56 protein-coding genes (1 of these 56 only partly in view) are annotated in these 54,873 nt (G+C 64.5%); 20 read left to right on the top strand and 36 right to left on the bottom strand.

The window, feature by feature from the left end; translation table 11 throughout:
- A protein-coding gene (locus tag AC1RKI_RS04760; protein WP_492794695.1) for a diguanylate cyclase domain-containing protein crosses the window boundary here: on the top strand, positions 1-110 show its 3' end. Its footprint begins 1,915 nt before the window's first position; 110 of the gene's 2,025 nt are visible here — the last part of the coding sequence; its start codon lies off the left edge, out of view; the stop codon is at positions 108-110.
- Here AC1RKI_RS04760 and AC1RKI_RS04755 read toward each other — a convergent pair whose 3' ends face one another.
- The 3 genes from AC1RKI_RS04755 to AC1RKI_RS04745 all read right to left on the bottom strand — a co-directional run bounded on the left by AC1RKI_RS04755 (position 111) and on the right by AC1RKI_RS04745 (position 1,457).
- Positions 111-617 carry a DUF3318 domain-containing protein gene (locus tag AC1RKI_RS04755; RefSeq protein WP_150981989.1) on the bottom strand — a complete coding sequence of 169 codons (507 nt, stop codon included), beginning with the start codon at positions 615-617 and terminating at the stop codon, positions 111-113.
- Positions 614-991, bottom strand: coding sequence for a phage holin family protein (locus tag AC1RKI_RS04750; protein ID WP_061956808.1), 378 nt, complete (start codon positions 989-991; stop codon positions 614-616). Before AC1RKI_RS04750 ends, AC1RKI_RS04755 begins: the two co-directional genes overlap by 4 nt.
- 148 nt (positions 992-1,139) lie before the next feature.
- A complete protein-coding gene (locus AC1RKI_RS04745; protein WP_317851307.1) occupies positions 1,140-1,457 on the bottom strand; it encodes an ElaB/YgaM/YqjD family protein in 318 nt (105 codons plus the stop codon).
- On the opposite strand from AC1RKI_RS04745, the gene AC1RKI_RS04740 reads away from it, so the two are divergent.
- Both AC1RKI_RS04740 and AC1RKI_RS04735 read left to right on the top strand, forming a co-directional pair.
- Entirely contained in the window at positions 1,402-1,716 is a 315-nt protein-coding gene (locus tag AC1RKI_RS04740; RefSeq protein WP_150981990.1) for a hypothetical protein, read from the top strand. The genes AC1RKI_RS04745 and AC1RKI_RS04740 overlap by 56 nt on opposite strands.
- A gap of 26 nt (positions 1,717-1,742) precedes the next feature.
- Positions 1,743-2,381: a peroxiredoxin gene (locus AC1RKI_RS04735; RefSeq protein WP_061956809.1), complete on the top strand. Its 639-nt coding sequence runs from the start codon at positions 1,743-1,745 to the stop codon at positions 2,379-2,381.
- 160 nt (positions 2,382-2,541) lie between these two features.
- Here the strand turns inward: AC1RKI_RS04735 and AC1RKI_RS04730 are convergent, their stop codons facing one another.
- Complete coding sequence (locus AC1RKI_RS04730) at positions 2,542-3,735, bottom strand: acyl-CoA dehydrogenase (protein WP_061956810.1); 1,194 nt, start codon at positions 3,733-3,735, stop codon at positions 2,542-2,544.
- 196 nt (positions 3,736-3,931) lie between these two features.
- Here AC1RKI_RS04730 and AC1RKI_RS04725 point away from each other — a divergent pair, with 196 nt between their 5' ends.
- Positions 3,932-4,753, top strand: a complete 822-nt coding sequence (locus AC1RKI_RS04725) for an IclR family transcriptional regulator (protein ID WP_227459077.1) — start codon at positions 3,932-3,934, stop codon at positions 4,751-4,753.
- Positions 4,754-4,810: 57 nt separating this feature from the next.
- Here AC1RKI_RS04725 and kynA read toward each other — a convergent pair whose 3' ends face one another.
- From kynA to kynB, 3 genes are read right to left on the bottom strand one after another with little or no spacing between them, the layout of a single operon-like run.
- Positions 4,811-5,683, bottom strand: a complete 873-nt coding sequence (kynA, locus tag AC1RKI_RS04720) for a tryptophan 2,3-dioxygenase (protein WP_492794699.1) — start codon at positions 5,681-5,683, stop codon at positions 4,811-4,813.
- Positions 5,684-5,695: 12 nt separating this feature from the next.
- Positions 5,696-6,952 (bottom strand): kynureninase, encoded by a 1,257-nt coding sequence (gene kynU / locus AC1RKI_RS04715; protein WP_492794701.1) that lies wholly within the window; start codon positions 6,950-6,952, stop codon positions 5,696-5,698.
- Between the two features lie 55 nt (positions 6,953-7,007).
- Positions 7,008-7,658, bottom strand: a complete 651-nt coding sequence (gene kynB, locus AC1RKI_RS04710) for an arylformamidase (RefSeq protein ID WP_492794703.1) — start codon at positions 7,656-7,658, stop codon at positions 7,008-7,010.
- A gap of 147 nt (positions 7,659-7,805) precedes the next feature.
- On the opposite strand from kynB, the gene AC1RKI_RS04705 reads away from it, so the two are divergent.
- Positions 7,806-8,288 (top strand): Lrp/AsnC family transcriptional regulator, encoded by a 483-nt coding sequence (locus tag AC1RKI_RS04705; protein WP_061956815.1) that lies wholly within the window; start codon positions 7,806-7,808, stop codon positions 8,286-8,288.
- A gap of 21 nt (positions 8,289-8,309) precedes the next feature.
- Here AC1RKI_RS04705 and AC1RKI_RS04700 read toward each other — a convergent pair whose 3' ends face one another.
- From AC1RKI_RS04700 to AC1RKI_RS04675, 6 genes are all read right to left on the bottom strand, one after another.
- Positions 8,310-8,870, bottom strand: coding sequence for a flavin reductase family protein (locus AC1RKI_RS04700; protein WP_061956816.1), 561 nt, complete (start codon positions 8,868-8,870; stop codon positions 8,310-8,312).
- Positions 8,871-9,052: 182 nt separating this feature from the next.
- The gene (locus tag AC1RKI_RS04695) at positions 9,053-10,171 is read right to left on the bottom strand and encodes a DUF72 domain-containing protein (RefSeq protein ID WP_492794706.1); all 1,119 of its coding nucleotides are present in this window, start codon (positions 10,169-10,171) and stop codon (positions 9,053-9,055) included.
- Between the two features lie 17 nt (positions 10,172-10,188).
- Positions 10,189-11,430, bottom strand: a complete 1,242-nt coding sequence (locus tag AC1RKI_RS04690) for an SAM-dependent methyltransferase (protein WP_061956818.1) — start codon at positions 11,428-11,430, stop codon at positions 10,189-10,191.
- A 260-nt stretch (positions 11,431-11,690) separates the two neighbouring features.
- Positions 11,691-12,329 (bottom strand): pyridoxamine 5'-phosphate oxidase, encoded by a 639-nt coding sequence (pdxH, locus tag AC1RKI_RS04685; protein WP_061956819.1) that lies wholly within the window; start codon positions 12,327-12,329, stop codon positions 11,691-11,693.
- 115 nt (positions 12,330-12,444) lie between these two features.
- A complete protein-coding gene (locus tag AC1RKI_RS04680; RefSeq protein WP_492794708.1) occupies positions 12,445-13,656 on the bottom strand; it encodes an MFS transporter in 1,212 nt (403 codons plus the stop codon).
- Between the two features lie 391 nt (positions 13,657-14,047).
- Positions 14,048-16,360 carry an AsmA family protein gene (locus tag AC1RKI_RS04675; RefSeq protein WP_492794710.1) on the bottom strand — a complete coding sequence of 771 codons (2,313 nt, stop codon included), beginning with the start codon at positions 16,358-16,360 and terminating at the stop codon, positions 14,048-14,050.
- A 181-nt stretch (positions 16,361-16,541) separates the two neighbouring features.
- Here AC1RKI_RS04675 and tcdA point away from each other — a divergent pair, with 181 nt between their 5' ends.
- Positions 16,542-17,390, top strand: a complete 849-nt coding sequence (tcdA, locus tag AC1RKI_RS04670; RefSeq protein ID WP_492794712.1) for a tRNA cyclic N6-threonylcarbamoyladenosine(37) synthase TcdA — start codon at positions 16,542-16,544, stop codon at positions 17,388-17,390.
- A 2-nt stretch (positions 17,391-17,392) separates the two neighbouring features.
- Here tcdA and AC1RKI_RS04665 read toward each other — a convergent pair whose 3' ends face one another.
- Positions 17,393-17,971 carry a P-loop nucleotide/nucleoside kinase family protein gene (locus AC1RKI_RS04665; RefSeq protein ID WP_227459084.1) on the bottom strand — a complete coding sequence of 193 codons (579 nt, stop codon included), beginning with the start codon at positions 17,969-17,971 and terminating at the stop codon, positions 17,393-17,395.
- A 154-nt stretch (positions 17,972-18,125) separates the two neighbouring features.
- Between AC1RKI_RS04665 and AC1RKI_RS04660 the strand changes: the two genes are divergently transcribed.
- Positions 18,126-18,599: a bacteriohemerythrin gene (locus AC1RKI_RS04660; RefSeq protein WP_492794715.1), complete on the top strand. Its 474-nt coding sequence runs from the start codon at positions 18,126-18,128 to the stop codon at positions 18,597-18,599.
- A 61-nt stretch (positions 18,600-18,660) separates the two neighbouring features.
- On the opposite strand, the gene trxA is transcribed toward AC1RKI_RS04660, so the two are convergent.
- Positions 18,661-19,500 (bottom strand): thioredoxin, encoded by an 840-nt coding sequence (trxA, locus tag AC1RKI_RS04655; RefSeq protein ID WP_492794717.1) that lies wholly within the window; start codon positions 19,498-19,500, stop codon positions 18,661-18,663.
- Between the two features lie 220 nt (positions 19,501-19,720).
- Between trxA and AC1RKI_RS04650 the strand changes: the two genes are divergently transcribed.
- Positions 19,721-21,430 carry a long-chain fatty acid--CoA ligase gene (locus AC1RKI_RS04650; protein ID WP_492794719.1) on the top strand — a complete coding sequence of 570 codons (1,710 nt, stop codon included), beginning with the start codon at positions 19,721-19,723 and terminating at the stop codon, positions 21,428-21,430.
- 180 nt (positions 21,431-21,610) lie between these two features.
- Here the strand turns inward: AC1RKI_RS04650 and AC1RKI_RS04645 are convergent, their stop codons facing one another.
- The gene (locus AC1RKI_RS04645; protein ID WP_084003976.1) at positions 21,611-22,417 is read right to left on the bottom strand and encodes an ankyrin repeat domain-containing protein; all 807 of its coding nucleotides are present in this window, start codon (positions 22,415-22,417) and stop codon (positions 21,611-21,613) included.
- 21 nt (positions 22,418-22,438) lie between these two features.
- Positions 22,439-23,236 (bottom strand): gamma-glutamylcyclotransferase, encoded by a 798-nt coding sequence (locus AC1RKI_RS04640; RefSeq protein ID WP_227459087.1) that lies wholly within the window; start codon positions 23,234-23,236, stop codon positions 22,439-22,441.
- Positions 23,237-23,412: 176 nt separating this feature from the next.
- On the opposite strand from AC1RKI_RS04640, the gene AC1RKI_RS04635 reads away from it, so the two are divergent.
- Positions 23,413-23,733 (top strand): hypothetical protein, encoded by a 321-nt coding sequence (locus tag AC1RKI_RS04635; RefSeq protein WP_061956827.1) that lies wholly within the window; start codon positions 23,413-23,415, stop codon positions 23,731-23,733.
- Between the two features lie 65 nt (positions 23,734-23,798).
- Here AC1RKI_RS04635 and AC1RKI_RS04630 read toward each other — a convergent pair whose 3' ends face one another.
- From AC1RKI_RS04630 to AC1RKI_RS04600, 7 genes are all read right to left on the bottom strand, one after another.
- Positions 23,799-24,146 carry an FKBP-type peptidyl-prolyl cis-trans isomerase gene (locus tag AC1RKI_RS04630; RefSeq protein WP_061956828.1) on the bottom strand — a complete coding sequence of 116 codons (348 nt, stop codon included), beginning with the start codon at positions 24,144-24,146 and terminating at the stop codon, positions 23,799-23,801.
- 66 nt (positions 24,147-24,212) lie between these two features.
- Positions 24,213-24,761 (bottom strand): YaeQ family protein, encoded by a 549-nt coding sequence (locus AC1RKI_RS04625; protein WP_150982001.1) that lies wholly within the window; start codon positions 24,759-24,761, stop codon positions 24,213-24,215.
- Between the two features lie 125 nt (positions 24,762-24,886).
- Positions 24,887-25,195: a hypothetical protein gene (locus AC1RKI_RS04620; RefSeq protein WP_061956830.1), complete on the bottom strand. Its 309-nt coding sequence runs from the start codon at positions 25,193-25,195 to the stop codon at positions 24,887-24,889.
- Between the two features lie 154 nt (positions 25,196-25,349).
- A complete protein-coding gene (locus AC1RKI_RS04615) occupies positions 25,350-25,961 on the bottom strand; it encodes a YceI family protein (RefSeq protein WP_341247945.1) in 612 nt (203 codons plus the stop codon).
- 5 nt (positions 25,962-25,966) lie between these two features.
- A complete protein-coding gene (locus AC1RKI_RS04610) occupies positions 25,967-26,353 on the bottom strand; it encodes an MAPEG family protein (protein WP_061956832.1) in 387 nt (128 codons plus the stop codon).
- A 73-nt stretch (positions 26,354-26,426) separates the two neighbouring features.
- On the bottom strand, positions 26,427-26,657 hold the full coding sequence (locus AC1RKI_RS04605; protein ID WP_061956833.1) for an RNA-binding S4 domain-containing protein: 231 nt from the start codon (positions 26,655-26,657) through the stop codon (positions 26,427-26,429).
- A gap of 1 nt (position 26,658) precedes the next feature.
- On the bottom strand, positions 26,659-28,407 hold the full coding sequence (locus AC1RKI_RS04600; protein WP_150982003.1) for a glutamine--tRNA ligase/YqeY domain fusion protein: 1,749 nt from the start codon (positions 28,405-28,407) through the stop codon (positions 26,659-26,661).
- A gap of 312 nt (positions 28,408-28,719) precedes the next feature.
- Here AC1RKI_RS04600 and AC1RKI_RS04595 point away from each other — a divergent pair, with 312 nt between their 5' ends.
- Complete coding sequence (locus tag AC1RKI_RS04595; protein WP_492794724.1) at positions 28,720-30,189, top strand: CoA transferase; 1,470 nt, start codon at positions 28,720-28,722, stop codon at positions 30,187-30,189.
- Between the two features lie 6 nt (positions 30,190-30,195).
- Here the strand turns inward: AC1RKI_RS04595 and AC1RKI_RS04590 are convergent, their stop codons facing one another.
- Together AC1RKI_RS04590 and AC1RKI_RS04585 are read right to left on the bottom strand one after the other, a co-directional pair.
- On the bottom strand, positions 30,196-30,813 hold the full coding sequence (locus tag AC1RKI_RS04590; protein ID WP_492794726.1) for a pyridoxamine 5'-phosphate oxidase family protein: 618 nt from the start codon (positions 30,811-30,813) through the stop codon (positions 30,196-30,198).
- 79 nt (positions 30,814-30,892) lie between these two features.
- Positions 30,893-31,753, bottom strand: coding sequence for a PhzF family phenazine biosynthesis protein (locus AC1RKI_RS04585; protein WP_492794728.1), 861 nt, complete (start codon positions 31,751-31,753; stop codon positions 30,893-30,895).
- Positions 31,754-31,925: 172 nt separating this feature from the next.
- Here AC1RKI_RS04585 and gltS point away from each other — a divergent pair, with 172 nt between their 5' ends.
- Entirely contained in the window at positions 31,926-33,122 is a 1,197-nt protein-coding gene (gene gltS / locus AC1RKI_RS04580) for a sodium/glutamate symporter (RefSeq protein WP_061956837.1), read from the top strand.
- Between the two features lie 114 nt (positions 33,123-33,236).
- Here gltS and ggt read toward each other — a convergent pair whose 3' ends face one another.
- A complete protein-coding gene (gene ggt / locus AC1RKI_RS04575) occupies positions 33,237-34,862 on the bottom strand; it encodes a gamma-glutamyltransferase (protein ID WP_404991602.1) in 1,626 nt (541 codons plus the stop codon).
- 134 nt (positions 34,863-34,996) lie between these two features.
- Positions 34,997-35,974 (bottom strand): Bug family tripartite tricarboxylate transporter substrate binding protein, encoded by a 978-nt coding sequence (locus AC1RKI_RS04570; protein ID WP_061956839.1) that lies wholly within the window; start codon positions 35,972-35,974, stop codon positions 34,997-34,999.
- A 148-nt stretch (positions 35,975-36,122) separates the two neighbouring features.
- On the opposite strand from AC1RKI_RS04570, the gene AC1RKI_RS04565 reads away from it, so the two are divergent.
- On the top strand, positions 36,123-37,007 hold the full coding sequence (locus AC1RKI_RS04565) for a LysR substrate-binding domain-containing protein (protein ID WP_061956840.1): 885 nt from the start codon (positions 36,123-36,125) through the stop codon (positions 37,005-37,007).
- Positions 37,008-37,083: 76 nt separating this feature from the next.
- Here AC1RKI_RS04565 and AC1RKI_RS04560 read toward each other — a convergent pair whose 3' ends face one another.
- Positions 37,084-38,586, bottom strand: a complete 1,503-nt coding sequence (locus AC1RKI_RS04560) for a tripartite tricarboxylate transporter permease (RefSeq protein WP_061956841.1) — start codon at positions 38,584-38,586, stop codon at positions 37,084-37,086.
- Positions 38,587-38,599: 13 nt separating this feature from the next.
- Positions 38,600-39,061 (bottom strand): tripartite tricarboxylate transporter TctB family protein, encoded by a 462-nt coding sequence (locus AC1RKI_RS04555; RefSeq protein WP_061956842.1) that lies wholly within the window; start codon positions 39,059-39,061, stop codon positions 38,600-38,602.
- A 409-nt stretch (positions 39,062-39,470) separates the two neighbouring features.
- Between AC1RKI_RS04555 and AC1RKI_RS04550 the strand changes: the two genes are divergently transcribed.
- Positions 39,471-41,279 carry a potassium/proton antiporter gene (locus AC1RKI_RS04550; RefSeq protein ID WP_061956843.1) on the top strand — a complete coding sequence of 603 codons (1,809 nt, stop codon included), beginning with the start codon at positions 39,471-39,473 and terminating at the stop codon, positions 41,277-41,279.
- On the opposite strand, the gene AC1RKI_RS04545 is transcribed toward AC1RKI_RS04550, so the two are convergent.
- The 3 genes from AC1RKI_RS04545 to AC1RKI_RS04535 form a co-directional block, all read right to left on the bottom strand.
- Complete coding sequence (locus AC1RKI_RS04545; protein ID WP_150982016.1) at positions 41,251-42,252, bottom strand: tripartite tricarboxylate transporter substrate binding protein; 1,002 nt, start codon at positions 42,250-42,252, stop codon at positions 41,251-41,253. The genes AC1RKI_RS04550 and AC1RKI_RS04545 overlap by 29 nt on opposite strands.
- Before the next feature lie 74 nt (positions 42,253-42,326).
- Positions 42,327-42,782: a DUF2214 family protein gene (locus AC1RKI_RS04540; protein WP_061956844.1), complete on the bottom strand. Its 456-nt coding sequence runs from the start codon at positions 42,780-42,782 to the stop codon at positions 42,327-42,329.
- 97 nt (positions 42,783-42,879) lie between these two features.
- Complete coding sequence (locus AC1RKI_RS04535; protein ID WP_061956845.1) at positions 42,880-44,100, bottom strand: CaiB/BaiF CoA transferase family protein; 1,221 nt, start codon at positions 44,098-44,100, stop codon at positions 42,880-42,882.
- Positions 44,101-44,405: 305 nt separating this feature from the next.
- Between AC1RKI_RS04535 and alaS the strand changes: the two genes are divergently transcribed.
- The gene (gene alaS / locus AC1RKI_RS04530; RefSeq protein WP_492794732.1) at positions 44,406-47,030 is read left to right on the top strand and encodes an alanine--tRNA ligase; all 2,625 of its coding nucleotides are present in this window, start codon (positions 44,406-44,408) and stop codon (positions 47,028-47,030) included.
- A 163-nt stretch (positions 47,031-47,193) separates the two neighbouring features.
- Here the strand turns inward: alaS and AC1RKI_RS04525 are convergent, their stop codons facing one another.
- The 3 genes from AC1RKI_RS04525 to AC1RKI_RS04515 all read right to left on the bottom strand — a co-directional run bounded on the left by AC1RKI_RS04525 (position 47,194) and on the right by AC1RKI_RS04515 (position 50,425).
- Positions 47,194-47,949, bottom strand: a complete 756-nt coding sequence (locus tag AC1RKI_RS04525) for a slipin family protein (RefSeq protein WP_404991597.1) — start codon at positions 47,947-47,949, stop codon at positions 47,194-47,196.
- A gap of 18 nt (positions 47,950-47,967) precedes the next feature.
- Entirely contained in the window at positions 47,968-49,398 is a 1,431-nt protein-coding gene (locus tag AC1RKI_RS04520; protein WP_492794826.1) for an NfeD family protein, read from the bottom strand.
- A gap of 115 nt (positions 49,399-49,513) precedes the next feature.
- Positions 49,514-50,425 carry a LysR family transcriptional regulator gene (locus tag AC1RKI_RS04515; protein WP_490714726.1) on the bottom strand — a complete coding sequence of 304 codons (912 nt, stop codon included), beginning with the start codon at positions 50,423-50,425 and terminating at the stop codon, positions 49,514-49,516.
- Positions 50,426-50,551: 126 nt separating this feature from the next.
- Here AC1RKI_RS04515 and AC1RKI_RS04510 point away from each other — a divergent pair, with 126 nt between their 5' ends.
- The 6 genes from AC1RKI_RS04510 to AC1RKI_RS04485 all read left to right on the top strand — a co-directional run bounded on the left by AC1RKI_RS04510 (position 50,552) and on the right by AC1RKI_RS04485 (position 54,832).
- On the top strand, positions 50,552-51,781 hold the full coding sequence (locus tag AC1RKI_RS04510) for a YbfB/YjiJ family MFS transporter (protein WP_492794735.1): 1,230 nt from the start codon (positions 50,552-50,554) through the stop codon (positions 51,779-51,781).
- Between the two features lie 88 nt (positions 51,782-51,869).
- Positions 51,870-52,643, top strand: coding sequence for a class II aldolase/adducin family protein (locus AC1RKI_RS04505; RefSeq protein WP_150982011.1), 774 nt, complete (start codon positions 51,870-51,872; stop codon positions 52,641-52,643).
- 32 nt (positions 52,644-52,675) lie between these two features.
- Positions 52,676-52,864: a 4-oxalocrotonate tautomerase gene (locus tag AC1RKI_RS04500; protein WP_061956851.1), complete on the top strand. Its 189-nt coding sequence runs from the start codon at positions 52,676-52,678 to the stop codon at positions 52,862-52,864.
- Between the two features lie 37 nt (positions 52,865-52,901).
- Positions 52,902-53,933 carry a threonine aldolase family protein gene (locus AC1RKI_RS04495; RefSeq protein WP_061956852.1) on the top strand — a complete coding sequence of 344 codons (1,032 nt, stop codon included), beginning with the start codon at positions 52,902-52,904 and terminating at the stop codon, positions 53,931-53,933.
- Between the two features lie 62 nt (positions 53,934-53,995).
- Positions 53,996-54,592, top strand: a complete 597-nt coding sequence (locus AC1RKI_RS04490; RefSeq protein ID WP_061956853.1) for an NUDIX domain-containing protein — start codon at positions 53,996-53,998, stop codon at positions 54,590-54,592.
- A gap of 12 nt (positions 54,593-54,604) precedes the next feature.
- Positions 54,605-54,832, top strand: coding sequence for a sulfurtransferase TusA family protein (locus AC1RKI_RS04485; RefSeq protein ID WP_061956854.1), 228 nt, complete (start codon positions 54,605-54,607; stop codon positions 54,830-54,832).
- Positions 54,833-54,873: the final 41 nt, after the last annotated feature.

Below are 54,873 nucleotides of genomic sequence, written 5' to 3'. Positions count from 1 at the left end.
TGGTGCGGATCGACGAGCGCACCGCGAAATTCGAGGATGCGCTGGATGCGGCCGACCGCGCGTGCTATCGCGCCAAGCGCGACGGCCGCAACCGCGTGCGTCTTGGCTGATCAGGGCTGTTGGGGCGACGGCGGCGATGGCACCAGTGGATCGCGGAAGCCGGTATTCACCGGTTTGACGACCACCACGCCGGGCGCCGGGGCGGGCCGCTGCGTGGCATGCCAGGTCTTGTAGGCCCAGTAGCCGGCGCCGGCCAGCATGCCCAGCTTCGACACCTTCCAGGCAACGCGCCCGATCGCCGTGCGGCGCAGCAAGGGCAGGGCCAGCGTGATCGCCGTGCTCAGCATGGGGTAGTCGCGGGTCACGCCAAACAGCTTGAGCCAGCCTGACGGCCGCGTCATGCGAGGCAACCACGCGCCGATATTGGTCATGCGCCGCGCGCCGCCTTTGACCTGATGCAGTGCCTGCACGGCGTCGTATCGCTCCAGCGCCGCGCGCGTGATCAGCAATTCCTTGCGCACGGCCAGGGGCAGGCGCACCTCGCGCGTGAACCGGACTGGGCGCGGATGGTCGCGACGTGGGCGATTGTCGATCGATTCGTCTTCTGGCGTGGTCATTGGCGCAGCATCTCCCGGTCTTTGTCGAGCTCCGCAAGCGTGGCTTCGAACAGCGGCGGAGCGTTGCGGACCTTGTTGCGGGCCACCAGCAGGCAGATCGCGGCGCAGATCACGTAGAACACGACGATCGCCCCGATGGCCTGCCAGCGATAGGTTTCCCAGAATAGGATGGCGATCAGCAACGTGAATGTCATCAGCGCCATGCTGAAGAACACGAGGCCGAAACAGGCCAGCAGCGCCACCTTCATCAGCCGCGCACGTTCCTCGGCCAACTCGACGCTGGCTAGCTCCAGACGTGTCTGCAGCATCGACACCACAGAACCGGTGAGGTTGCGGAGAGAGTCCAGGAACTTGGGGGAATGGGATTCGCTCATGCGGCTCCGGCGAAAAATCGATGCGCCGGCATGGGCGGCATCTGCTACGGATGGACCGGAGCGGCAGATGGGGCCGCGCCCGGTCCGTCTTGAGACTGCAAGCGCCGGCGCAGATGCGCAGCCGGCGCCGAACACGCAGTGCGACGACTTACTTGCGGTTCAACAACAGGCCGATCAGCAGGCCCACACCGGCGGCCACGCCCACGGCGCGCCACGGGTGATCGTGCACGTAGTCGTCGGTGGCACGCGCGGCGGCCTTGCTCTTGGTGACGACGGCATCCTGCAGATCCTGGGCCTTTTCCTTGGCCTGCTTCAGCAGGCCCATGCCACGCTCGCGCAGTTCGGCGGCTTTCTCGCCGGTGGTCGAGGCCGCTTGCTTAAGCAGTTCTTCGGCATCGGACAGAACGGTCTTGACATCGCTCATCAGTTTCTCCTGTTTGCGGGCGGTTGGTTCAATTGGTGACATTTTGCCTTGCGCGCACTCGCTTGTGGCGTTTCTTGTCTTCCACTTAGCATATGTGGCGGCCGGCCATCGTTTCAAGCTTGCCGATACAAAGCCATCGACATGGCAGGCAATGCATGGTGGGCGCTTGCGAACCCTTCCTGATGCCAGACTCGCAGCCTTTATGACTTCGAGTGATTTTGTCGTGACTTTATATTCGTTTGGGTTGGATGGCAATCCGACTAAGCTGGTTCGCCAGCTTACCTTTTATTACCTTCCTTAATTTTCAGTTTCTCGGAGATTTCTCTCATGGCACTGCGTCTCGGCGATATCGCCCCGGACTTCGAGCAAGAATCGAGCGAGGGCCGCATCCGGTTCCACGAATGGCTCGGCAACAACTGGGGTGTCCTGTTCTCGCACCCGGCCGACTACACCCCGGTGTGCACGACCGAACTCGGCCTGACCGCCAAGCTCAAGGAAGAATTCGGCAAGCGCAATGTCAAGGCGATTGCCCTGTCCGTAGACAGCGTGGAGTCGCACAAGGGCTGGATCCAGGACATCAACGAGACGCAATCCACCTCGGTCAACTTCCCGATCCTGGCCGATGCCGACCGCAAGGTTTCCGAGCTCTACGACATGATCCATCCGAACGCCAACGAGACGCTGACCGTGCGCTCGCTGTTCGTGATCGACCCGAAGAAGAAGGTAAGGCTGATCATTACCTACCCGGCAAGTACCGGTAGAAATTTCAATGAAGTGCTGCGTGTCATCGATTCGCTCCAGCTGACCGACAACCACAGCGTGGCCACGCCGGGCAACTGGCAGGACGGCGACGACGTGGTCATCGTGCCGTCGCTCAAGGACGAAGAGGTCATCCGCCAGAAATTCCCCAAGGGCTACAAGGCGGTGCGCCCGTACCTGCGCTTGACCCCGCAACCGAACAAGTAAGAAAAAGCCGGGCGCGGTGCTTGCGCTCCGGGCCCGGCCGAGTACGGCTTTAACGGTGTTTCAAAACGACGGGGTCGTGTCCGTCGTCTCCTTGGTAGTGTGCTTGAGCCCGGCCGACGAGCCGGGCTTTTTTCTGATGCGCGAGGTGACTCGCTGCCGATCAGAAGAACGCTTGCAGGCCAGTCTGGGCGCGGCCCAGGATCAGCGCGTGGATGTCGTGCGTGCCCTCGTAGGTGTTGACCACTTCGAGGTTGACCACGTGGCGGATCACGCCGAATTCATCCGAGATGCCGTTGCCGCCCAGCATGTCGCGCGCCACGCGGGCGATATCGAGCGACTTGCCGCACGAATTGCGCTTCATGATCGAGGTGATTTCCACCGCGGCGGTGCCTTCGTCCTTCATGCGGCCCAGTCGCAGGCAGCCTTGCAGGCCCAGCGTGATCTCGGTTTGCATGTCGGCCAGCTTCTTCTGCACCAACTGCGTGGCGGCCAGCGGGCGGCCAAACTGCTTGCGGTCCAGCGTGTACTGGCGTGCCGTATGCCAGCAGAATTCCGCCGCACCCAGCGCACCCCAGGCGATGCCGTAGCGGGCCGAATTCAGGCAGGTGAACGGGCCCTTCAGGCCGCTGACGCCGGGCATGATGTTCTCTTCGGGCACAAAAACCTGATCGAGCACGATTTCGCCGGTGATCGACGTGCGCAGGCCCACCTTGCCGTGGATGGCCGGCGCGCTCAGGCCCTTCCAGCCCTTTTCCAGGATGAAGCCGCGGATCGCTTCCTTGCCATCGTCACCCATCAGCTTCGCCCACACCACGAACACATCGGCGATCGGCGAGTTCGTGATCCACATCTTGGCGCCGCTCAGTTCGTAGCCGCCGTCGACCTTCTTGGCGCGCGTGACCATCGATCCGGGGTCCGAGCCGTGGTTGGGCTCGGTCAGGCCGAAGCAGCCGATCCATTCGCCGGTGGCCAGCTTGGGCAGGTATTTCTGCTTTTGCGCTTCGCTGCCGAATTCGAAGATCGGCACCATCACCAGCGACGACTGCACGCTCATCATCGACCGGTAGCCCGAATCGACACGCTCCACTTCACGGGCGATCAGGCCGTAGCTGACGTAGTTCAGACCCGGGCCGCCGTATTGCTCGGGAATCGTCGGGCCCAGCAGGCCCAGCTCGCCCATTTCGCGGAAGATCTCCACGTCGGTCTTTTCATTGCGGAACGACTGCAGCACGCGCGGCATCAGCTTGTCCTGGCAATAGGCGGCGGCGGCGTCACGGATCATGCGCTCGTCGTCGGTCAGTTGCTGGTCCAGCAGCAGCGGGTCGGCCCAGTGAAATTCGGCGTTGGCGGCCATGGAGGTCTCCTTCTTTGGTGGCGCGATGAAGGCGGCGAGCCTTCAATTGGTCTGGTCGATCAAAAAATCTTGGTTCCGCATTGCGGAACCTTGTTCCGATGAGCTAGTATAGCCGAACCGATTTCCGCCGCAACTGGGGATTTCGGCGTCCAGACGATTTGCGTTCGACAATCGACCACCCATCAGGAGCCGTCCCTTGGACACACCTTCCGCTTCCGCCGCCGCCAGTGTCGAGTTGGCGCCCCCGCGCGAACGTGAAAGCGATCCCAATTTCGTCACGGCGCTGGCGCGCGGGCTGGAGTTGCTGCGCTGCTTCCGCACCGGCGAGGCCATGCTGGGGAACCAGGATTTTGTCCGGCGAACCGGTTTTCCGAAAGCCACGGTGAGCCGGCTGGCCGGCACGCTGGTGCAGCTCGGTTATCTGCGCTATGACGACAGCCTCGGCAAATACGCACTCGACGCCGGCGTGCTGGCGTTGGGGTTTTCGTATCTGGCGGCGTCCGACGTGGTGGCACTGGCGCGGCCGCATATGCTGGCGTTTGCGCAAACGCATGGCGTGTCGGTGTCGCTGGGCAAGCGCGAGCGTCTCGAGGTCATCTACATGGAGTCGATCCGGAACGATGCCGGCGTGATGCTGGGACTTGGCGTCGGGTCGCGCCTGTCGCTCGTTTCCAGTTCGATGGGGCGCGCGTATCTGGCCGCGCTGCCGCCGGCCCGGCGCGAGCGTGTACTGGCCGAGTTTGCGCAGGCGTTTCCGGAGCAGTGGAAGCAGCAGGAAACGGCGATGCGCGCAGCCGTGGCGCAGGCCGAGCGCGATGGCTACGCGGCGTCGTTCCGCGACTGGCATCCGGCCATCCACGCCTGCGCGGTAGCGTTCCGGCCGGTGGGCGAAAAAGACCTGCACATGCTCAGTTGCAGCGCGTCCTATGGCGCGGTCAGCGAGCAGACGTTCCACGACAAGCTCGCCCCGGCGCTTCGGGCGCTTGGCGCGCGGCTGTCCGATCCCGGCGCGCGCTGAGGCGCGAGGCCGGCGTCGGCCGGGCGGGACTGGCGAAGGCCCGCCAGGTCCCGATTCTCAAAGATCGGTGCGCAACTTCCACAATTCCGGGAACAGCACGACGTCCAGCATCCGGCGCAGATAGCTGACGCCCTCGGTGCCTCCGGTGCCGCGCTTGAACCCGATCACGCGCTCGACGGTAGTCACATGGCGGAAACGCCATTGTCGGAAGGCGTCTTCCAGATCGACAAATTTCTCGCCGAGCTCGTACAAGTCCCAGTGCGCGGAGGGGTTGCGGTAGACCTCCAGCCACGCCGCCTCGACCGATGCGTTGTACTGCGTCGGCTGCGTCCAGTCGCGTTCCACGACTTCGGCGTCGATGCGGAAGCCGCGGCGCGCCATCAGCCGGATCGCCTCGTCATACATCGATGGCGTTTTCAGCGCCGTTTCCACCAGTTGCAGATGCTCGGCGCGATGTGCGTGCGGGCGCAGCATGGCGGCGTTCTTGTTGCCAAGAATGAATTCGATTTCCCGATACTGATACGACTGGAAGCCCGACGACGCGCCCAGATACGGACGCATCGCCGAATACTCTGGCGGCGTCATGGTGGCCAGCACGTTCCAGGCCTGAACCAACTGGTCCATGATCCGCGACACGCGCGACAGCATCTTGAAGGCGGCGGGCAACTGATCGGTCTTCACGCCTTCGCGCGCCGCGCGCAGTTCGTGCAACATCAGCTTCATCCACAACTCGGTGGTCTGATGCTGGACGATGAACAGCATCTCGTTGTGGTCCGGCGAAAGCGGATGCTGGGCGTTCAGGATCTGGTCGAGTCCCAGGTAGTCGCCATAACTCATGTCACGCGCGAAATCCATTTGCGCGCCGTGCCAGCCGTCCGCGTTTGCGTCGCCGGTGCCGTGCCCCATCGGGCATCCCTTGAATTCGCTCATGTCGCGCTCCGCTCAGGTTACCGCCGTGCGCACGCTGAAGCGCTGGTCGCAATAGGCGCCGCTGTCCAGCACGTCGCGCATGATCTCCACCGCATCCCACACTTCCGTGAAGCTGGTGTAGAGCGGCGTGAAGCCAAACCGGGCGATACCGGGCTCGCGATAGTCGCCGATCACGCCGCGCTCGATCAACGCCGCCACCAGTGCATAGCCGTCGGGATGGGCAAAGCTGACCTGACTGCCGCGCCGAGCGTGGTCGCGCGGCGTCACAAGCGTAAGCGGGTGCTGTGCGCAACGCGCCTCCACCAGTTCGATGAACAGGTCCGTCAGCTTGAGCGATTTGGTGCGCAGCGCGGCCATGCTGGTCTGCGCAAAGATGTCGAGGCCGCATTCCACCATCGCCAGCGACGTCACCGGCTGCGTGCCGCAGAGGAAGCGCGCGATGCCCTTGGCCGGCGCGTACTGCGGCGACATCGCGAATGGCGCGCCGTGGCCCCACCAGCCCGACAGCGGCTGCCAGAACTGGTCGCGCAGCGCGGGCGATACCCAGACGAATGCCGGAGAACCTGGGCCGCCGTTGAGATACTTGTACGTGCAGCCGATTGCGTAATCGGCTTGTGCCGAGCCCAGCGCGACGGGCACCGCTCCGGCCGAATGGGCCAGATCCCATACGGTCAGTGCGCCGCGTGCGTGGGCAAGCGCGGTCAGGGCGGCCATATCCAGCATTTCGCCGGTCTTGTAGTTGACGTGCGTGAGCATCAGCACGGCCGTATCCGCGCCCACGGCCGCGTCGATTTCCTCCGGACTGTTGACCAGCCGCACTTCGTAGCCGCGTTGCAGCAGATCGGCGAGACCCTGGGCGATATAAAGATCGGTCGGGAAATTGCTCGCTTCGGAGACGATAACGCGGCGCGCCGGATCGCGTTGTTGCTGCACCCGCAGTGCGGCGGCCAATACCTTGAATAGATTGATCGACGTGGTGTCGGTGACCACCACTTCGTCGTGCCCCGCGCCAATCAGCGGCGCCAGTTGGTTGCCCAGGCGCTGCGGCAGATCGAACCAGCCGGCCGTGTTCCAGCTGCGGATCAGCCCGTCGCCCCACTCGGCGTTCACCACTTCGGCGGCGCGCGCGGCGGCCGCGCGCGGGCGCGCCCCGAGCGAGTTGCCATCGAGATAGATCACGGCTTCGGGCAGGGCAAATTGGTCGCGCAGCGCGCGGAGCGGGTCGTCCCGGTCCAGCGCCTGGCAGCGTTCACGTGTCAGGTTGGTCATGCTTGTCGAATCGGTCCGTCAATCGAGATGCGGGTGGTTGGGGATGCGAATGCGTTCACGGCAGTTCGCGCAGGATCGCGCGCACCGGGCTCGCGTCCAGCGTGGCCAGGCGCAGCGGCAGGGCAATCAGTTCGTAGTCGCCAGCGGGGACGTCGTCCAGCACGATGCCTTCCAGAATCGCAAGCTGGTGATCGCGCACCGCGTGATGGGCGTCCATCGTTTTCGAGGTTTCCGGATCGAGCGATGGCGTGTCGATGCCGATCAGCTTCACGCCACGGCTGGCCAGCAAGGCGATGGTCTCGGGCGCGACGGCGCAGAACGCGCTGTCCCACGCGCCAAGTGGCGCGCGGGCGTAGGTGCGCAGCAGCACGCGAGCCGGGACGTCCTGCAATGCGTGTTCGATGTGGCGCGGCGCCACGCGCGGCGCCGCACCGATGCAATGGATCACGCGGCATGCTCCGATATACGCATCGAGCGGCACGTCGCCGATCGGCGCGCCGTTGGCGCTGTAATGCAGCGGCGCGTCCGCGTGCGCGCCCGTGTGTGGCGACATCGTGATACGGCCCACGTTGACCGGGCATTGATCGTCGAGCTGCCAGGCGGGCTCATGGCGAAACGGCGTGTCGCCAGGCCAGACCGGCGTGGCGTCGGAAACCGGCGGCGTGATGTCCCACATGCGGCGGGAATCGTTGGGGGCGTGGGTCATGGTGTCTCGGAGGCGTTTCTGATGACGCGGGGCGTGCCGGAATCATAGTCAAAACCTGCGAGAAGAGGCTTGCGAAATCGCTCGGGTTTGAGTGCGAATTTCGCATAGAATTGTGCGATAAGAACCAAAAACCGTGGATTATTCGAAATGACGCTCGATCCGATCGATTTACGGATACTGACTGCCCTGCAGGAGAACGGACGCATCAGCAATCAGGACCTGGCCGATCGCGTTGCGCTGTCGCCGTCGGCATGCTTGCGCCGTGTGCGGTTACTCGAAGAAAGTGGCGTGATCGGCGGCTATCGCGCGTGGTTCGATGCAGAAAAGCTCGGATTGGAGATCGAGGCGATCGTGCAGGTGTCGATGCGGCACGATGTGGAAGGCTGGCACGACACGTTTAACGCCGTGGTGCAGACCTGGCCGGAAGTGCTGACCGCGTATGTGATTACCGGCGACAGCAACTACATCCTGCGCGTGCAGGCGCGCAACCTGAAGCACTACTCGGACTTCATCGTGAATCGGCTCTACCGGACGCCTGGCGTGATGGATATTCGTTCCAACATCGTGTTACAGCGGATCAAGACGGGTGGGTCGCCGCTGGCAATCGTCAAGGATGACGGGGCATCCTAAAGCGCGGGCCGCTGTTTGGAATCAGCAGCCGAGCGGGCCGAGCGTCGAAAATTGTGCGCCCTGGAACACAAGGGGCTGGCCGCCGGCATCGAGAATGCCGCAGCGTTCCACTTCGCCGACGAAGATGATGTGATCGCCCTCGTCATAACGGCTGCGATTGTGGCATTCGAACCAGGCCAGCGCGTTGGACAGGATGGGCAGGCCGGTTTCGGACAGACGGTAGTCGACGCCGGCAAAGCGGTCGCCCTTGAGGGAGGCAAAGCGCTGGCACAGGTCCAGTTGGGACGCCGCCAGCACATTGATGATGTAATGCGACCCATCGCGGAACATCGGCAAGCTGTTGGCGCGCGTCGCCATGCTCCACAACACCAGAGGCGGGTCCAGCGATACCGAGTTGAACGAACTGGCCGTAATGCCGACAAATGGCGCGCCGTGCGCATGCGGATGGCCCGCCGCGCGCGTCGTGATCACCGTGACGCCGGTGGCAAACTGCGACAACGCGCGCTTGAAATGCTGGCTGTCGAAATCGGGGGCGGCGGCCTTGCGACCCGTCACGGGGGCGTCGGCCTCGGGCATGCCCATGTCTCGGGCTCCACACAAATCCATGATCTTCATATCGGGGTAGCCGGCGCGCATTCAACACGCACAAGCTAATCCGCGTGGCCGGGGTTTTCGGTGGCCCGCCGTACAAAACTTGCACGAAGCGCGCCGGAAGCAATTTCCGCGATTGTAGCGGACTGGGGACAAAGCCCTGCGACGTGCTTTTATGCCGCTAGGGTCATTTTGGCTGCACCGTCCTGCATCGCCGGCGAAGCGTCGAGCCTTTCGACGATGGCCGTCGCCAGCCGGGCGATACTGAGCGGCGCGCAGCCTTCGGCATTGTTGCTGACGATCACGTAGGCAGACTGGCCTGTGCGCAGCGTCCGGACCACGACATCGGCAATCGCGTCGCGGGTTGGCGCGTCCTCGTCGACCAGTTTGTCGAATGGCGCGTACGCTTTTTCGGCCATCGCATAGGAACGGCCTTCGCGCAGCATCCACCGCAACACCAGCGGCCCCGGCGCGCCGTCGTCCATCAACGCCTGGGCTTGCGCCTGCCGCGGCACCGGCGGGAGGCGGTCGCGCGCGGCCAGGCAAAAACGCACCCCGCGGTCGCGCAGCAAGCGGATATAGCGTGGCGTCAGCAATGCGGGATCGCGGATTTCCACGGCATAGCACGCGTGCGGCGTGAGTGCGCGATCGAGCGGCGGCAACGCGGCCAGAAACGCATCGAGGCGGGCGAGGAAGGCCGGTCCGTCGTCGGCCACGCTTTGCAACGGCGACAGCTGGAACAGCAGTGGCCCGCAACGCTGCCCCAATCCGCTGGTCGCGGGGACAATGAAATCGCGGATGGCGATTTCCGCATCCAGAAACGCCGCATTGGGCAATCGGCCCGCGCCGTCCGCACTGCGCAGCCATGCATCGCAGACGCTGGCCGGCGCCTTGACCAGAAAGCGGAACCCTTCGGGCACCTGCGCCGCATAGCTCATGTAGTCGTTAAGCGGTATCGGGCCATAGAAGCCGCGATCGATACCGGCCGCGCGAATCAGCGGATGCTGCGCGCAAGCCTGCAAGCCTTTGCGCGACAGCAGGCTTTCGGTGTACTGGCCGTCGTAGACCAGCCCATGCCAGCCGGGATACGACCACGACGAGGTGCCGAAATACAGGTTGTGCGGCAGTAGATCGCCCAGCGCGCGCAGCGCGGCGTCGGCCGTCCAGGGCTGGACGCTCTTGCCAACGGGCTTTTTCTTTCCGGATTCCTTTGCCGTCGCGAGTGCGGGGGATACGTTCGGCGATACCGGCGTGTCGCCGGGATCGCCGAAGAGATCGAGATTTTCAGTCAAACGTCAAACTTCAAATTTCAAACCGCTTTTCCAATCGGGGAAGCGTAAATATAACGCCGCGAAATCGGGAACGTCTCGGCGCTACGCCCGGCCTTCTGGCATACCACCTGATGCAACGACATCTGTCCCGTGGTGAAGGCATGGCCGCAACCGGCCAGATACACGCGCCAGATGCGGTATTTCTTCTCACCGACCATCGCGCGAATGGTTTCCGCATTGGTCTCGAAATTATCGGCCCAATGGCGCAAGGTCTGCGCGTAGTGCCGCCGCAGCATTTCCACGTCGAACGCTTCCAGGCCGCCTTGCTGCATCGTGTTCAGCACCATGCTGATATGCGGCAGTTCGCCCTGCGGGAAAACGTAGCGATCCATGAAACCGGAGCCGTCCATCGGCACTTCGCCGCTGTTGGGGTCGGTGGCCGTGATGCCATGATTCATGGCGACGCCATCGTCCTTGAGCAGGTCGCGGATCCGCCCGAAATAGCCGGGCAGGTTTTCCTTGCCGACGTGTTCGAACATGCCGACGCTGGTGATGCGATCGAATTGCCCCTGTACGTCGCGATAGTCCTGCAGGCGGATCTCGATGCGATCCTGCAAGCCTGCGGCCTTGACGCGTTCGGTGGCCATATCGAACTGGTTTTGGGAAAGCGTGATGCCCACGCATTTCGCGCCGAATTTTTGCGCCGCGCGAATAACCAGCGCGCCCCAGCCGCAGCCGATATCGAGCAGCGTATGCCCGGGCTGCACACGGATTTTGGTCAGGATGTGATCGATCTTCTTGAGCTGCGCAGTCGCGAGGTCTTCGTTGCCTTCCTCGAAGTACGCGCAGGAGTACACCATGCGCGGATCGAGCCACAGCTTGTAGAAGTCATTCGACACGTCATAGTGATACTGGATCGATGCCTTGTCCTCGGCCTTGGTGTGGGTGAAGCGCTGCGCCACTTTCGCCAGCGCTCCGCCGGCGCTACGCGCGGCCGCGGCGGAAAATCCGTAGCCCACCTTGATGATGTCGGCCAGGCGGCCGTCGAGGTCGATCTTTTCCTGGACGTAGGCTTCCCCGAGATTGTCCAGGCTGGGCACCAGCAGCAGGGGCAGGGCGGACGCCTCGCGCACCGTCAGCGTAACGTCCGGCTTATCGAAATGGCCCAACTGGTATTCGCTGCCGTTCCAGAGGCGGAGCTTGACCGGCAGGTTGGCGTGCTCGCGCACGTCCGAAATCCAGCTATCGAGCTGCTTGTCGAGTGCTTGCTTGAAAAACATGCGGCTTTCTCCCGATTGGTTGGTTATCCCTCTCGAACGAAATGCCCCACGGTCGGCTGCGCCAACTGCGCATGAAAGCGAACGCAGCGCTGGCAATGGGGGGCCGCACCGGTGCATCGCCAGTGCGGCGGCTCATAAACTTTACGCCAAATCGCGAGATTGTGCAGTGCGGGTCCCTGCCTGCGGGATACCTGTCGCCTCGGGCAGACATTGCGCAAACAGCCGTTGGGCCTTGCGCCTAACGGCCGCCGCGCGCGCTGTCAGGGCGACAGCCGTACGATCTTCCAGCTCCCGTCGGCCTCTTGACGGTACGCGATGCGGTCATGCAGGCGCGACGGACGCCCCTGCCAGAATTCGATCCACGTGGGCCGGATCCGATACCCGCCCCAGTGCGGCGGGCGCGGCGGATTCTCGCCAAACTTGTTGCGGAAGTCGGCCTCGCGGGCTTCCAGCACATCGCGGCTGGCGACTTCGCGGCTCTGCTCCGACGCCCATGCGCCCAGGCGCGACCCGAGCGGGCGCGATGCGTAATAGGCGTCGCTCTCGGCGACGTCGACTTTCTCCACCACGCCTTCCACGCGCACCTGGCGTTCGAGCTGCACCCAGTGGAACAGCAGCGCGGCGCGCGGATTGGCCTCGAGGTCCAGACCCTTGCGGCTTTCGTAATTGGTGAAGAAAGTGAAACCGTTTTCGTCCATGCCCTTGAGCAGCACGATGCGGGCGGATGGCTGGCCATTGGCGTCGACCGTGGCCAGCGTCATCGCGTTAGGTTCGGGCAGCTTGGCCTGCAGGGCCTCGTCGAACCACGCCTGAAACTGGCGGATCGGATCGGCGGCTACGTCGGATTCGGAAAGTGCGCTCAGCATGTAGTTGCGGCGCAGGTCAGCGAGTTGGGTCATGTCGCGTGTCGAAGTGTCCGGCCCGCATGGACATCACGCGGGCGAGGGTATTTCGAGTATAGCGAATGCGCTGCATGCCGCATTTGCGCTGCGGCAAGGCAAAATCGTTGTTTTACTAGTCGGCGAGCCTCGGCGCTTCGGCCTTGGCAGTCACCTTGCGCGTCTGCGTGCGCGAATAGTAATTGGCGACGCCCATCGCGCCGGCCATCGACAGGAAAATCGGCAGCATCCCCAGCGCCGTGCCCACCACGCCAAACGTGAGTGGCCAAACAACCTGGCTGGTGTTGAGCACGGCCGAACGCAGGCCCAGCGCCTCACCGGCGCGGCCCGACGGCGAAACCGTGTGGAGGATGTTCATCACGTTCGGTTGCGCACTGCCCAGCGCCAGCCCCAGCACGAACGCGAGGCCGCACATCAGCCAGAAATGCGATACGAACGGGTAGAGCAGATAGGCTGCGGCGCCCACCAGCAGCGCCAGCCGGATGATCTTCCATTCCGAGAAATGGCGCGAAACCATCGGCATCGCCACGCGGATGGCCAGTGTGGCGAGCGAGAAGGCGCCCAGCACCCAGCCGATCATCGACGGCGTCAGTCCGATGCGCGTGCCCTGGATCGGGATGAGGAACGCGTGAAGATCCCATGCGGCGGACAGCACCGCGCTGGCGACGAATACCGCGCGCAGTTCGGGATACTGCAACAGGTCCAGCGTCGAGCGGCGCGAGCCGTCTTCGATGGCGATGCGTCCTGCGTTGCCGCCAACCGCGGGCAGGCGCGGCCGCACGTATTGCAGGCCGGCCTGGCCGACCAGTGCTACCACCACCAGCAGGCAGAACGCCATGCGGTAGCCCGCGTGTTCGATCGTGTAGCCCATCGCCACCGGCCCCAACGTACCGGAGATCGACAGGCCGAGCGCGTGCCACGTGTAGTTGCGCAGCCGGGTTTCGTTGGTCGACACCTGTCCGATCAGCAACTGCATGGCCACCTGCACGAGCATGAATCCGACGCCGATCAGCGCGCAGGCGCCGTAAAGGGAGGCGATGTCGTGCCACACCGCAGGCAGCAGCGTGCCGGCCACCACCATCAGCGATCCGGCCGTCATGGGCAGGCGCGGGCCAATCTCGTCGATCCGCTTGCCGGCGGGAATCGCCAGGAACATCGGCAGCAGCGCGTACAACGACATCAGGATGCCCAGCGTGCCCGTGGACGCCTTCTGAGAAATGGCAAATAGGGAAACGACGACGCGGCTGGCGTTGAATGCCACGTGATTGCACACCGTCAGCGCGATCAGCCAACTGATCGGAGGGACGGCGGCGTGAGGCAACGTCATGGGGGCGCGGGGGCAAGAGGTGGTTCGCGCCGCCGGTAAGGTCTCCGATCCGGGCGATAAGACGCGCGAAAAAGAAAATCAGTGCGGCCGAAGCCGCACCTTACAAGACACCATCACCGGACTGGAACCCGGCAACGGCGGCGTTGCGTGTCGTTGTTCATTAATTAATTGCTTAATCAACGACCGTTCGATTATGCGACCGCCGGGTGGCCATGTACAACATCGGTGATGCAGGTGTGCAAATCCGCAACACATTTGTGGCGACACGGTTGCGGATTTGTTGCGCGGAGGCATCGCACGGAAACTGCGGCTGAAGCGCCAGGCAGCGCGGAAAAGCAAGGAATGCGCGGAAAGAGCGCGATTTGGGAGGCGCTGGCGACGGGCGGCCCGCTCAGCCGCCCTGGTACAACTGTGCGTCGTTGCCGGGGCGCAACGGACTCGGGCCGGCCGGGGCGGGGATTCGCGGCTTGGTGGGCGGCGGCGCCGACTCGCCGCGCGCGGCGTCGGAATTGGTCGGCGATTCGGGAATCGCCGGACCCGCCTGCTGGCCCGCCTTGTCCGACGGGCCTTGATAGGTCTTGCCCGGCGGCGGTGCGGTGGGGCGCTTCTTCAGCTCCGCCAGCAGTCGGGCGCACTGGCCATCTTCGCCGCCGCCGGAGATGTCGAGCAGCGGCAACACCAGCGCGGGTGGCGCGGTCAGCGCCAAGGCCAGCGCGCCGCCGGCCCGCAGCGCCAGAATCGCAATGTTGGGGCTGACCGACGGGTTCTTGAAGGTGCCCCCCACGTAGAGCGGCGAGCGTAGAGAGATGATCCGCAGTCCCTTCGAATCGGGATGAATCGTCAGCGCAAGCCGCTCGTCCTTGAGATCGACCGCGCCTTCGGTATTGATGATCGCGTCCTGCGTATCAAGCACGAATGTCTGCGCGCGCGCCACACCGTCCTTGAACCCGAAAGCGCTGACGCCGCAGTTGATCTGCACGGGTTTGTCGCCAAACAGTTTCGAAATCACGACGCTGCCCACATTCAGCCCGATGGCTTCGAGAATGAATTTGCTGACAGTGCCGTTTTCGACCATCAGCTTGGCCTCGCCGTTGGACGATCCCAGCAGCGCCGCGACCGAATTGCCCGTGGCGGACAGTTTGGCGCTGCCGTTGATTTCACCGACGCTGGCGCGGCTGCTTTCCACTTTCGGAAAGAGTTGTTTGATCTTCAGATGGCGCGCGGTCGCGTCCACCATTGCGCCCATTGGCTCGCGCTTGCCGTCCAGGCGGATCGTCGAAACCAGGTTGCCGCCCGCCACGCCGAAGTTCAGCGGATCGAGCAACAGCACGCCGTCTGTCAGCTTCAGATGCGTGGTCAGATTGGTAATCGGCAGTTCCTCGCTGCGCACGATGCGCTGGCCCGTGAACTTCACGTCGGCATCGATTTCATCCCATCGATCGGTGCGGAACGGCGCCACCGGCAACACCTTGTTGGCAGGCTGCCTGACCGGGCTTTCCTTGGCGGCCTGGCCCGGCTTTGCGTCTGCGCCAATCAGCGGGGCAAGATCGGCAAACAGCAATTGCTTGGACACCAGCTCGCCCGACAGCAAGGGGCGCGGCGCGCGCTGGGCAAACGTAAGCGTGCCGCCGAGATCGCTGCCGCCCACCTTGCCTGTGAAGTCGCGATAGGTATAGGTGGATGCGCCTTTCTTGAGCGTGGCGACCAGCCGGCCGCGCGTGGTGTACGGCGGGGTGGAGGGCAGCACGATGCCGGTCAGGTGGTAGAGCGACGCCATGTTGTCGCCCGACAATTGCAGATGGACGTCCAATGCGCCCAGATGTGCCGGATTCGTCAGCGTGCCTTCGACCACCGCGCGCGTGGCGCCCACGCGCACGTCGGCCTGTACCGGATACGGCGTGTTCACGTCGCGCAGGCTCAGCACAGTGCCGGCCTTGCCCGTGGCGTTGATGGTGGCCTGGTTGTAGTGTCCGACGGCTTTCCAGCGAATGCCGTAGCGGCTGTCGTTGCCATCATTGTTTTTCGCATCCGACGCCCCTGCTGCCGAAGCGCCGGCCGAGCTGGCCGATGCGGAGACGGCGGATGCGTCGGTAGGCGGCACCAGCGCGCCATCGCGCGCCTTGTCGTAGAGCGCCTGGTCGCCGACGGTATCGAGGGTCGCCTGAAGATCGATCTTTTCTGCGGCGTCGGCCAGTGCCAGGTTGCCGCGCTGGAGCACCACCTCGCCAATGTCGAGGCGCCAGTTCGACTTGCCCGTTTTCGGTCCGGTATCGAAGGTCCAGTTGTTGCGCTTGTCCGCCAGCCGTTCCAGCCAGACGGCGGGACTGTCGACCACGATCGTCGGCAGATTGATTTCATGGACCAGCAGCGGCACCGGACGCAGAACGAAGATCAGTTCGCGAATGGTGCCCATATTGGGCGCCTTGGCCCAGTCCGGGTTGCCGATCGTGATGTCCTTGGCGGACAGCCGCGGCCACGGCACCAGCGTGCGCCAACCGGTTTCGCCCTGCGCGCGCTTCCAGGTCACCATCAGGTCACCGTTGATGGCGAAGGGACGGCCGATAGCCTGCGAGACCTTGTCGTTGAGCCAGGGCTTCACACGATTCCAGTCGAACGTCAGGATGACGATCACCAGAATGGCGATCAGCGCCAACGGCGTGAACACGCTCCAGAAGACGATCTTTTGGCGGCGCGAGGCGGGCATAAGGGAATGGGCTCCTGTGGGCGGCCATGCGGCGTTTCAACCACTGCATCGGTATTGTAGGGAAGCCTGACACGTGCCGTTGTCGGCCTCCGGCTGACAATCCGGTCGCCGGGAAGCCTATTTTGGGGCGAGGACTTTTGCCGCGCTGGCATAAAATGCTGGCAGCGTGACAAATTCCACCATGACGATCGTTTCCCGCCCCCTGGCAGAGTCGGATCTGCCCGCACCGTTGAGCCATGAAAGCCCCGACGACGACTACCATCGACGCTTCGGCGGTGTCGCACGCCTGTACGGTGCCGCCGGCCTGGCGCACCTGGAAGCCGCCAATGTCTGCGTGATCGGCATCGGCGGTGTCGGAAGCTGGGCTGCCGAGGCGCTGGCCCGCAACGCGGTCGGCCACATCACGCTGATCGACCTCGACCACATCGCCGCCTCCAACACCAATCGGCAGATCCATGCGCTGGGCGATGCCTATGGACGTGCCAAGGTCGAAGCCATGGCCGAGCGGATCGTGGCAATCAATCCGCGTTGTCGCGTTACGCCGGTGGACGATTTTGTCACCGAAGACAATGTGGGCGAGCTGCTGGCGGGCTTCGATTTTGTAATCGACGCCATCGACGCCGTGAAGGTCAAGACCGCGATCCTGGGCTGGGCGCGCCGCGAGGGCGTGCGCGTAATCACGTGCGGCGGCGCAGGCGGGCAGCTCGATCCCACGCGCGTGCGCATCGAGGACCTGGCCCGCACGATCCAGGATCCGCTGCTCGCCAAGGTGCGCGGCAACCTGCGCCGGCAGTGGGGATTCCCGCGCGACCCGAAAAAGAAGTTCGGCATCCAGGCCGTGTATTCCGATGAGCCGCTGCGTTATCCAGAGCCGGAGCAGCAGGCGTGCGAGATCGACGAAAACCCGCCCGCGCCGCGTCAGGGTCCCCAAGGACTCGCCTGCGCGGGCTTTGGCTCGTCGGTGGCGGTCACCGCCGTGTTCGGCTTCGTGGCGGCGTCGGCTGTGATCGGCGCGCTTGCGGCTGGCTGAGCCTAGGCGGCCAGCGCGCGCAGTAGGCCGTCGATGTCCGCATCGTCCGGGGCGAGGTTGTCGAAGTAGATCAGCTCCGGATACTCGGCGGGATCCGGCGAAAAACGTCGTGTCCGGTATGCGTCCCAGTGCGCCAGCTTGTATGCGTCATTGGGATTGCCGCGCTGGATGATGCGGGCGTGCGCCTCGTCTTCCGGCAGGTGCACCCACACGATGCGCGTCTGCGTGCCCCCCGGCATCTGCAGCCAGTGCGGATCGATCAACTGATGTGCACGGATTTCCCGCGAGAGCGGGCCGATCACGATCGCGCTGATGCCGAGCGACAGGTTTTCGCGCGCCGTGTCCAGCAGTCCTTCGTATTCGGGATCGCGCAGGTTTTCCAGATAGGCCGGGCTGTCGCGATCGTTGGGGTCGCCGGTGATGGCCCGCATCGCGGCGGCACTATAGCGCCCGTAGAGCGTGTCCTTGTCGAGCAGGCAGAACGGCTCGCCCGTGGTCTGCATCAACGGGCCGATCAGCCGGTGTGCAAGCGTGGTTTTGCCGGTGCCGGCGTGGCCGCAGAAGAAGATCAGTCGAGGCATCAGGGGTTTCCTTGGCCGATGGGGCGGATGAAACGCGTGGGATCCGATAGGATAGTCCTACTACGAAACGATTCGCGACATTTGCTGGAAATCAGATTGGGCGGCAATTAAATGGGTATCCTTGCCGTTTGTCTCAAAGAAAAAATCCAGTTTCATGTCCGCCACCCCGAATCCTTACGAAGGGCTTTCCTCGGAAGGCCTGCCTGACGCACTGCGCCTCGGCGAGCCCGTTACCGACGCCACCCACGCGGAATTCCTGCAATTGCTCGATGCCGCGGTGCAGGCCGACGACGCTGGCTTTCCCGCTGCGTTCGACGCGTGGATCGAACACACGCGCCATCATTTCGAGCAGGAAGAGGCGTGGATGGAAGCGATGCAGTTCGGGCCGCGGTTCTGCCATGCCAACGAGCACAAGGGCGTGCTGTCCGTGGTACAGGCCATCCGCGACAAGATGACGGAAGAGCAGGCCGATCCGGAAGGACCAGGCAAGGGGGGGCTGTCGCTGGGCCGTCGGCTGGTGGGCGAGCTGTCGGGCTGGTTCGACAATCACGTCAAGTCGATGGACGCGATAATGGTCGAACATATGCGCGCCAATGGTTTCACGCTGATTGAGGCGCCCGCGGCGTAACGGGTGCGGCGCGCTGCAGTGGCACGGTCCGCCTGCTCAGCCGGCGGACGCGTACCCGGGCTCAGTTCAGCGCCGTGCTCAACTGCCGGCGCCACTTCGACACCGCCTCCGGCGTTGCGCTCATCATTTCGAATACCGACAGCATCGTCTTGCGGCCGATATCGTCCTCGTAGCTGCGGTCGCGGCGCACGATTTCCATTAGTTGCGCGAGTGCGGATTCATACTCGCGACGCGCAATCAGCACCTTCGCCAGATCGAGCCGTGCGGCCAGATCGCCCGGATTGGCCTCCACCTGCGCCTTCAGATCGGCGCCATCGGGCAGCGCATCCAGTCCTTTCATTGCATCCAGGCGGGTGCGCAGCGCGGCATAGGCGTCTTCCTGCGGCGCACGCGCCGACAGGCGCCCGAACTCGGCCTCGGCTTCGTCGATGGCATCGCCGTCCAGCAGGAACGCGATATACGCAAGGCGCGCGAGATCGTCTTCCGGGGATTGGGTCAGCGCCGCCTGAAAGGCCGCGCGTGCGCCTTCGCGGTCGCCTGAGGCTGCCAGTTCCTGCGCTTCGTGCAGCGATAGCTGGCCCGAATCGGGCGCCAGCGTATCGAGAAACTCGCGCAACTGCGATTCCGGCAACACGCCGACAAACTGGTTGACCGCCTGGCCCTCGGAAATGGCCACCACATGCGGAATGCTGCGCACGCCGAAATGCGCGGCCAGCTGCTGGTTCTCGTCGACATTTACCTTCACCAGCTTCCATTTGCCCTGGTATTCGGCCTCGAGCTTTTCCAGCATCGGGCCCAGCGTCCGGCAGGGACCGCACCACGGCGCCCAGAAATCCACCAGCACCGGGACCGGGCTGCTGATCACCTCGGCTTCAAAGTTCTGCAGCGTGACGTCGCTCATGTTCTGCACCTCGGAATTTCAGCCACGGTAGCGTGGCCGGATTTGCCTATTGTGAGGGCGAAGCCGCAGAAAGCAACCTTGCGAGCGTTATGGCCGGGAAAACCCACCATTGAAAATAGAACGGTCGTTCAGTTATATTGCTTGACTGAGACGCAAGACCGACCTTGCCTTCCACGCGATTCCAGAAACCGGTCCTCGACGACCGTCCGCAGGAGACACCATGACCACCAAGCCCGTGCGCCCGCATTTCCAGTTCTGGCCCAAGCGCGTTCCGACCGAAATCGTGCTGCCCGAGACCTCGCTCTGGTACAACCTCGAAGTCTCCGCGCACCGCTATGCAGAAAAGCCGGCAATCCGCTATTTCGGCAATGCCATCACATTCCGCGCACTGCACGATCAGGCCACGGCGCTGGCAGGCTGGCTCCAGCACAAGGCGGGCGTCAAGAAGGGCGATCGCGTGTTGCTGTACATGCAGAACTGCCCGCAGTTCATCGTCAGCTACTACGCGATCCTGCGCGCCGATGCCGTGGTGGTGCCGGTCAATCCGATGAATCGCGCCGAGGAATTCAAGCACTACGTCACCGACGCCCAGGCGCGCGTGGCCATCTGTACGGCGGACCTGGCGGGCGGCGTGATGCAGGCCGACGCGGAAATTCCGGCCGATCAGCGGCTGCAACACCTGCTGGTCACGCAATACGCCGACGCGCTGCCGTCGACCTACGAATTTCCCGAGGATGCGCCGCCGGCATGGTTGACCGCGCAGCATCCGCTGCCGGCGAGTGCCACGCCGTGGGCCGAGGCGGTCGACGCGGGCCTGCAGCCCGGACCGCACACGGCCGGCCCCGACGACATGGCGGTCATGCCGTACACGTCGGGCACCACCGGCTTCCCGAAGGGCTGTATCCACACGCACCGCTCGGTGATGCACAACATCATCGGCGGCTCGACATGGTCGGGCAGCGGCGCCGAATCGGTGATCCTGTCGGTGCTGCCGCTGTTCCACGTGACCGGCATGCAATACGGCATGAACGGCCCGATCTACACCGGCGCCACGGTGGTGATGCTGCCGCGCTGGGATCGCGAAGTGGCCGGTCGCCTGATTTCGCGCTATCAGGTGACGCACTGGACCAATATCCCGACCATGGTCATCGATTTTCTGGGCAGTCCGAATCTCGCGTCGTTCGATGTCAGCAGCCTGCGCTACATCGGCGGCGGCGGGGCGGCCATGCCGCAGGCGGTGGCCGAGCGCCTCAAGACGCAATTCGGCCTGAGCTATCTGGAAGGCTATGGGCTGTCCGAAACGATGGCGCCGACGCACAGCAATCCGGCCGAACGCGCCAAGCTGCAGTGCCTGGGCGTGCCGACGTTCAATACCGATGCGCGCGTGGTGGATCCCGTGACGCTCAAGGAATTGCCGGTCAACGAAGTGGGCGAGATCATCGTGCGCGGGCCGCAGGTGTTCAAGGGCTACTGGGGCAAGCCCGATGCCACGCGCGACGCCTTTATCGAATTCGAAGGCCAGACGTATTTCCGTACCGGCGATCTGGGCCGGATGGACGAGGACGGTTATTACTTCATCACGGACCGCCTGAAGCGCATGATCAATGCCTCGGGCTTCAAGGTCTGGCCTGCGGAGGTGGAGAACTTGCTGTACAAGCATCCGGCCGTGCAGGAGGCGTGCATCATCGGCACGCGCGACGCCTATCGCGGCGAGACGGTGAAGGCGGTCGTGGTATTGCGCGCCGACGCGAAAGGCAAGACCTCGGCCGAAGACATCATCGAATGGGCCAAGGAAAACATGGCTGCGTACAAGTATCCGCGCGTGGTCGAGTTTGTCGATGCATTGCCGAAGTCCGGTACGGGCAAGGTGATGTGGCGCCAATTGCAGGAAACCGAGAACGCGCGCCAGACCGGGCAGGCCGCGGCCTGAACGGGGTTGGCAAGGTGGCGCGGCAGAGTCCGCGCCACCGCGCTGGCGCCGCGCTGTTTTGCCGAGGGGGCGTCGCTCACTCCTGGGCTGACGCAGTATTTGCGTCGGTTTGATTGCGGATCGGTGCCACATCTGCGCCGGTCCATCGCCAATGCCGTGCGGCCGGCGCGCGATGCGCCTTTAGTGCCCGCGCGCGCGCATCAGCATTTTCACCATCGTCTTGTAACCGCGCTCGCGCGCATGGCTCGATGGCGTCACGCCTTCCCGGTCCGGGAGGTTGGCGTCGGCGCCGGCGTCCAGCAACAGTTGCACGATTTCTTCATAGCGCGAGCTGCCATCGCCCAGGATGATGGCTTCCAGCAGCGCCGTCCATCCCAACTGGTTGACGCGATCGACCGGGACACCGGCCTGCAGCAGCAGCTTTACCACTTCGACGTTGCCGTGCTGGCTTGCAGCAATCAGCGCGGTCCCGTCGTAGCGATCGGTGCTGCGCAGGTCCGCACCGTGCGACAGCGACAGCCGCACGATGTCGATCTGGTTGGTGGCCGCGGCCAGCAGGAATGCGCTGTTCGCTTCGCCATCCTTCTGGTTGACGTCGGCGCCGGCCATCACCAGCGCGCGCGCCACATCGCCGCGACGGTTGTAGACCGCCGCCAGCAGCGCGCAACGGCCACGCTCGTCGACGGCGCGCGTCGACGCCCCCGCCTTGAGCAACCGGTTGACCAGTTCCAGATCGCCGATGCCGGCGGCAGTGATCAGGTTGCGATCGAGTGCGGCCATGCCTTCGCCGCGTGTCGGCACTGGCGTGCTTTGGTGCGGCGTGCCCGGGGACGTCGTGGGAGCCGGTGCATCGCGCATGCCGCTCATTGAGCGCGCCAGCGTCTGGCCACCCTGGCCGGCCAGTAGACCGCCTCCCATCAGCAATCCCAGCAACCCGAACATTTCGGCAAGTGCCTGGCGGCGGGGGCGGGTTTGGGAGCGAGACATGATGGTCTGCGTGCGCGGCGATCAGACTGTTTCGTGCGGATGGATGGTGGCGGCCACGGCATCGTCCGCCTGTTGGGCGGCGGATGCGGAGGTCGCTGGCGGAGTTCCTGCCGTACAGGGTGCCGCGGCGGCCTCGGCAGCATCGCACGCCTGCAGTTGCTGCCATAGGCGCGCCAGATAGGGATCGTCCACACCGTGCGTGGCCAGTCCCAGCAGCGTCTGGTGCAAGTATTCGCGGGCGGGGCCATACAGGCCGCAGGCGTGGCGCAGGCAGGCGACGACATGTGAGTCGGGCAGGCGGCCGGCATAACCGGCATGTTCGCGATTCATCACGAACGCGAGGGCGCGCTGCTCCGGCGCATCAGGCGACTGGTCCAAGCGCACGCGCAGCCATCGCGGATGATAGGCGCCCGTCATCATTTCGCGGCGCCACAGCACGCGGAACTCCTGCTCCACCACATGGCTCGGAATCCGGAACACCATGCCCGTGCAGCAACCGCCGCGATCGAGCCCGAGCACCAGTCCCGGGTTGTCCCAAGTGCCACGATTGATCTTCGAATACAGGTAGAAACCGCGGTGATAGCCATGCACGGTCGCCAGGCGGCTGTCGGTATGGACCACCATTGGATTCCAGATCAGCGATCCATAGCCAAAGAGCCAGACGTCGCCATTCATATCGGGCGCGTGCGGCCGCTGGGCCAGCGTCTCGCAAAGCGAGCGCTCCACATCGGCCTCGGGCAGAAGCGAAGACGCGACCGGCGAGCTGCACAGCGTAGTGCGCAACCGATCTGCTTCGAGGTCCTGTCTGGTGATGGCCATGCGTGAAAGAATAATCCAAAGCGCCTTGACGCGTGGCAAGCTAACCACAGTTTGCTTGCAAGGTGTGTGTACCAGGCAACGGTCGAACTATCGTGGCAATGCAGGCTGTCTGGCCCGATCCCGCGCCAAGTCTCTACAATAGGGCCCCTACTCGCATAGAACTTCGGAGAAACGGCATGGCCCGTACCCTGACGGTGGTATTTGGCAGCGGCAAGGAATTTGATTTCACGGTCGAGGACAGCGAGCTGGCCGCCGTCACCGAAGATGCCGCGTGGCGCTGGTTCGACCGCGAGTACGCCGAGCTGGACTGCCAGGCGTCAAGCCCGGTAGGCAAGGTGCTTGTGATCGACAAGATTCTTAATGTGGCGAAGTTTTCGGGAGAAAACCGCTTTGCCAGCCAGCCGGAATGGGCGCAAGCGTTTGCCCGGCATGCCGGGCGGCTGCTGGACCGAGACAAGGTCCGCGTCGACGTGGGCAACGCGTCGATCGGCTTCTGAGCGCGGCGGCGCCACAAAAGAAAACGGACGCCTTGGCGTCCGTTTTTTTGGATCCGGGCCGCAGCTCAGATCGACAGCAATTCCACTTCGAACAGCAGCGTGGCGTTGGGCGGAATGACACCACCGGCGCCGCGTGCGCCATAGCCGAGATCGGCCGGAATCACCAGGCGGCGCGTGCCGCCCACTTTCATGCCTTGCACGCCCTCGTCCCAGCCGCGAATCACATGGCCGGCGCCCAGCGGGAACACGAACGGGTCGTTGCGGTCCTTGCTCGAATCGAACTTGCGGCCAGCCTGGCCGTTTTCGTACAGCCAGCCCGTGTAATGCACGGTCACGTGCTTGCCTGCGGTGGCTTCGTCGCCGGAACCGACAACGGTGTCCTCGAATTGCAGGCCGGAGGGAGTGGTTTGCATCGCTTTCTTCCTTTTATGTGTGGCGCTGAACGAGACCCTGCAGGTCCGCGTCCAGCCGGTCGGAAATCAGTCGTCGGCGCGCTGGAGCACTTCGCGCGTCAGTTGCACGTTGTGATCGTCGTCGCTGACCCAGATGTCGCCGTCCTGGATGGTCACCGACAGTCGCATGGCACGCTGCGCCATGGCTGCCAGCGCGTCCACGGCTTCGGAGGGCACATTGTAGACGGTCACATTGCGAAGCTTGCCGGCCTTGCCCGAGATCGATTTCCACCACTCGCGCGCGCTGGCGCTCTGATAGGTATAGATGGTGACGCGATCTGCGCGGGCGGCGGCGCGCTTCAGGCGGGCTTCGTCAGGCTGGCCAAGGTCGATCCAATGGAGGATGTCGCCTGTCAGCGCCTTGTCCCACAGGTCCGGCTCGTCGGGTTCGTCAAGACCGCGCGTGAACGTCAGCGATTCGGTGGCCTCGCACGCAAAGGCGAGCAGCCGCACCATCATGCGCGCATCGTTTTCGGACGGATGCTTGGCGATGGTAAGTGTGTGACTGCCATAGTAGGGCCGATCCATATCCGAGACGGACAGGTCGGCCTTGAAGATCGTGGATTTGAGCGCCATGGGTTCGGAAATGCGGCGCACCGTTAGAACTGCGGCACGCGAAAGGCCGCATCATACGTGATCCGTGGGTCCGCGCGATGGAAAAACGCCGTCGCTGGGTGCGCCAACGCGCAGCCGTCGGCCGCTCAGGACTTCCGGTAATCGCTGATCCAGAAACGAAGTAGTGCGGAGGCAAGCAGCAGCATCAGGAATGCCGCCGCGGCAACCAGCGCCACGCCGCCGTTGCTATCGAGCTGGCCGTTGATGGCGACGCGTGCGAGCAAGGATCCCACCATCATCGCCAGCAGTGGCAGCAGCAGGGCGTTACGCCCGTAGGTTTTATAGGCCCACAGCGGAAAACGGCGGAGAAAATCGGTAGGAATGCTGCAGGCCAGGCACGCACCGGCGGCAGCGAGCGACGCGGAAACCACGTCGTTCAGGGAAATCAGGCTCATTTCAGGGATCGCGTCAGGCCGGCACGCGGATGCGGCGGGGCGGCAGGGGGCAGGGAAGGCAAAGCGCTGATTTTACTGAAGAAATTGCCGATAAAGGTGATGCGGAGTCGTCATCGTATCGCGTGTTTTCCCGCCGATCCCACGCTAGGCGGCATTAGCCGGCAGGCGACGCCTCGACGGAGATCGTTAATGTGACGACATCGCCGACTTCGGGCAGAAATCGCGTCAGCCCAAACGCACTGCGGGAGATCGTGGCGCGGAAATCGCCGCCGCAGACATCGCGCTTCACGCCAAACAGCTCGGTCTGCCCGCAACTGAAGCGATCGACTTCCAGCCGGATCGGCTGGCAGACGCCATGCAATGTAAGCGTCCCTTCGATCGCCACGATCTTGCCTGCGTCGGTCACAAAGCGGTTGGCTTGCAGGCGCGCGACGGGAAAATTCTGCGCATCGAGAAACTGCCCGGAGCGCAGCACGCCGTCGAGGCTCCGGTTACCTGTGTCGACCGAGTCCGCATCGACGGTGAAATCGACAGCGCCGACGCTGCCCACGGGATCGAAAACGATCCGCCCATCGATCTTGCCAAAGCGGCCCCGCACCGTGGTCCGGTCGAAATGGCTCGCGCCGAAATAGACGGAAGTGTGGGTCTTGTCGACCGTGTATTCGACCGGCGCGGCGATGGCAGGCGCGGGCGTCGACACGACCAGACCTGCCAGCAGGCATGCCGCCGGGTTGCATATAAGCGGGAAACGCCTGCCAGTGGTCATGGCGGTCAGTGGACGAACACCGGTAACAGGAAGATGCCGATCACAGTGAGATAGCCTACCGTCCAGCACAACGTGCGAAGCGTGGCGCGGTCCGTCAGATAGCAGGCCGTATAGAGCACGCGCACGACGATGAAGAGCATCGCCAACTCGTCGATGCGGGCCTGTGGCGCCGCCAGATGCGTGGCCGTCAGTACCGCGGCTGCGAAGAACGGGAATGCTTCGAAATGGTTGCGATGCGCCATGTCGGCGCGGCGCGCACGACCGCTCTGTCGTTCCAGCCACGCGCGAGGATCGTGGTTGTCAAAGCCGCCGCGACTGCCGGCCTTGGCAATCCCGACAGTCAGTATGGGCATCAGGCCCGCCAGCAATACACACCAAAAAGCGATGGGCATGCAAGCTCCTTGCGTGGAAGTCGCGGCGGTGAACCTTCACCGCCGCCTGGTGCAATGGGACCGCGACGCGATGCTATGCGGCCACGACTTTGATGCGAACGCCGCCCGGGCCGCCGACCGTCACCACCTGGCCGGCGCGGATCTTGGCGGTCTTGCGGGATTCGACCGCGCCATCCACGGCGACCTCCCCGGCGGCGACCAGCGCCTTGCCCGCGCCGCCGCTTTCGCAGACCCCGGCGAGCTTGAGCAGGTCGTTCAGGGCGATGAACTCGCCGTCGAGCGCAAATGTGGTGTTCTGCGTCATCTCACTTGCCCCAGCTGTCCTTGAGCCCGACCGTGCGGTTGAAGACGGGCTTGCCCGGCTTCGAATCGACACGATCGGCCACAAAGTAGCCGTGACGCTCGAACTGGTAACGGTCGTCCGGCTTGGCATCGCGCAAGCCGGGCTCAAGATATGCGGTGACCACCTTCATCGAATCCGGATTCAGCGCGTCCAGGAAGTTCTTGCCGCCGGCGTCCGGATGCGGGTCACTGAACAGACGGTCGTAGAGGCGCACCTCGGCTTCGTAGGCGTGCGGCGCGCTCACCCAGTGGATGTTGCCCTTCACCTTCACGCTGTCCGCGCCCGGCGTACCGCTCTTGGTGTCCGGCAGGTAGTTCGCATGCACGGCGATGACATTGCCGTCGGCGTCCTTGTCCACGCCGGTGCACTCGATCACGTAGCCGTAGCGCAGACGCACCTTGTTGCCAGGGAACAGACGGAAGTAGCCCTTGGGCGGGTTTTCGTTGAAATCCTCACGCTCGATCCACAGCTCGCGCGACAGCGGAAACACGCGGCGGCCCATTTCCGGCTGCTTCGGATGCACCGGCGCCGAGCATTCCTCGCTCTGGCCTTCCGGGTAGTTGTCGAGAATCAGCTTGAGCGGATCCAACACGCCAACGCTGCGCGGCGCGCGCGCATCGAGATCGTCGCGCACCGCGCCTTCGAGCGTGCTCATGTCGATCCAGCTATCGGCCTTCGATACGCCCACGCGATCGCAGAACAGCTGGATCGATTCGGGCGTGTAGCCGCGGCGGCGGATGCCGACGATCGTCGGCATGCGTGGATCGTCCCAGCCAGCGACACGCTGCTCGTCCACCAACTGCTTGAGCTTGCGCTTGCTGGTGATCGCGTACGTGAGGTTCAGGCGTGCGAATTCGTACTGGTGCGGCAGCGGGTTGGCGAATACGCCGGCATCGCGCAGGTGTTCGAGAACCCAGTCGTAGAGCGGCCGGTTGTTTTCGAATTCAAGCGTGCACAGCGAATGCGTGATGTTTTCGATCGCGTCCGAAATGCAATGCGTGAAGTCGTACATCGGGTAGATGCACCATTTGTCGCCGGTACGATGGTGATGCGCATGGCGGATGCGATAGAGCACCGGATCGCGCATCACGATATTGGGCGCCGACATGTCGATCTTCGCGCGCAGCACGTGCTCGCCGTCACCGTACTTGCCGTCGCGCATTTCGCGGAACAGCTTCAGGTTTTCTTCCACCGCGCGGTCGCGGAACGGCGACGGTTTGCCCGGTTCCGAGAAGTTGCCACGCGTGGCGGCGATCTGTTCGGCGCTCTGGCTGTCCACGTACGCCGCGCCGCGCTCGATCAGCGTCTCTGCAAACTGGTAGAGGCGGTCGAAGTAGTCGCTGGCGTAGTAGAGGTGCGGCGCGCCGCCGGCCTGGGCGTTGTCCCAGGAGAAACCGAGCCAGTGCACGGCGTCGATGATCGAATCGACGTATTCAGTGTCTTCCTTGACAGGATTCGTGTCGTCGAAGCGCAGATGGCAGCGGCCGGCGTAATCGCGCGCCAGACCGAAGTTCACGCAGATGCTCTTGGCGTGACCAATGTGCAGATAGCCGTTGGGTTCCGGCGGGAAACGCGTGATGACGGGCGGCAGCGGGCTGCCCTGCGCGTCGGCCCGGCCGGCGTAGGTGCCGGACGCCAGGTCGTGGTCGATGATGCTGCGCAGGAAGTTCGAGGCGACGGGCGGGTTGTTGGGCTTGTTGTCTTGACTCATGGTGGCGCCGCGGCGTTGCGGCTCTATGGCTTCGCGGAAGGCGCCGGCCACTCGCGGACCGGACGCGCTCCTCATGTTTCTTGGGAATGGGGCGATTTTACCGTGCCTGCGGGGCAACACGGACAGTCGCCAGGCATTTTGCGAATCGTCTCACTACACAACGATCGGAAGTGGTGCAGAATCCACCGCAGTGTAGTCGCATGGCCGCGGCGTGTCTTGTCGATCGGTCCATGATTTCATTGTTGCCGCGCAGGAAGCCATGCGACGTCATCGTCGCATGTGGCCCGGCGCCGCGCCGCAGGAACAAATGCCATGAATACCGCTACTTCCTCCGCTCCATCCGCCGCTGACGGCTCGGGTCGTGTGCCGCCGGCGGAAGCCCTCGCGGCGCTCTGGCGGGACGCCGCAATGCCGGCCGAGGCCTTGCGCCACATTGGGCTCACCGGAGAGGATCCGATCCTGCCCTCAAGCTTTGCGATCGGCACGGCGGCGCAGGTCGCCATCGGCGCGTCGGCGCTGGCCGCCACGGCGCTCTGGGCGCAGCGCACCGGCCGCTGGCAGTCCGTCGATGTGGACATGCGGCATGCCATGGCCGAATTCCGCAGCGAGCGCTATCTGCGCGTGAACGGCGGGGCGGCGCCCGAGCTCTGGGACAAGATCGCCGGCCTGTATCCGTGCGGCGACGGTCGCTGGGTTCGCTTGCATACCAATTTCCCCCACCATCGAGACGGCATCCTGCGCATCCTGCAATGCGCCTACGACAGGGACGCGCTGCGCACCGCTCTGGCCCGCTGGAAGGCCGAAGACTTCGAGGCAACCGCCTCCGATGCCGGTCTGGTGGTGGCGGCAATGCGCACGTTCGACGAATGGCAGGCGCACCCCCAGGCGCAGGCGCTGCGCGGGCTGCCCCCGGTGATCATTGAAAAGATCGGCGACGCACCGCCCATCCCGTTGCCGGCCTTGCCCGCCCATGCCGAAATCAACGTCGACGCCCGCCCGCTAAGCGGCATCCGCGTGCTGGACCTAACGCGCATCATTGCCGGACCTGTCGCCGGGCGTACGCTGGCCGCGCATGGAGCGGACGTATTGCTGGTGACGGCCGCACATCTTCCCGCCATCGCCCCGCTGGTCGTCGATACGGGCCGCGGCAAGCGGTCGTGCCAGCTCGATCTGCGCGATCAGGACGACAAGCGCGCCTTCCACAAATTGCTGCACGGTGCTGATGTGGTGGTTCAGGGATACCGGCCGGACGGTCTGGCACAGCTGGGCGCCGGCCCCGAGGCGGCCGCGCGGGCACGACAGGGCATCGTCTACGTATCGCTTTCCGCCTATGGGCACGTCGGCCCCTGGTCTGCCAAGCGGGGATTCGATTCACTGGTGCAGACGGCAACCGGTTTCAATGCCGACGAAGCGGCGGCTGCCGCCAGCGCCGAACCGCGACCATTCCCGGCGCAGGTTCTGGACCACGCCGCTGGCTACCTGCTGGCGTTTGGGGCGATGGTCGCGCTGCATCGCCGCGCAACCGAAGGTGGCAGCTGGCATGTGCGCGTGTCGCTGGCCCAGGTTGGGCAGTGGTTGCGCAGCCTCGGACGAGTGCCCGGCGGGACGAGCGTGCCCGATCAGCACATCGACGAAATTTCCGATCTGCTCGAAGTGCAGGAGTCGGGATTTGGAGAGCTCACGGTCGTGCGGCATGCCGCGAAGCTGTCGGAGACGCCGGCGCATTGGACATTACCGTCGGTGCCGCTGGGCACTCATGCGCCGGAGTGGCTGCCGCGCTAAGTGCGGTTAGTACAGGCCGTTGCGCAGCCGCTCGGGCAGTTCGCGATCATACGTTTCGCCATCGATCGCGTTCTGGCTCAAGGTGGCCACGATCGTGCCAGTGCTGGGCAGCGCCTCGCGCGGAATCTGCGCGTCGGGTGACCACAGGTGCGAGCGCAGCAGTGCGCGGGCACACTGAAAAAACACCGAGCGGATGCGGATCACCAGCACCGTGGTCGGCGCCTTGCCCTGAACCACGCACCGTGCGATCAGGTCCGGATCCGTCGACACCGTCGCCGTGCCGCTGACGCGCAGGGTTTCGTTGACGCCCGGGATCAGGAACAGCAGACCTACGCGCGCGTCCGCAATGATGTTGCGCAGGCTGTCGATTCGGTTATTGCCGCGTCGGTCAGGCAAGAGCAGCGTGCGCTCGTCGAGTATCTGCACGAATCCCGGAGCATCGCCTCGCGGGGAGCAATCGCCGCCTTTGTCGTTCATTGTGGATAGCAGGCAGAACGGCGATGCCTCAACGAATGCGCGATAGTGCGGATGCAGATAGTCGAGTTCCTTGGCGACCGAGGCGCCCGCAGGCTTGGCATAGAGGGCTTCCAGATCGACTACGGTGGCAATGTCGTGGGAGGGCATGATGGTTTGGAATGTTGGAAGAGTACCTAGCCGAACAACGCCTGCCGGGAGGGTTGCGGCGCTCCCGGCCAGTGTCGGATCAAATAGTGACGGTGCCGCGTCCCAATTCTATGACGCGGCCGCCAACGCGAATCGCGCCTTCCGTGCTGACGTCCAGATCGAGCCTGCAGCGGCGATCGACAAACTCGCCTTGGTCCACCTCGAAGTGCGCTGGCAGGGCGTGACCGGTTGCGAGCAACCATCCGCCAAGGTTGGCGCAAGCCGAGCCAGTGCCCGGGTCCTCGGCCACGCCGCCACCCTGCTTGGTAAAGAAATACCTGGCCAGGACCTTGCCCGGGGAGCTGGCGTCGAACGCGAACACGTAGGCCGTCTTGCGCCCCAGACTGCTTTGCGGCCAGTGGTCGAGGCGGCTGCTGTCCGGTTGCGCGCGCCGCACGGCGTCGGTCGTTTTTACCTGTACGAGCAGCTGGTCCGCACCGGTATCGACCCACATCGGCGATGCGGCAAGGTCATCGGGATGCAATCCCAGCATTGATGCCATCTCGGCATCGGGCAGGCCCGCCGGCGCGGTGCGCGGGGCACCCTGGTGCGGCGCGGTCAGCGTCCATCGGTCTCCTTGCGCGGTCACCGGAACCACGCCGGCCTTGAATTCGAGCGACAACGTGTCGCCGGTGCGACGCAGATCGCGCACGACATGCGCGGTGCCCAGCGTGGGATGACCGGCGAAACGCATTTCGTATCCGGGCGTAAAAATGCGCACCGCTGCGGTCGCCTTATCGGACGGAAAGACGAACGTGGTTTCCGATAGGTTGAATTGCAGTGCCAGCGCCTGCATGGTGACATCGTCCATGCCGCGCGCGTCCTCGAATACGCAGAGTGGGTTGCCGCCAAAGGTAGATTCGGCAAAAACATTGACGATGCGGTATGCGTAGCTGGACATAGAGGTGACCGGTTGCCGTTGGGAAACGGTCAGTTTATGGCGCTGTCAGAGCCTCGGCCATGCACAGTTGTGGGCATATGGGACGGAACAGTTGCAATTGAAGGGGTTTCGCTGAACAGCGATTGGCGATGCGCGGGCGAGTGCCAAAAATGGAGTTTTTTGGATGCCTGCCATGCTGGAACTCAATACGTACGAAACCCTTGTCGCGGCATCGCTCGTGCTGCTGATCGGGCGCAAGCTCATAAAGATCACACCACCATTACGGGCCTTCAACATACCAGAGCCCGTTGCAGGCGGACTGGTCGTGGCGGCATGTCTGGCGATCGCCCGGTACACGCTGGACGTGCAGATCAAGTTCGATACCGGAACGCAGACGCCGCTGATGCTCGCCTTCTTTGCGACGCTGGGCCTGAGCGCCAACCTTTCCAGCCTGAAGCTGGGCGGCAAGTCGATCGGCAAATTCCTGCTGGTTGTCGCCGGGCTGCTGGTCATCCAGAACGGAATCGGTGTCGGTCTCGCAAGCCTGCTGGGCATGCATCCCGCCACCGGGCTGCTTGCCGGTTCGATTTCCCTGTCGGGCGGTCACGGCACCAGCGCCGCCTGGGGCAATACGTTCATGACGAAGTTCGGCATGTCGTATGCCACGGAGATGGGCGTGGCCTGCGCAACCTTCGGTCTTGTCCTGGGTGGCCTGATCGGCGGGCCGGTGGCGCGCTATCTGTTGCGTAAGGTGGCCAAGCCGGGCGCCGCGATGGTGGATGACGATCCGCTGAACTTCGAGCAGCCTCAGGCCGTGCGCCTGATCACCGCCACCGCGCTGATCGAGACGCTGGCGCTGATTCTGGTCTGTCTGACCGCAGGCCAGGCGTTGACCGGCGCGTTCAAGGGCACTGCGCTGGAACTGCCGACCTTCGTATGGGTGCTGTTCGTTGGCGTGCTGCTGCGCAACGGGCTGGCCGCACTCGGCTGGTACACGATTTTCGATCGGGCGCTTTCGGTGCTGGGTAACGTCAGCCTGTCGATGTTCCTGGCGATGGCGTTGATGAGCCTGCGCTTGTGGGAACTGGCTTCGCTGGCGCTGCCGATGTTGCTGATCCTGGCGGTGCAGACTGCAGCCATGGCCGCCTATGCGGTACTGGTGACTTTCCGTGCGATGGGCCGCAACTACGACGCCGCCGTGCTTGCGGCTGGCCACTGCGGGTTTGGGCTCGGCGCCACGCCGACTGCCATTGCCAACATGCAAGCCATCACGGACCGCTTTGGGCCGTCCCACCTGGCGTTCCTGATCGTTCCGATGGTCGGCGCCTTCTTCATCGACATCGTGAACGCGATCGTCATCAAGCTCTTCCTGGCGTTGCCGATTTTCTGATCGCGCCAACATAAAAAAGGCGCCACGGGTTTCCCCATGGCGCCTCGCAGGACTTCCACTGCCTACTGCGGTACTACAAGATGCGCGCGCACAAGTCCCCTTGTGCCGCCTTCATCAGAAGCCGACGGCCTGGCCGTCGCGGCGGCTGTCGCTGGCGGCCACGTAGCCGTGCTCGCCATCCTCCGACAGACGCCAGATAAACTGCCCGGAGCCGAAATCCATATACGGGTCATTTACCGACTTGAGCTGGTGGCCGCGATCCTTCAGGCCAGCCACGGTAGCCGGATCCATCGTCCCTTCAACGTCCAACGTGAAATCGCGGTTGACCTTCCAGCGCGGGGCGCAGCAGGCGGCCTGCGGCTGCTGGTTGTAGTCGAGCATGCGCACGACGGTCTGCAAGTGCCCTTGCGGCTGCATATCGCCGCCCATCACGCCAAAGCTCATCTGCGGCTTGCCATCCTTGGTCAGGAACGCCGGGATGATCGTGTGGAACGGCCGCTTGCCGCCTTCCACCACGTTTGCCGACTTCGGATCCATCGAGAATCCGACGCCGCGGTTCTGCAGGCTGATGCCGGTGCCCGGCACCACGACGCCCGAGCCAAATCCCATGTAGTTCGACTGGATGAACGAGATCATCATGCCGCTCTCGTCCGCGGCAGTGAGGTAGATGGTGCCGCCGGTGCGCGGCATGCCAAAGTTGAAATGCGTGGCGCGCTGCATGTCGATGAGCTTGGCGCGCGATTTCAGATACGCGTCGTCCAGCATCTGCTCGGGCGTGACATCCATGCTGCGCGGATCGGCCACATAACGATACAGGTCGGCAAACGCCAGCTTCATCGCCTCGATCTGCAGATGTTGCGAATCGACCGAATCCACTGGCAGAGCGCCGACGTCGAACTGATCGAGGATGCCCAGCGCCATCAGCGCTGCGATGCCCTGGCCGTTCGGCGGGATTTCATGCACCTCGTGCCCGCGATACGACTTGCTGATCGGCTTGACCCAATCCGGACGATAGTTGCGCAGGTCGTCCAGCGTCATCGCGCCGCCGCATTCCTTGCTGAACGCAGCGATTTTCTCGGCAATTTCGCCTTCGTAATAGGCCCGGCCCTTGGTCGCGCCGATCTTGCGTAAGGTGTCGGCTGCGGCCTTGAATATGAATTTCTCGCCGACGTGCGGCGCGCGGCCGTTCGGCATGAACGTGTCGGCGAAGCCCGGCTGGCTTTTCAGGTCGGGCACGGCGGCGGCCCACTTGTGCGCCACCACCGGCGGCACGGCGTAGCCGCGCTCGGCGATCTCGATCGCCGGTTCCATCAGGTCTTCGAACGGCAGCTTGCCGAAGCGTTCATGCAGCGCAGCCCATCCGGCGATCACGCCGGGCACCGTGACGGAATCCCAGCCGCGCGTCGGCCGATTGGCCAGCCCGTTGCCGTCCACGCCGTACTTGTTCTTGAAGTAATCGGTGTTCCAGGCCTGCGGCGCCACGCCCGACGAATTCAGACCATGCAATTCCTTGCCGTCCCAGAGAATCGCAAACGCATCGCTGCCCAGGCCGCACGACACCGGTTCGACCAGGGTGATGGCAGCGGCGGCGGCAATCGCGGCGTCCACCGCGTTGCCGCCCTTGAGCAGCATACGCAGTCCGGCCTGGGCGGCCAGCGGGTGCGAAGTCGACACCACGTTGCGCGCAAACAGCGGAATGCGCACCGAGGGGTAGGGGTTGGTCCAGTTGAAGTTCTGCATGGTCTGTCTCGTTGTTCGAAGCGCGTTCAGTTCTCGTCTTCGTCGGTTTTGCTGTGACGGGCTGGAGCGGCCGACCCAATCGTGTCGCGCCGCCGGATCCAGCCCCTGTCACCCCGGCGCAAGGGTTGGAAGGCTCAGTCCACCTGGATCTTGCGATCCTTGATCAGCTTGCCCCAGCGTGCGCTGTCCTTTTTTACCATCGCGGCAAACTGCGCCGGCGTGCCGCCGACGGGTTCGGCGCCCAGCTTGGCCAGGCGGTCCTTTACGTCCTGCGACTGGATGGCCTTGTTGAATTCGGCGTTGAGCCGGTTGACGATCTCGGGCGGCAGGCCCTTGGGGCCATAGATGCCAAACCACGTATCGGATTCAAAACCGGGCAGCCCAGATTCGCTCGCGGTGGGCAGCTCCGGCGCCAGGGGCGAGCGCTTCAGGCTGGTCACCGCCAGCGCCTTGAGCTTGCCGTCCTTCACGTGTGGCATGCCGGACACGATGCTGTCGAACAGTACCTGAACCTTGTTAGAGATCAGGTCGGGCACGGCCAGCGCGGTGCCGCGATATGGGATGTGCGTGATGAAGATGCCGGCCTGCGCCTTGAATGCTTCGGCGGTCAGGTGGACCACGGTGCCATTGCCGCTCGATGCATAGTTCAGCTCGCCCGGGTGCTTCTTGGCGTAGTCGATCAGTTCCCGGACATTCTTGACCGGCAACTGGTTGGGCACCACCAGCACGTTGGTGGCGGTGGCCACCTGGCCGATCGGCGTGAAATCGGTTTCGGTGTTGTACGGCAGATGCGTGTTGATGTACGGACCGATCGAGTGCGTGCTGGTGGTGGCAATCAGGATCGTGTAGCCGTCAGGAGCCGCCTTGGCCGCCATGTCCGAGCCAATGGCGCCGCCCGCGCCGGGGCGGTTGTCGACCACGATCTGCTGACCCAGCCCGGCACCTACCTTTTGCGCGATGGCGCGCGCCAGCAAATCGGTCGCGCCGCTGGCCGGAAACGGCACGATCAATCGGATCGGCTTGCTTGGATACGTGTCGGCCAGCGACGGCGCGGCAGCCAGCGTGAGGCTCGTGGCAAGGCCAATGCCCAGAAGGCGTAGCCAGTGTTGCATCTGTTCTTCTCCGGTACGGATGGGTACGACGTGGAACTGCGGCAGGAAAGTCAAATTATTCCGCGCCAGCGATCACAATGAAAGTTAATATTCCTTGCTTGATTCACAAGAAAATATTGTGAATCGTCCGTGAAAGGTTCCTTGCCGCATGAGCACTATCCGCTTTTTAAGAACTTTCGTCGCCGTGGCCGAACAGGGCTCCTTTGTGGCGGCCGCCGGCGAGGTGGCGTTGACCCAGGCGGCGGTCAGTCTGCAGATGCGGTCCCTTGAGGAAGAGCTGCGGCGCGAGCTATTCGACCGCAGCGGCCGCGTGGCGGTGCTGAACGCAGACGGCCGCGCGTTGCTGCCGCAGGCGCGGCGGCTGCTGGCGCTCTACGAGGAGATGCGCCTGCCGTTGGCCGACTCGCAGGCCATGGCGGGCGCGGTCGCGATTGGCGCGGTGGTTTCGGTGATGGGTGGGCTGTCGCATGTGGTCGCGCAGTTGAAGCGCACCTATCCGGCGCTCGATGTGCGGCTGATCGGCGCCAAGTCGTTCGAGCTGGCGGCGATGGTGGAAAGTGGCGAGCTCGACGCCGCATTCGTTGTCGAAGGATCGGCGCGCCTGGCCGGCACGCTGCATTGGACGCCGCTCTACGACGAACCGCTGGTGGCGATCGCCGCGCGCGGCAGCAGTGGCGACGACGCGCGCCAGGCTCTGGCCGCCAATCCGTTTCTTCGGTTTGATCGCAGCCAGCGCACTGGTGCGCTGGTGGAGCGCGCGTTGCGGCGCGCGCATTTGCGTACCAACGAGTTCCTCGAGTTGAATTCGATCGAGGCGCTGGTGGAACTGGTGCGGCAGGAAGTTGGGGTGACCGTGGTGCCGTTGCTCAAGCGCGCGCGCTGGCGCGAAGACAAGGCGTTGCGGATACTGCCGCTGCGTGCGGGCGGTGAACCGCTGGTGCGCAGCATCGGCATGCTGGAGCGGCGCGATCATGGCCGCGTGCACGTCACCGAGGCGATCCGCGCGGCGTGCGCGAGCCTGTTCGGCGCCTGAATAAAAAAGGGCGCCCCGTTGGGGACGCCCTCAGTACTTCGGTACTTCCGTACTTCAATACTGTGGCAGGAAGGACTTACTCTTCCTGGAATGCTTCTTCGCGCTTCGCCTTGATCGACGGCATCGCCACGATTGCCACCAGAATCGCGGCGGCGATCAGCAGGCCCAGCGACAGCGGACGCGTCACGAACACGCTGAAGTCACCACGCGACAGCAGCAGCGAGCGGCGGAAGTTTTCTTCCATCATTGGTCCGAGCACGAAGCCCAGCAGCAGCGGCGCCGGTTCGCACTTCAGCTTGATGAACAGGTAGCCGATCACGCCAAAAGCCGCGGTCTGGAACACGTCGAACGTGGTGTTCTGAACCGAGTACACGCCGATGCAGCAGAACGTCAGGATCGCCGGGTACAGGTAGCGGTACGGTACCTTCAGCAGCTTCACCCAGATACCGATCATCGGCAGGTTCAGCACGATCAGGATCAGGTTGCCCAGCCACATCGAGGCGATCAGGCCCCAGAACAGCGCCGGATTGCTGCTCATCACCTGCGGGCCCGGCTGGATGTTGTGGATCGTCATCGCACCGACCATCAGCGCCATCACGGCGTTAGGCGGAATGCCCAGCGTCAGCAGCGGGATGAACGAGGTCTGCGCCGCGGCGTTGTTGGCCGATTCCGGACCTGCCACGCCTTCGATCGCGCCCTTGCCGAATTCCTCCGGGTACCGCGAGGTCTTCTTCTCGAGCGAGTAGGCGGCGAACGATGCCAGCGAAGCACCGCCGCCCGGCAGGATACCCAGCGCCGAACCGAGCATCGTGCCGCGCAGCACCGCCGGAATCATGCGCTTGAAATCTTCCTTGGTCGGGAACAGGTTGGTTACGTGATCGGTGAAGGTCTCGCGATTTTCCTTCTGCTCCAGGTTCGCAATGATTTCCGCGAAGCCGAACACACCCATCGCCACCGACACGAAGTTCAGTCCATCGGTCAGCTCCGGCACGTCGAACGAAAAGCGCGCGGCGCCCGAGTTCACATCGGTGCCCACCAGACCCAGCAACAGGCCCAGCACGATCATCGAGATTGCTTTCACGAGCGAGCCCGACGCCAGCACCACGGCGCCGATCAGGCCCAGCACCATCAGCGAGAAGTACTCGGCGGGGCCGAACTTGAACGCCAGTTCCGACAGCGGCGCGGCAAAAGCGGCCAGGATCAGCGTCGCCACGCAGCCGGCGAAGAACGAGCCGATGCCGGCAGTGGCCAGCGCCACGCCCGCACGGCCACGACGCGCCATCTGGTAGCCGTCGATGGTGGTCACGACCGACGACGATTCGCCGGGCAGATTCACCAGAATGGCGGTTGTGGAACCACCGTACTGTGCGCCGTAGTAGATACCGGCCAGCATGATCAGCGCGGCCACCGGCGGCAGCGTGTACGTCACGGGCAACAGCATCGCGATCGTGGCTAGGGGCCCAAGGCCCGGCAGCACGCCGATCAGCGTGCCCAGCACGCAGCCCAGAAACGCGTAGGCGATGTTCTGAAACGACAGGGCGGTCGAGAAGCCCAGTCCGAGGTTGGCTAACAATTCCATGGGGGCGGGCTCCTTAACTTACCAGGAAAGCCGGCCAAACCGGCATCTGCAGGTTGATGCCGTACACGAACGCACCCAGGCTGATCAGCACCAGGACGATTGCGTTGAGGACGGCGCCTTTCCAGCTGAATTCATGACTGGCCATCGAGGAAACCAGCACCAGTACCGCGACCGACAGGACCATGCCCAGCGGTTTGAGCAGCAGGCCGAACAGCACCACCGAACCCAGGATCCACAGCAGGATCTTCAGGTCCCAGCGGGCCAGATGGTCTTCTTCGGCCTTGGAGGACAGCGAACCCCACAGGACCAGCGCGCCCAGCAGGGCGAGCACGATGCCGAGCCAGAACGGGAAGTATCCCGGTCCCATCTTGGCGGCTGTCCCCATGGAATAGCCACGGGCGACAAAGGAAAAGCCCAGTCCGACCAGAATGAACATCAGGCCGGAGGCAAAGTCCTTTTGGCTACGTATGCGCAAAATGATTCTCCTCGATAAAGCAGCTTGAAATCGTCGCGACGGACCGGTCAAACCGGCCTCCCCCGGGGCGGAAACTGCTGCAAAAACCGACAGCGCCCCCGTCCCCGCGGCACTCCCCGTCGCGGGCAGGGTGGAAGTTAAAAGCGCATCCTTTCAGCTACCTTTCATATGTCTGCATAAACTGGCAACTTCAGGGTATGTCCCTAGGCAGACGTCTGAAAGCAATCGGTAAGCCGTTGACGATGCAAGGAAAATGGCAGGGAAAACGCGCATGGGAACGCGGGTCGCGGCGCGCGTCGGCCGGACGGCGGCTGACAGACTGGGGCGGGCGGGTCGCCTATGATCGATGGGATCGACGCCGATTGGCGCACACGAATGCGCCGGCGCAAGAGACCTCGGAGGAGCCCGCTTGGAGACCATCGACCATGCCATCCTGATCGGCGCCGTGGTGATGACGCTTGGCATTCTGCTGGGCGTGTTTTCGGCGCGCTTTGGCGTGCCGTTCCTGCTGGTATTCCTGGGCGTGGGCATGGCCGCCGGCGTGGACGGCCCGGGCGGGATCCGTTTCTCCAACACCTGGCTCAGCTTTCTGGTGGGCAATATCGCGCTGGCGGTGATCCTGCTCGATGGCGGCCTGCGCACGCGTTTCGCCACATTTCGCGTGGCGCTCCGGCCCTCGCTGTCGCTGGCCACGGTCGGCGTGGCGCTCACGGCCGTCCTGGTCGGGCTGTTTGCCACCTGGATGCTCGGCATCGACTGGAAGCTGGGGCTGCTGCTGGGCGCGATCGTCGGCTCCACCGACGCCGCAGCCGTGTTCTCGCTGCTGAACGGCAGCGGCATCCGGCTCAAGGAGCGCGTCGCCAGCGTGCTGGAAATCGAATCGGGCATCAACGATCCGATGGCCATTTTCCTGACGCTTACGCTGATCCAGTGGATCACGGCGCCCGCAGGGCTGACCCTTGCCGCGCTGGCGATGCGCCTGGTGGTGCAGTTCGGCGTCGGCGGCGTGCTGGGCGTGGCGCTGGGGTACTGCATGGCCAACGTCATGGAGCGTGTGAACGTGGCCGAAGGGCTGCAGGCGATCCTCATCTGCGCGGGCGGATGCATGGTGTGGGCGATCGTGCAGACGCTGGGCGGCAGCGGCTTCCTGGCGGTCTATCTGGCCGGCATGATGGTCGGCAATCGCGATCGGGCCGTCAGCGAAGACGTGATGCGCGCCATGGACGGCATGGCGTGGCTGGCACAGTCGGCCATGTTCCTGCTGCTTGGCCTGCTGGTGACACCCCATCGCATCTGGGATGTCGCCCTGCCTTCGCTGGCGGTGGCGCTGTTCCTGATGTGCGTGGCACGTCCCGTGGCGGTGTTCGCTTCATTGCTGCCGTTTCGCTTCAGCGCACGCGAGAAAGGCTTCGTGGCCTGGATGGGGTTGCGCGGCGCGGTGCCGATCGTGCTGTCGCTGTTTCCGCTGCTGCAGGGCATGGAGGATTCCGGGCTGCTGTTTCGCGTCGCGTTTGCGGTGGTGCTGGCCAGCCTGCTATGCCAGGGCACCACGGTGGCGCTGGCGGCGCGTCTGGCGCGTGTACTGCGGCCGCCGTACGACGAGCCGTTGTCGCGTGAACGCCTGCGCGGCACGCGCTCGCCGGGATTGGAATTGATGCAGTTTCAGGTGGCTGCCGGATCGTCGATGGAAGACTTGCGCGCCGATCAGCTGGAATTGCCGCCGCGCAGCCGATTGATGACCCTGGCGCGCTCTGGATCGCTGGTGCCGCTGGAGCAGGCGGTGCTGCGCGCCGGCGATATCGTCTCGGTGCTGGCCCCGGCCGGCTCGGTGCCGTTGCTGTCGCGGCTGTTTCTGGTGGCGGCCAGACCGGCGTCTTGGGACCAGGCTTCGCATGATTTCCTGCTCGACGGACAGGCGAGGCTGGCGGACGTGGCGGCGCTTTACGGCACGCGGGAACTGACGCCGGAAGAGCAGTCGCGCACGCTAGAAGAGGCGATGCTGGCGGTGTTTTCGTCGCCGCCCGTGGAAGGCGACGCACTGGAACTTGCCGGGTTGCGGCTCACCGTGACGCGCATGGAAGGGCCGCGCGTGATACAGGTGGGCTTGCTGCTGCCGCGCAATGCGGCCGAGGACGCCAGGGACGGCAAGGACCGGCTCTGGCGCATGCGCGGCAAGATGCGCGGCTCGGTCAGTCGACCTTGGCGCCGGAAACCTTGACCACCTGGCCGTATTTCTTCAGTTCGCGCTGGATCAGCGCCCCGAACTGCTCGGGCGTGGTGGGCGCCGGTTGCGCGCCGATGCGGGCCAGGCGCTGCTTCATGTCGTCGGTCTTCAGAATCGCAACGATGTCGTGATTGAGCCGGTCGACGATCTCGCGCGGCGTGCCGGCCGGGGCCAGCACACCGAACCATGTCGAGATATCGAATCCTTCCAGGCCCAGACCCTTGCCGGCTTCGGCAATCGTCGGCAGCTCCGGGAACGAGGGCGCGCGGCTGGCCGTGGTCACGGCAAAGGCCTTGAGCTTGCCGGCCTTGATATTGGCCGACGCGGAAGCGAGGTTGTCGAAAATCAGGTCGGTCTGGCCGGAAAGCACCGACAACTGCGCCGGCGACGCACCGTTGTACGGAATGTGGACCATGCTGATATGGGCCATGCTCTTGAACAGCTCGCCGGACAGGTGCCCGGCGCTGCCGTTGCCGCCGGACGCATAGTCAAGCTTGCCCGGATGCTTGCGCGCATATTCGACCAGATCGCGCACATTGTTGATATGCAGTTCCGCGGCCTTGCCCGGATGCATGACGAGCACGTTGGGCACGTCGGCGACCAGCGTGATCGGCGCGAAGTCCTTGACCGGGTCATAGGGCATCTTCGCAAACAGCGTCGGGTTGATCGCGTGCGTAGCCACCGCGCCCATCACCAGCGTGTAGCCGTCGGCCGGTTGCTTGGCGACGTAGTCGGCGCCCAGGTTGCCGCCGGCGCCCGGCTTGTTTTCGACCACCACGGGCTGGCCCAGGCTGTCGCGCAGCTTCTCGCCGATGGCGCGCGCCACGGTGTCCAGCGGGCCGCCGGCCGGATATGGCACCACGAAGCGGATCGGTTTGGCTGGCCAGTTGGCGGGAGCGGCGGCGTGCGCCGGCGCGGCGAAGGCCATGGTGGCTGTGATGGCGGCCGTGAGCAGGGTCTTGAACATGTCGAACGTGGAAAAGGTCGGGAATCGGTCAGCCGGGGCGTACATTGCGCGCCGGCTTTTCTGTGACGCGGGTATCAGCGCATGCCGATGCCGCGCGCCATCATCACGGCGCATAGCGGCAGCAGGATAAACAAATGGGCTTCTATCATGACCCAGCGGCGCGCCTTCTTGATCTCGGCGGGCGTGGGCACGAATTCCGGCAGCTTGTTCGCCTGCTTGCGCCACTTGGCGATGGCGAGCGTGGGCGGCAGCGAGCACAGCGCAATCAATACGAACACCGTCATCTTGGCGTGGAACCAGGGATTGTGGATCAGGAAATCCACGCCCTTGGCCCCATAGAACAGCCGCAGCAGGCCGGTGGCCAGCACGATCATCGCCGAGAGGAAATAGAACAGGTCATAGCGCGACAGCCGGCGTACCGTGGCCGGCGTCATGTCCGGGCGCAGAACCACCGCTTCGGCGGTCATCAGCGTGACCAGCACGAAGATGGCCGTGAAGTGCAGGAACGCGAGCAGGGCATCGGTCAGCATGAATTCTCCTCAGTTGGGGGAAACGTCCATGATCACCGGCCCTGTGCGCCGGCCCGGTTCACCAGGCGGCGCGGCGCGCGGAGCGCCTTGCGTGGATTCAGACCACGCCCTTGGTGCGCAGGGCGGCGATGTGTTCGGCACTGTAGCCGAGTGTCTCGCCCAGCACCACATCGGTGTGCTCGCCCAGCAACGGCGGATGGCGCAGCGCTTCTGGCGGCGTCACGCTCATCCGCATCGGGCTGCCCACCAGCTTGACCGTGCCCGCCGTCGGGTGCGGCAGATCGACGCGCAGGCCGCGCGACACCACCTGCTCGTTCTCGAACACCTCGTCGAGCGTGTTGATCGGGCCGCACGGCACGCCGGCACGCTCCAGATCGAGAATCCATTGCTCGCGCGTGCGCGGCGCCACCATCTCGGCCAGGATCGGCACCAGCACGTCGCGGTGCGCCACGCGCTGCGGATTGGTGGCGAAACGCGCGTCGTCGGCCAGCTCGGGGCGGCCTCCGGCGGTCACGAACTTGCGGAACTGCCCGTCGTTGCCCACCGCAACGATGATCCAGCCATCGGCGGCCTGGAACGTTTGATAAGGCACGATGTTCGGGTGTGCATTGCCCCAGCGCTTGGGCGCCACGCCGCTGGCCAGGTAGTTCGTGTTCATGTTGGCCAGCATCGCCACCTGCACGTCGAGCAGCGCCATGTCGATGTACTGGCCCTCGCCGGTGCGCTCGCGATGGGCCAGCGCGGCCAGCACCGCGATCGTCGCGTACTGGCCCGTCATCAGGTCGGAAATCGCCACGCCGGCCTTCTGCGGACCGCCGCCGGGCAGGTCGTCGCGCTCGCCGGTCAGGCTCATGAATCCGCCCATGCCCTGCACGATGAAGTCGTAACCCGGCCGCTGTGCGTACGGGCCGGTCTGGCCGAAGCCGGTGACGGAGCAATAGATCAGGTCCGGCTTGACGGCCTTGAGCGAGTCGTAGTCGAGGCCATATTTCTTCAATTGGCCGACCTTGTAGTTCTCCAGCACGACATCGCTCTGCGCGGCCAGCTCGCGCACCAGCTGCTGGCCTTCGGGCGTGCTGATGTCGCACGTCACCGAGCGCTTGTTGCGGTTGGCGGCCAGATAGTAGGCGGCTTCGGCGGTGTCGCGGCCGTCCGGCGTCTTGAGCCACGGCGGGCCCCAGATGCGCGTGTCGTCGCCAGCGCCGGGGCGCTCGATCTTGATCACGTCGGCGCCGAAATCGGCAAGATTCTGGGCGCACCATGGCCCGGCGAGAACGCGGGTCAGGTCAAGGACGCGAAGATGGCTTAAAGCTCCCATGGCGTTCAACGGCTGCAAGGTCTGAGGAGCCAGCACTCTATCACCGGCCATGGCGGGCGATGCACGCGCGCGGGGCGCGGCCGGCCGTTCCGTGGGCGATAACCGGACAGCGCGCGACCATCGCTGGCGGGTCGGGGCGTATCGAGGCATATCGGCCCGCACGCCCGTCGCCGGGTGGCAAGCCATACAACAGCAAGGCGGCGAGCCACTGCCCCGGGACAGGGCTTGACCCGTATAATCAACGGTTTGCAAATCTAACCTGACTGACTGCGCCCTGCCACGACGCGGGAAGCGCCCGATACAACATGAAAGTCTCCGACATTCGCAGCAAGTTCCTGCAGTTCTTCGAGTCGAAGGGCCATACCGTGGTCCGCTCGTCCAGCCTGGTGCCGGCGAACGACCCGACGCTGCTGTTCACCAATTCGGGCATGGTGCAGTTCAAGGACGTGTTCCTGGGCACCGACAAGCGCCCGTACTCGCGCGCCACGTCTTCGCAGCGCTCGGTCCGCGCCGGCGGTAAGCATAACGATCTGGAGAATGTGGGCTACACGGCACGTCACCACACGTTCTTTGAAATGCTGGGCAATTTCTCGTTCGGCGATTACTTCAAGCGCGACGCGATCCACTACGCGTGGGAACTGCTGACCAAGGTCTACCAGCTGCCCGCCGACAAGCTGTGGGTGACGGTCTACGCCGAGGACGACGAGGCCTACGACATCTGGGCCAAGGAAGTGGGCGTGCCCGCGGAGCGCATCGTGCGCATCGGCGACAACAAGGGCGCGCGCTACGCCTCGGACAACTTCTGGCAGATGGCGGACACCGGCCCGTGCGGCCCGTGCTCGGAAATTTTCTTCGACCACGGCCCCGAGGTGTGGGGCGGCCCGCCGGGATCGCCCGAGGAAGATGGCGACCGCTATATCGAAGTGTGGAACCTCGTGTTCATGCAGTTCAATCGCGACGAGCAGGGCAACATGACGCGCCTGCCCAAGCCGTGCGTGGATACCGGCATGGGTCTGGAGCGCATTGCCGCCGTGCTGCAGCACGTGCACAGCAACTATGAGATCGACCTGTTCCAGGCGCTGATCAAGGCCGCCGGTCGTGAGACGCATATTGCCGACCTGACCCAGAATTCGCTCAAGGTCATCGCCGACCATATCCGCGCGTGCTCGTTCCTGATCGTCGACGGCGTGATTCCGGGCAACGAGGGCCGTGGCTATGTGCTGCGCCGCATCGTGCGCCGCGCCATCCGTCATGGCTACAAGCTTGGCCAGAAGACGCCGTTCTTCCATAAGCTGGTGGCTGATCTGGTGGAACAGATGGGCCAGGCCTATCCCGAACTGGCCGAAGCCCAGGACCGCGTGGTGGAGGTGCTGAAGGCCGAGGAAGAACGCTTCTTCGAAACGATCGAAAACGGCATGTCGATCCTGGACGCCGCCGTGGCCGACCTGAAGGCCAAGGGCAACAAGGTGCTCGATGGCGAACTGGCGTTCAAGCTGCATGACACGTTCGGCTTCCCGCTCGATCTGACGCAGGACGTGGCGCGCGAGCAGGAAATCACCGTGGACGAGGCGGCATTCGACGCCGCGATGACGCGCCAGCGCGAACAGGCGCGCGCCGCCGGCAAGTTCAAGATGGCCGCGGGCCTGGAATACACAGGCGACAAGACCGTGTTCCACGGCTACGACGCGCTGAGCATGGAAGGCGTGCGCGTGACCGCGCTGTATGTCGATGGCGCCGCGGTGGAATCGATGCAGCCGGGCCAGACCGGCGTGGTCGTGCTCGACAACACGCCGTTCTACGCCGAGTCCGGCGGTCAGGTTGGCGATCAGGGCACGCTGGTGGCGGGCCCCGCCGTGTTCACGGTGGCCGATACCACCAAGATCCAGGCCGACGTGTTCGGCCACCAGGGCACGCTGGCCAACGGCGTGCTCAAGGTAGGTGACACCGTGGCGGCGCAGGTTGACGCCGTGCGCCGCGCGCGCACCGTGCGCAACCACTCGGCCACCCACCTGATGCACAAGGCATTGCGCGAAGTGCTGGGCAGCCACGTGCAGCAGAAGGGCTCGCTGGTCGATCCGGACAAGACGCGCTTCGACTTCTCGCACAACGCACCGCTGACCGACGCGCAGATCCGCCAGATCGAGGAAATCGTCAATGCGGAGATCCTGCGCAATGAGCCGACCGTCGCCGCCGTGATGGGCTTCGACGACGCGGTCAAGAGCGGCGCGATGGCGCTGTTCGGCGAGAAGTACGGTGACGATGTGCGCGTGCTGTCGATCGGATCGTCCAAGGAACTGTGCGGCGGCACCCACGTGACGCGCACCGGCGACATCGGGCTGTTCAAGATCGTGGTCGAAGCGGGCGTGGCGGCCGGCATCCGTCGCGTCGAAGCCATTACGGGCGACAACGCGCTGCATTACCTGCAACAGCTCGACGCGCGCCTGGCCGAAGCGGCTGCAGCGCTGCGCGCGCAACCGTCGGAACTGGTGCCGCGTATCGGCCAGGTGCAGGAGCAGGTCCGCGCGCTCGAGAAGGAACTCGAAAAGCTCAAGAGCAAGCTTGCTTCGTCGCAGGGCGACGAACTGGTGTCGCAGGCGGTGGACGTCAACGGACTCAAGGTGCTGGCCGCGCAGCTCGAAGGCGCGGACGTCAAGACGCTGCGCGAAACGATGGACAAGCTCAAGGACAAGCTGCAGAGCGCGGCCATCGTGCTGGCGGCCGTGGCCGACGGCAAGGTCAGCCTGATCGCCGGTGTGACCGCCGACGCCACGTCGAAGGTCAAGGCAGGCGAGCTAGTCAACTTCGTCGCCCAGCAAGTCGGCGGCAAGGGCGGCGGCCGTCCCGACATGGCGCAGGCCGGCGGCACGGACCCGACCAACCTGTCGAAGGCGCTGGCCGGCGTGACGGCGTGGGTTTCCGCAAAGGTCTGACGCGCTGCATGAACAGCGTGGGCGGCCGGCAGCCGTAGCCGGCCAATCACCGCATCGTTGCATCGTCCAAAAAAGCGCCCGCGGGCGCTTTTTTCTTTTCGGGGACGCACCGTTCGCGGCCGAACAGCGGGCCGAAGGTGGCGCGCCGCAGCCGACATTGCGGCTATTTCGCGCCGCCGCCGATCAGCTTCGACACGATGTCGATCGGTAGCGGAAACACGATGGTCGAACTCTTGTCCCCGGCGATCTGCGTGAGCGTCTGCAGATAGCGCAGCTGCATGGCCTGCGGCTCCCGGGCCAGCATCTGCGCGGCTTCGAGCAATTTCACGGACGCCTGCAATTCGCCTTCCGCATGGATGATCTTGGCGCGGCGTTCGCGTTCGGCTTCGGCCTGTTTGGCGATGGCGCGCACCATCGATTCGTTGAGGTCCACATGCTTGATTTCGACGTTCGAGACCTTGATGCCCCATGCGTCGGTCTGCGCGTCGAGCGCCTTCTGGATGTCGAGATTGAGCTTTTCGCGCTCGGCCAGCATCTCGTCCAGTTCATGTTTGCCCAGTACCGAGCGCAGCGTGGTCTGCGCCAGCTGGCTCGTCGCTTCGAGGAAATTGGCAACTTCGATGATGGCGCGCTCGGGATCGACGACGCGGAAGTACACCACCGCGTTGACCTTCACGGACACGTTGTCGTGCGAGATCACGTCCTGTGGCGGCACGTCGAACACCACCGTGCGCAGGTCCACGCGCACCATCTGCTGCACGCCGGGGATCAGCAGGACCAGCCCGGGACCCTTGACGCGCCAGAAGCGGCCAAGCATGAACACCACGCCGCGCTCGTATTCGCGCAGTATGCGGACGGCGGCGACCACCAGCAGTACGAGCAGGAAGATCAGGCCGCCGAAGCTGAATCCGAACGCCATATCGGGCTCCTAGTTGTGTCAGGCATCGTGAATGGAAGTGACGTCGAGCACCAGGCCGCGGCGCCCCGTGATGCGTACGCGCTGGCCGCGCGTCAGCGGCCCGCTGCCGCGAATGCGCCATTGTTCGCCGCGAATAGTCGCCCAGCCGTCGGCCGGCGTATCGTCGATCACCACCGCGATGCCGCCCACCAGCGTGTCCGCGCCGCTGACCACCGGCCGCCGGCGCGCGCGCAGCACCACGGCGGACATGCCGAACAGGAATGCCGCGGAGAGGCCGCACAGGCCGGCGATCAGCGATAAGGGCACGCCAAAGCCGGGCACATCGGTGTCGATCAGCATGACCGCGCCAAAGGCGAACGCGACGATGCCGCCCACGCCCACGGTGCCAAACGTCGGCAGGAACAGTTCGGCGATCATGCAGCCGACGCCCAGCGCGATCAGCGCCAGTCCGGCGTAGTTCAACGGCAGCATCTGCAGCGCGAACAGACCCAGCAGCAGGCAGATCGCACCGGCGATGCCGGGCAGCACCATGCCCGGCGTGGAGAATTCGAAGATCAGGCCGTAGATGCCGATCATCATGAGGATCAGCGCCACGCTGGGATCGGTGACGACGGCCAGCAGGCGGATGCGCCAGTCTGGCGCCACCGTGACGACCGGCGCGTTTGCCGTGTGCAGCACACGGATGGCGCCGCTGGCGTCGATGCGCTTGCCATCGACCTGCCGCAGCAGCGCCGGCAGATCTGGCGCGACGAGATCGGCAACTTTCTGCGCGACGGCTTCGTCGGCGGACAGACTGACCGCTTCGCGCACGGCGCGCTCGCCCCATTCGGCATTGCGCTGGCGCAATTGCGCGAGGCCGCGGATATAGGCCGATGCATCGTGCATCTGCTTGCGCGTCATGGTGTCCTGGGCCGCCGGCGCACTGGCCGGAGAAGGCCCGGGAGCGGTTTCCGGTTGTGCGCCGCCGATGCCGATGGCCACAGGGCTGGCCGCGCCGAGATTGGTGCCCGGCGCCATCGCCGCGATATGGCTGGCGTAGAGGATGTAGGTACCCGCGCTGGCGGCGCGTGCACCACCGGGGTAGACATAGGTGGCAACCGGCACCGGCGACGCGAGGATGGCCTGGATGATGTCTCGCATCGATTTGTCGAGGCCGCCGGGCGTGTCCATTTCGAGCACGATCAACTGCGCGCCATGCTGCTGCGCCTGCTCGATGCCGCGCACGGCGAAACTGGCGCTGGCCGGGCCGATCGCGCCCTTTATGGCGATTACGTACACCGGTGCGACCGGTGCGGATGCGCCTGCGGACGCCGATGCCGGCGCGGACGGCAGCGAGATTGCCGGCCCGGGCGCGGCCGCGACGCCGTGGCTTGCCAGCAGCGCGAAACCCCAAGCCAGAAGCAGGCCGGCGACGATTGCCCGCCGCAGCCAGTTCGCGGCGGCAGGCATCGGCCGTGGCCACACGAATGCATAGGTCATGGCGGAGCGCTGCCCGTCGTAGGTGCCGTGGCCGCGCCACTTTCAGTGTAGGCGACCCACCACATCCTGCAGCGCGCCCGCTGTGTCAGGCCGCCGCGCGGGTGTGGTCGAACGTACCGGGGTTGCCGATGTCGCTGGTGGTGGGGAAATCCTGCAACAGATCGGCCAGGGCGATCAGCGCCGCACTGGCCATCGACGGATACCAGGCCAGCACCGTGGTGACGCGGCCGGCGTCGCCGAGCGGGTGGAGGCTGACTTCCGGCAGGTTGCGATAAAGCGCTAGCACCGAGCGCGGCACGATGGCCACGCCGATACCGGCCGCGGCGCACGTCACGATGGCGTGATACGACCCGAGTTGAATCACGCGGCTGGGCGCCTGGCCGGACTGGGCGTACCAGTGGTCGAAACGCGTGCGATAGTTGCAGCCGGCCTCGAATGTCAGCAGAGGGGCGCGGTCGACATCGGCCGGCGTGCGGATCGGCGCGTGGCCGGCGCTGGCGACGATCACAAGTTCTTCCTCGAAGGCCGCGCAGCTGGCCAGGTCGGGCTCGCCTATTGGGTCCGCAACGAAGGCGCAGTCGACCTCGAAGCGACGCAACGCGTCGAGCGACCGGCGCGTCGGCAGCGTCACCAGTTCCAGTTCGACGCACGGCCAGGCGCGGTGGTAGGCCGCCAGCACATGCGGCAAACGGCTGGCCGCGGTGCTTTCCATCGACGCGATCCGCAGCCGCCCCTGCGGATGGGCCGGCTGCACGGCCTGCCGCGCCTCGTCGGCCAACTGAAGGATGCGGCACGCATAGTCGAACAGCGTCTGTCCGGCCGGCGTGAGCACCATGCGACGGCCGTCGCGCACAAACAGGTCCACCCCGAGCGACTGCTCGAGCTGGCGGATCCGCGTGGTCACATTGGACTGCACGCGATGCAGCCGCTCCGCGGCCCGCGTGACGCCGCCCGCTTCCACTACCGTGCGAAAAATCTCAAGTGCAGCAAGGTCCATAGCAGGATGGTTTCTCTATCGAGATGGAAGTCATCTTTATTATTCATTTTTCGTGATGACTCGATCGCGCATAGGATAGTCAACAATGCGCGGCAGTGCCAGCCGCCTTTACCCCCGATCCCCGTCATGTCACTTGCAAACACAGAAATCCCGGCCGGAGTCACGCAGAGGCCCACATTCGGCCCGTGGGCCGTGGCGATGGCCGGGCTGGTGTCGCTGGCCCTTGCGATGGGAATCGGCCGCTTCGCCTTTACGCCGTTGTTGCCGATGATGCTGCACGATGGCGCCGTGACGCTGGCCGGTGGCGGGGCGCTGGCCACCATGAACTACATCGGCTATCTGCTGGGCGCGCTGTTGTGCCTCGTCATCCGGCCGGACCCGGTGCGCATGGTGCGCGGCGCATTGGCGCTGACCGTCGTGCTGACGCTGGCCATGGCACTGCCGGGCGGCATGCCGGCGTGGATGGTGTGGCGCACGCTGGCAGGCATCGCCAGCGCGCTGGTGATGGTCTACGCCACGGCGTGGTGCATGCAGCGTCTGGCGGAACTGGGACAGCCGACGCTGGGCGGGCTGATGTTCTGCGGTCCCGGGCTCGGTATCGTGGTCACCGGCCTTTCCGCGTCGGGCATGGTGGCGGCCCACTGGCATGCCACCTCGGGCTGGATCGCGTTCGCGATACTGGGCGGTGCGATGCTGGCGGCGGTATGGCGCGTGTTCGGATCGTCGTCGGCACCGGCGCAGCATGCCGACGGACGGCCAGGCGCCGCGCCACCGGCGACGCCGCGCTTAGACAGCCAGACCTGGGCGCTGACGCTGGCCTACGGGCTGGCCGGCTTCGGCTACATCATCACTGCGACGTTCCTGCCCGTGATCGCGCGACAGGCGATGCCGGGCAGCATCTGGGTCGATCTGTTCTGGCCGATCCTCGGTGGGGGCGTGGCGGTCGGCGCGTGGCTGGTGACGCGCATCGGCATGCATCACGACAATCGCCGCATGATGATGCTGCTGTACACGATGCAGGCGGTCGGTGTCGGCGTGGTCGCCGTATGGCCCACCGTGGCCGGATTCGCGCTCAGCAGCCTGCTGGTGGGCCTGCCGTTTACCGCGCTGGTGTCGTTCGCAATGCGCGAAGCGCGCCGGCTTTGGGGCGCGGGTGCGGCCAGGCTGATCGGCCTGATGACGGCCGCCTATGCGATCGGCCAGATTGCCGGGCCGCCGCTGGCCACGTCGCTGGTGGCGCGCACGGGCGGATTCGCGGCCTCGCTGGCGGTGGCCGCGGCGGCGTTGCTGCTGGGCGCGGCAATCCACGGCTGGATGTGGCGCGCAATGCCAGCGGACGCGCGCACGGGCCGCTGACGACTGCGCTACAGTATCGGCTTCGCCGCTCACTCGACCAGGCCGCATCCGCGCCGGCGTTGCAGGGCGGCGCGAAAGCCAAGCCCCCATGTCTTTTGCCTTGCAGCCCGGGCGCGCCGCAGGCCCGGCAGTGCCCATCAGTCCGGAAGAAGCCCGCGTGCGCGTGGATCTGGCCGCCGCCTATCGGCTGGCGGCCCTGGAACGCTGGGACGACCTGATCTACACCCACATCTCGGCCACCGTACCCGGCGAACCCGATCACTTCTTGATCAATCCGTTCGGATTCGCCTTCGACGAAATCCGCGCCTCGGATCTGGTCAAGATCAACAGCCGCGGGGAAGTGGTCGGCGACACCGTGCATCCGGTGAATGTGACCGGCTTCGCGTTGCACGCCGCCGTGCACGCCGCGCGCGCCGATGCGCATTGCGTGATGCATCTGCATAACACCGCCGGTATTGCCGTTTCCGCCCAGGCCGAAGGGCTGCTGCCGCTGTCGCAGCATGCCATGCGCTTCCATGGCCGCATCGCCTATCACGACTACGAAGGCCTAGCCTTTACACCCGCCGAAGGCGCGCGGCTGATCGCGTCGCTGGGCGCCCATCCCGCCATGCTGCTGCGCAACCACGGCACGCTGACGGTCGGACGCACCGTGGCCGAAGCCTATGTGCTGATGGCAACCCTGATCAAGGCGTGCGAGATCCAGCTCGGCGCCCAGCTCGGCAGCGCCACCGTGCAGCCGCCGCCGAGCGTGGCGGCGCGGACGTCGCTGCAGCTGTTCGACGACGGCGCGGTGGAAGGCGTTATGGAGTGGCCCGCATTGCTGCGCAAACTCGATAGAATCGATCCCGCTTACAAACACTGAATCAGCCCGAACTAATCCTGAAGGAGATCTGCATGCCCACTTTCCACGTTGAAATGTTCGAAGGCCGTACCGTGGAGCAGAAGCGCAAGTTTGTCGAGGAAGTGACGCGCGTGACGTGCGAAACGCTCGGTTGCTCGGCGGGCGCCGTCGATATCATCATCACCGATATCAAGCGCGAAAACTGGGCCACCGGCGGCGAGCTCTGGATCGACAAGAAGTAATCCCGAGGTTTGCGCAATGACTTCCGCAGTGTCCGCCATGCAGCAGTTTGCTTCCGATAATTACGCCGGTTTTTGTCCGGAATCGCTGAAGTATTTTCTCGAGGCCAATGCCACCGGCCACGAGAAAGCCTATGGCGACGACAGCTGGACGCAGAAGGTTTGCGATCGTATCCGCGATCTGTTTCAAACCGACTGCGAAGTGTTTTTCGTATTTAACGGCACGGCGGCCAATTCGCTGGCGCTGTCGTCGTTGTGTCAGTCGTACCATTCGGTGATCTGCCACGAACTGGCGCATATCGAAACCGATGAGTGCGGCGCGCCGCAGTTTTTCTCCAATGGATCCAAGCTGCTCACCGCGCCAGGGGAAAACGGCAAGCTGACGCCCGACGCCGTGGAGGCGCTGGTAACGCGCCGGTCCGATATCCATTATCCGAAGCCGCGCGTGGTGTCGCTGACGCAGGCGACCGAAGTTGGCACCGTATATACCGTCGAAGAGGTGCGTGCCATTGCCGCCATTGCCAAACGCAGGCAGTTGCGGGTGCATATGGACGGCGCACGATTTGCCAATGCGGTGGCGTCGCTTGGTGTGCATCCGTCCGAAATTACCTGGCGCGCCGGGGTCGATGTGCTGTGCTTCGGCGGAACCAAGAACGGCCTGCCCGTGGGCGAGGCGGTAGTGTTTTTCGATCGGCGGCTGGCCGAGGATTTTGCCTATCGCGTCAAGCAGGCGGGACACCTGGCGTCGAAAATGCGGTTTATTTCTGCGCCGTGGCTGGGCATGCTCGAAAACGACGTCTGGCTTAGCAATGGCCGCCACGCCAATGCGATGGCTGCGCTGTTGCATCGGCGCATTGCCGATATTCCCGGCGTGCGCATCATGTTTCCGACCGAAGCCAACGCCGTGTTTGCCGAATTGCCCTTGCCGGCGATCGAGGCACTGCGCGCCAAGGGCTGGATGTTTTACACGTTTATCGGCGCCGGCGGATGCCGTCTGATGTGCGCGTGGGATTTGCAGCCCGAAACCGTGGAAGCTTTCGCGGCCGATATCCGCGCGGCCTGCGTCGGCTAGCAGCGTCGCTGCGAATTTTTATTACAACAAGAAACTCAACAGACAGTCCCAGGAGCCCCACGATGGAACCCTATCGATTTTGTCCGCGATGCGGCGCGCAGCTTGAACACCTGCCGCTGTCCGGACGTTATCGCCACGCATGCGTGCAGGATGGCTGCGGCTTTGTGCATTGGGATAATCCATTGCCAGTGCTGGCCGCTGTGGTCGAGTACGAGGGGAAACTGCTGCTGGCGCGCAACGCCGCGTGGCCCGAGAAAATGTTTGCGCTGGTCACCGGATTCATGGAGCGTGACGAAACGCCGGAGCTTGGCGTGGCCCGTGAGCTCAAGGAAGAGACGAATCTGGACACGGTGTCGGCGTCGCTGATCGGTGTTTATGAATTCATGCGCAAGAACGAACTGATCATTGCGTATCACGTGCGCGCCGAGGGTGAAATCCGGCTGTCTGAGGAATTGGTCGAATACAAGCTCGTTGCGCCGGAAAAGATGCGCATCTGGAATGCCGGCACCGGATTTGCCGTGGCGGATTTTCTTGAGCGGCGTGGCTTGCCGGTTCAGTTCTTCGATCGCGCGACTGGCGAGAACATCCCCGATCCCCGGCGTCCGACGGACTTCGGGCTGGTCAGTGCTTCGCTACAATACGGCATCGCACAGAAATAGAAGGTGAGAGGAATGGAATTCAAGAAAGAAGTGGACGCGCGCGGCCTGAACTGCCCGCTGCCGATCCTGCGGACTAAGAAGGCGTTGGCGGACATGGCCAGCGGCGAAGTGCTCAAGGTGCTGGCAACCGATCCGGGTGCGACGCGCGATTTCCAGGCCTTCGCCAAGCAGACCGGCAACGAGCTGCTGTCGCACGCCGAAGTCGACAAGGTGTTCGTGTTCTACATGAAGCGCCGCTGAAGCGGAAACTGGCCCTTGCGACGGTCGCGAGGTCCTCAGAA

Source organism: Cupriavidus sp. GW822-FHT06G04, assembly GCF_058799075.1.
This window is presented reverse-complemented; position numbering and strand designations above follow the sequence as displayed.

What these genes read in the sequence shown, in the direction of transcription:
- AC1RKI_RS04755 (WP_150981989.1), bottom strand. Translation starts at nt 617, where the DNA reads ATGACCACGCCAGAAGACGAATCGATCGACAATCGCCCACGTCGCGAC.
- AC1RKI_RS04750 (WP_061956808.1), bottom strand. Translation starts at nt 991, where the DNA reads ATGAGCGAATCCCATTCCCCCAAGTTCCTGGACTCTCTCCGCAACCTC.
- AC1RKI_RS04745 (WP_317851307.1), bottom strand. Translation starts at nt 1,457, where the DNA reads ATGTCACCAATTGAACCAACCGCCCGCAAACAGGAGAAACTGATGAGC.
- AC1RKI_RS04735 (WP_061956809.1), top strand. Translation starts at nt 1,743, where the DNA reads ATGGCACTGCGTCTCGGCGATATCGCCCCGGACTTCGAGCAAGAATCG.
- AC1RKI_RS04730 (WP_061956810.1), bottom strand. Translation starts at nt 3,735, where the DNA reads ATGGCCGCCAACGCCGAATTTCACTGGGCCGACCCGCTGCTGCTGGAC.
- kynA (WP_492794699.1), bottom strand. Translation starts at nt 5,683, where the DNA reads ATGAGCGAATTCAAGGGATGCCCGATGGGGCACGGCACCGGCGACGCA.
- kynU (WP_492794701.1), bottom strand. Translation starts at nt 6,952, where the DNA reads ATGACCAACCTGACACGTGAACGCTGCCAGGCGCTGGACCGGGACGAC.
- kynB (WP_492794703.1), bottom strand. Translation starts at nt 7,658, where the DNA reads ATGACCCACGCCCCCAACGATTCCCGCCGCATGTGGGACATCACGCCG.
- AC1RKI_RS04705 (WP_061956815.1), top strand. Translation starts at nt 7,806, where the DNA reads ATGACGCTCGATCCGATCGATTTACGGATACTGACTGCCCTGCAGGAG.
- AC1RKI_RS04700 (WP_061956816.1), bottom strand. Translation starts at nt 8,870, where the DNA reads ATGGGCATGCCCGAGGCCGACGCCCCCGTGACGGGTCGCAAGGCCGCC.
- AC1RKI_RS04690 (WP_061956818.1), bottom strand. Translation starts at nt 11,430, where the DNA reads ATGTTTTTCAAGCAAGCACTCGACAAGCAGCTCGATAGCTGGATTTCG.
- pdxH (WP_061956819.1), bottom strand. Translation starts at nt 12,329, where the DNA reads ATGACCCAACTCGCTGACCTGCGCCGCAACTACATGCTGAGCGCACTT.
- AC1RKI_RS04680 (WP_492794708.1), bottom strand. Translation starts at nt 13,656, where the DNA reads ATGACGTTGCCTCACGCCGCCGTCCCTCCGATCAGTTGGCTGATCGCG.
- AC1RKI_RS04675 (WP_492794710.1), bottom strand. Translation starts at nt 16,360, where the DNA reads ATGCCCGCCTCGCGCCGCCAAAAGATCGTCTTCTGGAGCGTGTTCACG.
- tcdA (WP_492794712.1), top strand. Translation starts at nt 16,542, where the DNA reads ATGACGATCGTTTCCCGCCCCCTGGCAGAGTCGGATCTGCCCGCACCG.
- AC1RKI_RS04665 (WP_227459084.1), bottom strand. Translation starts at nt 17,971, where the DNA reads ATGCCTCGACTGATCTTCTTCTGCGGCCACGCCGGCACCGGCAAAACC.
- AC1RKI_RS04660 (WP_492794715.1), top strand. Translation starts at nt 18,126, where the DNA reads ATGTCCGCCACCCCGAATCCTTACGAAGGGCTTTCCTCGGAAGGCCTG.
- trxA (WP_492794717.1), bottom strand. Translation starts at nt 19,500, where the DNA reads ATGAGCGACGTCACGCTGCAGAACTTTGAAGCCGAGGTGATCAGCAGC.
- AC1RKI_RS04650 (WP_492794719.1), top strand. Translation starts at nt 19,721, where the DNA reads ATGACCACCAAGCCCGTGCGCCCGCATTTCCAGTTCTGGCCCAAGCGC.
- AC1RKI_RS04645 (WP_084003976.1), bottom strand. Translation starts at nt 22,417, where the DNA reads ATGTCTCGCTCCCAAACCCGCCCCCGCCGCCAGGCACTTGCCGAAATG.
- AC1RKI_RS04640 (WP_227459087.1), bottom strand. Translation starts at nt 23,236, where the DNA reads ATGGCCATCACCAGACAGGACCTCGAAGCAGATCGGTTGCGCACTACG.
- AC1RKI_RS04635 (WP_061956827.1), top strand. Translation starts at nt 23,413, where the DNA reads ATGGCCCGTACCCTGACGGTGGTATTTGGCAGCGGCAAGGAATTTGAT.
- AC1RKI_RS04630 (WP_061956828.1), bottom strand. Translation starts at nt 24,146, where the DNA reads ATGCAAACCACTCCCTCCGGCCTGCAATTCGAGGACACCGTTGTCGGT.
- AC1RKI_RS04625 (WP_150982001.1), bottom strand. Translation starts at nt 24,761, where the DNA reads ATGGCGCTCAAATCCACGATCTTCAAGGCCGACCTGTCCGTCTCGGAT.
- AC1RKI_RS04620 (WP_061956830.1), bottom strand. Translation starts at nt 25,195, where the DNA reads ATGAGCCTGATTTCCCTGAACGACGTGGTTTCCGCGTCGCTCGCTGCC.
- AC1RKI_RS04615 (WP_341247945.1), bottom strand. Translation starts at nt 25,961, where the DNA reads ATGACCACTGGCAGGCGTTTCCCGCTTATATGCAACCCGGCGGCATGC.
- AC1RKI_RS04610 (WP_061956832.1), bottom strand. Translation starts at nt 26,353, where the DNA reads ATGCCCATCGCTTTTTGGTGTGTATTGCTGGCGGGCCTGATGCCCATA.
- AC1RKI_RS04605 (WP_061956833.1), bottom strand. Translation starts at nt 26,657, where the DNA reads ATGACGCAGAACACCACATTTGCGCTCGACGGCGAGTTCATCGCCCTG.
- AC1RKI_RS04600 (WP_150982003.1), bottom strand. Translation starts at nt 28,407, where the DNA reads ATGAGTCAAGACAACAAGCCCAACAACCCGCCCGTCGCCTCGAACTTC.
- AC1RKI_RS04595 (WP_492794724.1), top strand. Translation starts at nt 28,720, where the DNA reads ATGAATACCGCTACTTCCTCCGCTCCATCCGCCGCTGACGGCTCGGGT.
- AC1RKI_RS04590 (WP_492794726.1), bottom strand. Translation starts at nt 30,813, where the DNA reads ATGCCCTCCCACGACATTGCCACCGTAGTCGATCTGGAAGCCCTCTAT.
- AC1RKI_RS04585 (WP_492794728.1), bottom strand. Translation starts at nt 31,753, where the DNA reads ATGTCCAGCTACGCATACCGCATCGTCAATGTTTTTGCCGAATCTACC.
- gltS (WP_061956837.1), top strand. Translation starts at nt 31,926, where the DNA reads ATGCTGGAACTCAATACGTACGAAACCCTTGTCGCGGCATCGCTCGTG.
- ggt (WP_404991602.1), bottom strand. Translation starts at nt 34,862, where the DNA reads ATGCAGAACTTCAACTGGACCAACCCCTACCCCTCGGTGCGCATTCCG.
- AC1RKI_RS04570 (WP_061956839.1), bottom strand. Translation starts at nt 35,974, where the DNA reads ATGCAACACTGGCTACGCCTTCTGGGCATTGGCCTTGCCACGAGCCTC.
- AC1RKI_RS04565 (WP_061956840.1), top strand. Translation starts at nt 36,123, where the DNA reads ATGAGCACTATCCGCTTTTTAAGAACTTTCGTCGCCGTGGCCGAACAG.
- AC1RKI_RS04560 (WP_061956841.1), bottom strand. Translation starts at nt 38,586, where the DNA reads ATGGAATTGTTAGCCAACCTCGGACTGGGCTTCTCGACCGCCCTGTCG.
- AC1RKI_RS04545 (WP_150982016.1), bottom strand. Translation starts at nt 42,252, where the DNA reads ATGTTCAAGACCCTGCTCACGGCCGCCATCACAGCCACCATGGCCTTC.
- AC1RKI_RS04540 (WP_061956844.1), bottom strand. Translation starts at nt 42,782, where the DNA reads ATGCTGACCGATGCCCTGCTCGCGTTCCTGCACTTCACGGCCATCTTC.
- AC1RKI_RS04535 (WP_061956845.1), bottom strand. Translation starts at nt 44,100, where the DNA reads ATGGGAGCTTTAAGCCATCTTCGCGTCCTTGACCTGACCCGCGTTCTC.
- alaS (WP_492794732.1), top strand. Translation starts at nt 44,406, where the DNA reads ATGAAAGTCTCCGACATTCGCAGCAAGTTCCTGCAGTTCTTCGAGTCG.
- AC1RKI_RS04525 (WP_404991597.1), bottom strand. Translation starts at nt 47,949, where the DNA reads ATGGCGTTCGGATTCAGCTTCGGCGGCCTGATCTTCCTGCTCGTACTG.
- AC1RKI_RS04520 (WP_492794826.1), bottom strand. Translation starts at nt 49,398, where the DNA reads ATGCCTGCCGCCGCGAACTGGCTGCGGCGGGCAATCGTCGCCGGCCTG.
- AC1RKI_RS04515 (WP_490714726.1), bottom strand. Translation starts at nt 50,425, where the DNA reads ATGGACCTTGCTGCACTTGAGATTTTTCGCACGGTAGTGGAAGCGGGC.
- AC1RKI_RS04510 (WP_492794735.1), top strand. Translation starts at nt 50,552, where the DNA reads ATGTCACTTGCAAACACAGAAATCCCGGCCGGAGTCACGCAGAGGCCC.
- AC1RKI_RS04505 (WP_150982011.1), top strand. Translation starts at nt 51,870, where the DNA reads ATGTCTTTTGCCTTGCAGCCCGGGCGCGCCGCAGGCCCGGCAGTGCCC.
- AC1RKI_RS04500 (WP_061956851.1), top strand. Translation starts at nt 52,676, where the DNA reads ATGCCCACTTTCCACGTTGAAATGTTCGAAGGCCGTACCGTGGAGCAG.
- AC1RKI_RS04495 (WP_061956852.1), top strand. Translation starts at nt 52,902, where the DNA reads ATGCAGCAGTTTGCTTCCGATAATTACGCCGGTTTTTGTCCGGAATCG.
- AC1RKI_RS04490 (WP_061956853.1), top strand. Translation starts at nt 53,996, where the DNA reads ATGGAACCCTATCGATTTTGTCCGCGATGCGGCGCGCAGCTTGAACAC.
- AC1RKI_RS04485 (WP_061956854.1), top strand. Translation starts at nt 54,605, where the DNA reads ATGGAATTCAAGAAAGAAGTGGACGCGCGCGGCCTGAACTGCCCGCTG.